Source organism: Parasphingorhabdus sp. W113 (assembly GCF_055693205.1).
Genome location: NZ_CM146328.1, coordinates 3200001 through 3256213, shown reverse-complemented (window position 1 = coordinate 3256213; position 56213 = coordinate 3200001). Strand labels below are relative to the sequence as shown.

The 56213-nt window shown below is 59.7% G+C and carries 54 protein-coding genes and 1 tRNA gene (2 of these 55 cut by a window edge); 24 read left to right on the top strand and 31 right to left on the bottom strand.

Annotation, left to right across the window (positions count from 1 at the left end; genetic code table 11):
- A protein-coding gene (locus ACZ1GS_RS15730; RefSeq protein ID WP_472696109.1) for an autotransporter assembly complex protein TamA crosses the window boundary here: on the top strand, positions 1 to 189 show its 3' portion. 1956 nt of this gene lie to the left of the window's left edge; 189 of the gene's 2145 nt are visible here — the last part of the coding sequence; its start codon lies beyond the left edge, outside the window; it ends in the stop codon at positions 187 to 189.
- On the top strand, positions 189 to 4367 hold the full coding sequence (locus ACZ1GS_RS15725; protein ID WP_472696108.1) for a translocation/assembly module TamB domain-containing protein: 4179 nt from the start codon (positions 189 to 191) through the stop codon (positions 4365 to 4367). Before ACZ1GS_RS15730 ends, ACZ1GS_RS15725 begins: the two co-directional genes overlap by 1 nt.
- Positions 4368 to 4478: 111 nt before the next feature.
- Here ACZ1GS_RS15725 and glnA read toward each other — a convergent pair whose 3' ends face one another.
- From glnA to map, 4 genes are all read right to left on the bottom strand, one after another.
- Entirely contained in the window at positions 4479 to 5891 is a 1413-nt protein-coding gene (gene glnA / locus ACZ1GS_RS15720; protein ID WP_472696107.1) for a type I glutamate--ammonia ligase, read from the bottom strand.
- 55 nt (positions 5892 to 5946) lie between these two features.
- Positions 5947 to 6285: a P-II family nitrogen regulator gene (locus ACZ1GS_RS15715; protein WP_472696106.1), complete on the bottom strand. Its 339-nt coding sequence runs from the start codon at positions 6283 to 6285 to the stop codon at positions 5947 to 5949.
- Positions 6286 to 6505: 220 nt separating this feature from the next.
- A complete protein-coding gene (locus tag ACZ1GS_RS15710; protein ID WP_472696105.1) occupies positions 6506 to 8641 on the bottom strand; it encodes a PQQ-dependent dehydrogenase, methanol/ethanol family in 2136 nt (711 codons plus the stop codon).
- A 103-nt stretch (positions 8642 to 8744) separates the two neighbouring features.
- Complete coding sequence (map, locus tag ACZ1GS_RS15705) at positions 8745 to 9572, bottom strand: type I methionyl aminopeptidase (protein WP_472696104.1); 828 nt, start codon at positions 9570 to 9572, stop codon at positions 8745 to 8747.
- Between the two features lie 141 nt (positions 9573 to 9713).
- On the opposite strand from map, the gene ACZ1GS_RS15700 reads away from it, so the two are divergent.
- A complete protein-coding gene (locus tag ACZ1GS_RS15700; RefSeq protein WP_472696103.1) occupies positions 9714 to 10472 on the top strand; it encodes a competence/damage-inducible protein A in 759 nt (252 codons plus the stop codon).
- An 11-nt stretch (positions 10473 to 10483) separates the two neighbouring features.
- On the opposite strand, the gene ACZ1GS_RS15695 is transcribed toward ACZ1GS_RS15700, so the two are convergent.
- Together ACZ1GS_RS15695 and ACZ1GS_RS15690 are read right to left on the bottom strand one after the other, a co-directional pair.
- Complete coding sequence (locus tag ACZ1GS_RS15695; RefSeq protein ID WP_472696102.1) at positions 10484 to 11158, bottom strand: SdpI family protein; 675 nt, start codon at positions 11156 to 11158, stop codon at positions 10484 to 10486.
- Position 11159: 1 nt separating this feature from the next.
- On the bottom strand, positions 11160 to 11435 hold the full coding sequence (locus tag ACZ1GS_RS15690) for a metalloregulator ArsR/SmtB family transcription factor (protein WP_472696101.1): 276 nt from the start codon (positions 11433 to 11435) through the stop codon (positions 11160 to 11162).
- Between the two features lie 498 nt (positions 11436 to 11933).
- On the opposite strand from ACZ1GS_RS15690, the gene ACZ1GS_RS15685 reads away from it, so the two are divergent.
- On the top strand, positions 11934 to 12644 hold the full coding sequence (locus tag ACZ1GS_RS15685; RefSeq protein ID WP_472696100.1) for an endo alpha-1,4 polygalactosaminidase: 711 nt from the start codon (positions 11934 to 11936) through the stop codon (positions 12642 to 12644).
- 9 nt (positions 12645 to 12653) lie between these two features.
- Here the strand turns inward: ACZ1GS_RS15685 and ACZ1GS_RS15680 are convergent, their stop codons facing one another.
- From ACZ1GS_RS15680 to ACZ1GS_RS15670, 3 genes are all read right to left on the bottom strand, one after another.
- Positions 12654 to 13325, bottom strand: a complete 672-nt coding sequence (locus ACZ1GS_RS15680; protein WP_472696099.1) for a DsbA family protein — start codon at positions 13323 to 13325, stop codon at positions 12654 to 12656.
- Positions 13326 to 13464: 139 nt separating this feature from the next.
- Positions 13465 to 14262: a phytanoyl-CoA dioxygenase family protein gene (locus tag ACZ1GS_RS15675; RefSeq protein ID WP_472696098.1), complete on the bottom strand. Its 798-nt coding sequence runs from the start codon at positions 14260 to 14262 to the stop codon at positions 13465 to 13467.
- Between the two features lie 268 nt (positions 14263 to 14530).
- Positions 14531 to 14616, bottom strand: a tRNA-Tyr gene (locus ACZ1GS_RS15670).
- A 76-nt stretch (positions 14617 to 14692) separates the two neighbouring features.
- Between ACZ1GS_RS15670 and ACZ1GS_RS15665 the strand changes: the two genes are divergently transcribed.
- From ACZ1GS_RS15665 to ACZ1GS_RS15655, 3 genes are read left to right on the top strand one after another with little or no spacing between them, the layout of a single operon-like run.
- Positions 14693 to 14854, top strand: coding sequence for a hypothetical protein (locus tag ACZ1GS_RS15665; protein ID WP_472698180.1), 162 nt, complete (start codon positions 14693 to 14695; stop codon positions 14852 to 14854).
- Positions 14844 to 15596, top strand: a complete 753-nt coding sequence (gene rlmB / locus ACZ1GS_RS15660) for a 23S rRNA (guanosine(2251)-2'-O)-methyltransferase RlmB (RefSeq protein ID WP_472696097.1) — start codon at positions 14844 to 14846, stop codon at positions 15594 to 15596. The genes ACZ1GS_RS15665 and rlmB overlap by 11 nt, the downstream gene beginning before the upstream one ends.
- Positions 15597 to 15606: 10 nt before the next feature.
- Entirely contained in the window at positions 15607 to 16515 is a 909-nt protein-coding gene (locus ACZ1GS_RS15655) for a hypothetical protein (RefSeq protein ID WP_472696096.1), read from the top strand.
- Between the two features lie 71 nt (positions 16516 to 16586).
- Here ACZ1GS_RS15655 and ACZ1GS_RS15650 read toward each other — a convergent pair whose 3' ends face one another.
- The gene (locus tag ACZ1GS_RS15650; RefSeq protein ID WP_472696095.1) at positions 16587 to 16904 is read right to left on the bottom strand and encodes a 2Fe-2S iron-sulfur cluster-binding protein; all 318 of its coding nucleotides are present in this window, start codon (positions 16902 to 16904) and stop codon (positions 16587 to 16589) included.
- Between the two features lie 95 nt (positions 16905 to 16999).
- Between ACZ1GS_RS15650 and ACZ1GS_RS15645 the strand changes: the two genes are divergently transcribed.
- A complete protein-coding gene (locus ACZ1GS_RS15645; protein WP_472696094.1) occupies positions 17000 to 17617 on the top strand; it encodes a DNA-3-methyladenine glycosylase family protein in 618 nt (205 codons plus the stop codon).
- Between the two features lie 13 nt (positions 17618 to 17630).
- On the opposite strand, the gene ACZ1GS_RS15640 is transcribed toward ACZ1GS_RS15645, so the two are convergent.
- From ACZ1GS_RS15640 to ACZ1GS_RS15630, 3 genes are read right to left on the bottom strand one after another with little or no spacing between them, the layout of a single operon-like run.
- Entirely contained in the window at positions 17631 to 18158 is a 528-nt protein-coding gene (locus tag ACZ1GS_RS15640) for a BTB/POZ domain-containing protein (RefSeq protein ID WP_472696093.1), read from the bottom strand.
- Between the two features lie 12 nt (positions 18159 to 18170).
- Complete coding sequence (locus tag ACZ1GS_RS15635; RefSeq protein ID WP_472696092.1) at positions 18171 to 19724, bottom strand: ABC transporter permease/substrate-binding protein; 1554 nt, start codon at positions 19722 to 19724, stop codon at positions 18171 to 18173.
- Positions 19724 to 20506: an ATP-binding cassette domain-containing protein gene (locus ACZ1GS_RS15630; RefSeq protein ID WP_472696091.1), complete on the bottom strand. Its 783-nt coding sequence runs from the start codon at positions 20504 to 20506 to the stop codon at positions 19724 to 19726. The genes ACZ1GS_RS15635 and ACZ1GS_RS15630 overlap by 1 nt, the downstream gene beginning before the upstream one ends.
- A 121-nt stretch (positions 20507 to 20627) precedes the next feature.
- Here ACZ1GS_RS15630 and ACZ1GS_RS15625 point away from each other — a divergent pair, with 121 nt between their 5' ends.
- Positions 20628 to 21455 carry an SDR family oxidoreductase gene (locus ACZ1GS_RS15625; protein ID WP_472696090.1) on the top strand — a complete coding sequence of 276 codons (828 nt, stop codon included), beginning with the start codon at positions 20628 to 20630 and terminating at the stop codon, positions 21453 to 21455.
- A 2-nt stretch (positions 21456 to 21457) separates the two neighbouring features.
- Here the strand turns inward: ACZ1GS_RS15625 and ACZ1GS_RS15620 are convergent, their stop codons facing one another.
- Positions 21458 to 21754, bottom strand: a complete 297-nt coding sequence (locus ACZ1GS_RS15620) for a 4a-hydroxytetrahydrobiopterin dehydratase (RefSeq protein ID WP_472696089.1) — start codon at positions 21752 to 21754, stop codon at positions 21458 to 21460.
- Positions 21755 to 21832: 78 nt separating this feature from the next.
- On the opposite strand from ACZ1GS_RS15620, the gene ccmA reads away from it, so the two are divergent.
- Entirely contained in the window at positions 21833 to 22447 is a 615-nt protein-coding gene (gene ccmA / locus ACZ1GS_RS15615; protein ID WP_472696088.1) for a heme ABC exporter ATP-binding protein CcmA, read from the top strand.
- Positions 22447 to 23094, top strand: a complete 648-nt coding sequence (locus ACZ1GS_RS15610) for a heme exporter protein CcmB (protein WP_472698159.1) — start codon at positions 22447 to 22449, stop codon at positions 23092 to 23094. Before ccmA ends, ACZ1GS_RS15610 begins: the two co-directional genes overlap by 1 nt.
- Before the next feature lie 29 nt (positions 23095 to 23123).
- On the opposite strand, the gene ACZ1GS_RS15605 is transcribed toward ACZ1GS_RS15610, so the two are convergent.
- Positions 23124 to 23882: a COG3904 family protein gene (locus tag ACZ1GS_RS15605; RefSeq protein ID WP_472696087.1), complete on the bottom strand. Its 759-nt coding sequence runs from the start codon at positions 23880 to 23882 to the stop codon at positions 23124 to 23126.
- A 196-nt stretch (positions 23883 to 24078) separates the two neighbouring features.
- On the opposite strand from ACZ1GS_RS15605, the gene ACZ1GS_RS15600 reads away from it, so the two are divergent.
- Positions 24079 to 25176, top strand: a complete 1098-nt coding sequence (locus tag ACZ1GS_RS15600) for a hypothetical protein (RefSeq protein WP_472696086.1) — start codon at positions 24079 to 24081, stop codon at positions 25174 to 25176.
- 59 nt (positions 25177 to 25235) lie between these two features.
- Here the strand turns inward: ACZ1GS_RS15600 and ACZ1GS_RS15595 are convergent, their stop codons facing one another.
- Positions 25236 to 25649, bottom strand: a complete 414-nt coding sequence (locus ACZ1GS_RS15595; RefSeq protein ID WP_472696085.1) for a hypothetical protein — start codon at positions 25647 to 25649, stop codon at positions 25236 to 25238.
- A gap of 220 nt (positions 25650 to 25869) precedes the next feature.
- Here ACZ1GS_RS15595 and ACZ1GS_RS15590 point away from each other — a divergent pair, with 220 nt between their 5' ends.
- The gene (locus ACZ1GS_RS15590; RefSeq protein WP_472696084.1) at positions 25870 to 26646 is read left to right on the top strand and encodes a glucose 1-dehydrogenase; all 777 of its coding nucleotides are present in this window, start codon (positions 25870 to 25872) and stop codon (positions 26644 to 26646) included.
- A 38-nt stretch (positions 26647 to 26684) separates the two neighbouring features.
- Here ACZ1GS_RS15590 and ACZ1GS_RS15585 read toward each other — a convergent pair whose 3' ends face one another.
- From ACZ1GS_RS15585 to ACZ1GS_RS15575, 3 genes are all read right to left on the bottom strand, one after another.
- On the bottom strand, positions 26685 to 28745 hold the full coding sequence (locus ACZ1GS_RS15585) for a sulfotransferase (RefSeq protein ID WP_472696083.1): 2061 nt from the start codon (positions 28743 to 28745) through the stop codon (positions 26685 to 26687).
- A 197-nt stretch (positions 28746 to 28942) separates the two neighbouring features.
- The gene (locus ACZ1GS_RS15580) at positions 28943 to 32104 is read right to left on the bottom strand and encodes a TonB-dependent receptor domain-containing protein (protein WP_472696082.1); all 3162 of its coding nucleotides are present in this window, start codon (positions 32102 to 32104) and stop codon (positions 28943 to 28945) included.
- 191 nt (positions 32105 to 32295) lie between these two features.
- The gene (locus ACZ1GS_RS15575) at positions 32296 to 33126 is read right to left on the bottom strand and encodes a LytR/AlgR family response regulator transcription factor (RefSeq protein ID WP_472696081.1); all 831 of its coding nucleotides are present in this window, start codon (positions 33124 to 33126) and stop codon (positions 32296 to 32298) included.
- A gap of 452 nt (positions 33127 to 33578) precedes the next feature.
- Here ACZ1GS_RS15575 and ACZ1GS_RS15570 point away from each other — a divergent pair, with 452 nt between their 5' ends.
- Positions 33579 to 34259, top strand: a complete 681-nt coding sequence (locus tag ACZ1GS_RS15570; RefSeq protein ID WP_472696080.1) for a TetR/AcrR family transcriptional regulator — start codon at positions 33579 to 33581, stop codon at positions 34257 to 34259.
- 126 nt (positions 34260 to 34385) lie between these two features.
- A complete protein-coding gene (locus ACZ1GS_RS15565) occupies positions 34386 to 35900 on the top strand; it encodes an HsdM family class I SAM-dependent methyltransferase (protein WP_472696079.1) in 1515 nt (504 codons plus the stop codon).
- 112 nt (positions 35901 to 36012) lie between these two features.
- Here ACZ1GS_RS15565 and ACZ1GS_RS15560 read toward each other — a convergent pair whose 3' ends face one another.
- The 6 genes from ACZ1GS_RS15560 to ACZ1GS_RS15535 all read right to left on the bottom strand — a co-directional run bounded on the left by ACZ1GS_RS15560 (position 36013) and on the right by ACZ1GS_RS15535 (position 40852).
- Entirely contained in the window at positions 36013 to 36570 is a 558-nt protein-coding gene (locus tag ACZ1GS_RS15560; protein ID WP_472696078.1) for a PEPxxWA-CTERM sorting domain-containing protein, read from the bottom strand.
- A gap of 264 nt (positions 36571 to 36834) precedes the next feature.
- Positions 36835 to 37539 (bottom strand): PEPxxWA-CTERM sorting domain-containing protein, encoded by a 705-nt coding sequence (locus ACZ1GS_RS15555; RefSeq protein ID WP_472696077.1) that lies wholly within the window; start codon positions 37537 to 37539, stop codon positions 36835 to 36837.
- Positions 37540 to 37707: 168 nt separating this feature from the next.
- Positions 37708 to 38586, bottom strand: a complete 879-nt coding sequence (locus ACZ1GS_RS15550; protein WP_472696076.1) for a hypothetical protein — start codon at positions 38584 to 38586, stop codon at positions 37708 to 37710.
- A gap of 213 nt (positions 38587 to 38799) precedes the next feature.
- Positions 38800 to 39372 (bottom strand): hypothetical protein, encoded by a 573-nt coding sequence (locus tag ACZ1GS_RS15545; protein WP_472696075.1) that lies wholly within the window; start codon positions 39370 to 39372, stop codon positions 38800 to 38802.
- The gene (locus ACZ1GS_RS15540; RefSeq protein WP_472696074.1) at positions 39359 to 40084 is read right to left on the bottom strand and encodes a hypothetical protein; all 726 of its coding nucleotides are present in this window, start codon (positions 40082 to 40084) and stop codon (positions 39359 to 39361) included. Before ACZ1GS_RS15540 ends, ACZ1GS_RS15545 begins: the two co-directional genes overlap by 14 nt.
- Positions 40085 to 40852 (bottom strand): TIGR04255 family protein, encoded by a 768-nt coding sequence (locus ACZ1GS_RS15535; RefSeq protein WP_472696073.1) that lies wholly within the window; start codon positions 40850 to 40852, stop codon positions 40085 to 40087. It lies immediately after the preceding gene.
- 324 nt (positions 40853 to 41176) lie between these two features.
- Here ACZ1GS_RS15535 and ACZ1GS_RS15530 point away from each other — a divergent pair, with 324 nt between their 5' ends.
- The 5 genes from ACZ1GS_RS15530 (at position 41177) to ACZ1GS_RS15510 (ending at position 46280) form a co-directional block, all read left to right on the top strand.
- A complete protein-coding gene (locus tag ACZ1GS_RS15530) occupies positions 41177 to 41365 on the top strand; it encodes a hypothetical protein (RefSeq protein ID WP_472696072.1) in 189 nt (62 codons plus the stop codon).
- A gap of 348 nt (positions 41366 to 41713) precedes the next feature.
- Positions 41714 to 44392 carry an aconitate hydratase AcnA gene (gene acnA / locus ACZ1GS_RS15525; protein ID WP_472696071.1) on the top strand — a complete coding sequence of 893 codons (2679 nt, stop codon included), beginning with the start codon at positions 41714 to 41716 and terminating at the stop codon, positions 44390 to 44392.
- A gap of 85 nt (positions 44393 to 44477) precedes the next feature.
- A complete protein-coding gene (locus ACZ1GS_RS15520) occupies positions 44478 to 45131 on the top strand; it encodes a carboxymuconolactone decarboxylase family protein (RefSeq protein WP_472696070.1) in 654 nt (217 codons plus the stop codon).
- Positions 45128 to 45664, top strand: a complete 537-nt coding sequence (locus ACZ1GS_RS15515) for a VOC family protein (RefSeq protein WP_472696069.1) — start codon at positions 45128 to 45130, stop codon at positions 45662 to 45664. Before ACZ1GS_RS15520 ends, ACZ1GS_RS15515 begins: the two co-directional genes overlap by 4 nt.
- Before the next feature lie 253 nt (positions 45665 to 45917).
- Positions 45918 to 46280, top strand: a complete 363-nt coding sequence (locus tag ACZ1GS_RS15510; RefSeq protein WP_472696068.1) for a hypothetical protein — start codon at positions 45918 to 45920, stop codon at positions 46278 to 46280.
- Positions 46281 to 46366: 86 nt separating this feature from the next.
- On the opposite strand, the gene ACZ1GS_RS15505 is transcribed toward ACZ1GS_RS15510, so the two are convergent.
- A complete protein-coding gene (locus ACZ1GS_RS15505; RefSeq protein WP_472696067.1) occupies positions 46367 to 47137 on the bottom strand; it encodes a TSUP family transporter in 771 nt (256 codons plus the stop codon).
- Positions 47138 to 47178: 41 nt separating this feature from the next.
- Positions 47179 to 47844 (bottom strand): TetR/AcrR family transcriptional regulator, encoded by a 666-nt coding sequence (locus ACZ1GS_RS15500; protein WP_472696066.1) that lies wholly within the window; start codon positions 47842 to 47844, stop codon positions 47179 to 47181.
- Positions 47845 to 47986: 142 nt separating this feature from the next.
- On the opposite strand from ACZ1GS_RS15500, the gene ACZ1GS_RS15495 reads away from it, so the two are divergent.
- The 3 genes from ACZ1GS_RS15495 to ACZ1GS_RS15485 all read left to right on the top strand — a co-directional run bounded on the left by ACZ1GS_RS15495 (position 47987) and on the right by ACZ1GS_RS15485 (position 52601).
- A complete protein-coding gene (locus tag ACZ1GS_RS15495; RefSeq protein ID WP_472696065.1) occupies positions 47987 to 49561 on the top strand; it encodes a DUF389 domain-containing protein in 1575 nt (524 codons plus the stop codon).
- A gap of 64 nt (positions 49562 to 49625) precedes the next feature.
- On the top strand, positions 49626 to 51005 hold the full coding sequence (locus ACZ1GS_RS15490; protein ID WP_472696064.1) for a DUF4139 domain-containing protein: 1380 nt from the start codon (positions 49626 to 49628) through the stop codon (positions 51003 to 51005).
- Between the two features lie 3 nt (positions 51006 to 51008).
- Entirely contained in the window at positions 51009 to 52601 is a 1593-nt protein-coding gene (locus ACZ1GS_RS15485; protein WP_472696063.1) for a DUF4139 domain-containing protein, read from the top strand.
- 1 nt (position 52602) lies between these two features.
- Here the strand turns inward: ACZ1GS_RS15485 and ACZ1GS_RS15480 are convergent, their stop codons facing one another.
- Entirely contained in the window at positions 52603 to 53019 is a 417-nt protein-coding gene (locus ACZ1GS_RS15480; protein ID WP_472696062.1) for an acyl-CoA thioesterase, read from the bottom strand.
- A complete protein-coding gene (locus ACZ1GS_RS15475; protein ID WP_472696061.1) occupies positions 53012 to 53311 on the bottom strand; it encodes a hypothetical protein in 300 nt (99 codons plus the stop codon). Before ACZ1GS_RS15475 ends, ACZ1GS_RS15480 begins: the two co-directional genes overlap by 8 nt.
- A 138-nt stretch (positions 53312 to 53449) precedes the next feature.
- Between ACZ1GS_RS15475 and ACZ1GS_RS15470 the strand changes: the two genes are divergently transcribed.
- Positions 53450 to 53878 (top strand): CBS domain-containing protein, encoded by a 429-nt coding sequence (locus tag ACZ1GS_RS15470; protein ID WP_472696060.1) that lies wholly within the window; start codon positions 53450 to 53452, stop codon positions 53876 to 53878.
- A 21-nt stretch (positions 53879 to 53899) separates the two neighbouring features.
- Here the strand turns inward: ACZ1GS_RS15470 and ACZ1GS_RS15465 are convergent, their stop codons facing one another.
- Positions 53900 to 54703, bottom strand: coding sequence for a sugar phosphate isomerase/epimerase family protein (locus ACZ1GS_RS15465; RefSeq protein WP_472696059.1), 804 nt, complete (start codon positions 54701 to 54703; stop codon positions 53900 to 53902).
- 73 nt (positions 54704 to 54776) lie between these two features.
- Positions 54777 to 56213: the 3' portion of a lipopolysaccharide biosynthesis protein gene (locus tag ACZ1GS_RS15460; RefSeq protein WP_472696058.1), read on the bottom strand. It continues 90 nt past the right edge of the window; the window shows 1437 of its 1527 coding nt (coding positions 91–1527); its start codon lies beyond the right edge, outside the window; the stop codon is at positions 54777 to 54779.

Below are 56213 nucleotides of genomic sequence, written 5' to 3'. Positions count from 1 at the left end.
TTTCTCGATGCGGGCAATGTCTATACCGAATCGCTGCCCGATTTTTCGGGTTTGCGTTACGGGGCGGGATTGGGATTGCGCTATTATAGCGACTTCGGACCGATCCGGATTGATGTGGGAACGCCGATCAATCCCCAGCCAGGTGATTCCCGGATCGCCGTCTATGTCTCGCTGGGTCAGGCGTTCTGATGGCGGATGCGGTGACCGAAAACGGGCTCAAGGACCGCAAGGGCCGATCACTCCGCCGGAAGATCTGGATCGGACTGTCGGCGCTTGGTGCCGCGCTGATCCTGCTGGTGCTGGCCGGGGCGCTGTGGCTGGATAGCGACAGCGGCCACAAATATATCATATCGCAGGTCGAGGCGCTGGAACCGGACGACGGATTGCGCATCGGAATCGGCGATCTCGAGGGATCGATTTACAGCACTGTCACGGTCAGCGATTTCACGCTCGCTGATCCGCAGGGGGTGTTCTTCGAAGCGGGTGAAGTGGCGCTTGACTGGCGGCCCCTGGCTTGGATTTTCAACGAACTGAATATCGCCAGTGCGGTGCTTGCCAAAACCCGCTTTGACCGGTTGCCGAAACTGATCGATACCGGCAAGGACACGCCGCTGTTGCCGTCTTTTGATATCTATATCGGCGCCCTGCGGGCGGACAATATGCTGCTGGGCGAGGCAATTGCAGGATCGCAGCAGCATGCGGATCTGTCCGGCGCGATTGATATCCGCTCCGGCCGGGCGATGGTCAGCCTCGACGCCGCGACCACGCGCAGCGGGGACAAGATCACATTGTTGCTCAACGCCGAGCCCGAACGGGACCGGCTCGATATCAATGCCGATATCGCGGCGCCGGCAGACGGCGCCATTGCGGCTATGCTCGGGTTTGACCGCGCGCTGGCAATCTCTCTGTCCGGCAATGGCGACTGGGCGACATGGGATGGCCAGTTTCAGGCGGACAGCGGCGAGCAGGCGCTGATGGCGATAGCCCTGGAAGCCCGCGACGGAGTTTTTGGCTATGACGGGACCGTCGCGGCCGGCTTGTTGCCAACCGGCCTCGGGCGCCGGCTAATTGCGCCGCGGATCGCGATCACCGGGACGACGACCATTGCCGACGGCCTCGCCGCTGTCGATACCGAGTTGCGGTCGCCGGCTGTGGCGATCACTGCGCGCGGGGGACTGGACTTGAGCCGCAATGCCTTTGACGCGCTGCGGGTCGACATGGCCGTGCGCCAACCCTCGGCTTTGGCGGCGAACATCAAGGCCCAGGACCTGGAGCTCAAGGCGCTGCTCAACGGCAAATTTTCGGAGCTGCGCTATCGCTATCTGCTGACCGCACCGCAACTGGCCTTTGGCAAGACATTGCTGAGCGCGGTGCGCGCCGAAGGTGACGGCCAGCGCGATGCCAGCGGCTGGGATTTCCCGCTCGCCGTGTCGGCTGGTTCGCTGATCGGCAATGGTGATCTGGTCAAGCGCCTGGCATCCGGCTTTTCTGCAGACGCTTTTCTCCAGCTCGAACAAGGCCTGCTTTTCGCGGACAGTGCGACGTTCAAGACCGATGCGATGACCGGTACGGCCGATATCCGCTATCCCCTGTCGTCCGGCGATTATAGCTTTGTTCTGAACGCCCAGGCACCCGGGTTTTTGGTTCCGGGCGTCGGACTGGCCGACATTACGGCGGTGGCGGACCTGTCGCCAAGTGCGCAGGGACTGGCGCTGGATGGCCAGGTCGGTGCGCGCCTGCGGCGTCTCGACAACGGATTTTTGCGGACGCTGGGCGGCGGATTGCCGGAATTGCAGACCGGTTTAAGTCTCGGGCCGGACCGGCGGCTGCGCTTTACCAACCTGTCCATCGCCGCGCCCAAGCTGACTTTTCAGGGACAGGGCAGCCAAACCGGGGCGGCGACCTTCGCTTTTTCCGGACGCGGCGACCATGATCAATATGGTCCGTTTGATCTAGAACTGGCCGGAGCCTTGGCGCGCCCGGAAATTGCCCTGCTGCTCGATAATCCCCTGCCTGCAGCTGGTCTGGAGCAGGTGCGGCTGAATCTCGATCCGGTGGACAATGGCTTTGTGTTCACCGCATCCGGCGGTTCGACGCTGGGGCCGTTTGATGGTGACGGCGCGATTATCGCCAGACCGGGAGAACAGGCGCTGGTCCGCATCGACCGTTTGCTGGTTTCGCAGACTTTGGCTTCGGGTACGATCCGGCCGACGGCGCTCGGGCTGGCCGGCAATCTTGCGATCAGCGGCGGCGGGGTCCAGGGTAGCGTTCGGTTCGAGCCGGGCGAAAACCGGCAGTTGATTCGCGCCAATCTGGTGGCGCAAAATGCGCGTTTCGACGGGGCCACGCCGATCTTTATCCGCACCGGCAAACTCGATGCTGATGTTCTGCTGATCGACGGGCAATCCGACATTACGGCAACGGTTCAGGCGCAAGGAATCAGTCGCGGCGATCTGATGGTCGGGCGGGTTGCGGGCAATGCCAAATTGCGCAACGGCACCGGCACGGCGACTTTCTCTTTCGCTGGCACGCGCGGCAGCAGCTTTGATTTCCAGGCGCAGGCGGATGTGACGCCCGACCGTTATGTCATCACCGGCACCGGTGAGTTTGAAGGCCGGGCCCTGCGCCTGCAGCGCCCCCTCGAACTGCGCCGGGTCAGCGGCGGCTGGGCGGCAACACCGACGGTTCTGCGCTATGGCAGCGGTACGGCGCAACTGGCTGGCCAATGGGGCAGTGGTACTTCCCGGCTGGATCTGACCTTGTCCCGCATGCCGCTTTCGTTGGTCGATATTGCCTATGATGATCTCGGTCTCGGCGGAGAAGTCAGCGGAACCGTGAAACTGACACAGGCGGGCTATGCGGTTCCGGTTGGCGAGGCGAAGCTGACGCTCAAGGGGCTCACCCGGTCCGGCCTGATTCTGACATCGACGCCGGTGGATGTGGGATTGAACATCGCTGTGTCGAACCGCAATGCCGCCGCGCGTGGCATCATCAAGGCGCAGGCCAAGACCATTGGCCGTTTTCAAGGGCGCGTAACCGGCCTGGGCGATGGAAACTGGCAGGACGAACTGCTGCGCAAGCCGCTTTTCGCCCAGGCTCGGTTCAACGGCGCGGCGGAGTCATTGTGGCGGCTGACCGGGGTGGAGACATTTGACCTGACCGGTCCGGTTGCGGTGAGCGCAGATGTCGCCGGAACGCTCGCCAATCCCCAGATCCGGGGCCAGTTGAAAACCACCAAGGCCCGTCTCGAAAGCGGTCTGACCGGAACGGTCATCTCCGATATCAAGGCGGAGGGCCAGTTTAATGGTTCCCGTCTGGAGCTGCCCGCATTTAGCGGTGCCACCCGCGGCGGCGGAACCGTGACCGGCAGTGGCAGTTTCAACTTTGCGGTGGAACCGGGAGAAGGCATCGGGATTTCCATCGATGTGAAGGCCGAGCGCGCGGCGTTGATCGCGCGCGACGATTTTGCCGCGACCATCTCTGGCCCGATCGCCATCCGCAGCTCGCAGCAAGGGGGGCTGATCTCGGGCGATGTCACCTTGAACCGCAGCTTCTTCCAGTTTGGCAAGGCGAGCGAAACCGTGGCCTTGCCCCAGATCAAGGTCAGCGAAATTAACCGCCGTGCCGACGAGCGGCCGCGACAGGTTCGCAGCCGACCATGGCGCTTCGCGATCAACGCGACGGCACCCAATCGCCTGCAGGTCGAAGGCCTCGGTCTCGACAGCGAATGGCGGGCCAATCTGTCGGTGTCCGGGCCGGTGGACAGTTTCACCATGACCGGCAGCGCCAATCTGATCCGCGGCAATTATACCTTTGCTGGCCGCCGGTTCCAGTTGCAGCGCGGGCGTATCCGGTTTGTCGGGAACCAGCCGCCCAATCCGATTCTCGACATTGAAGCCGAAGCCAATCTCACCGGCCTGAACGCGACCATCGCGGTGGGCGGAACCGGCAACCGGCCGGAAATTGCGTTTAACAGCATCCCCGCCCTGCCGGAGGATGAATTGCTGTCGCGGATCCTGTTCGGCGCCTCGATTGCGGATCTGTCGGCACCCGAGGCGGTGCAGCTCGCGGCGGCGGTCGCCTCGCTCAACAGCGGCGGCGGGCTGGATCCGATCAACCAGTTGCGCAAGGCGGTCGGTCTCGACCGGCTGCGGATATTGCCGTCCGACGTCAATAGCGGCCAGGGCACCTCGATCGCCGCGGGCAAATATATCACGCGCCGGGCTTATGTGGAGCTGATCACCGACGGCAAGGGCTATAGCGCAACGCGCCTCGAGTTTCAGATCACGCGCTGGCTTTCGATCCTGTCGAGCATTTCCACCCTTGGCCGGCAAAGCGCCAATGTGAAAGTCAGCCGCGACTATTGATCGCCAAGCCCCGGCGGAACCGCATCGGCAGCGGTTGCAGCAACCTGAGATATAGAAAAGCCCGGGACGGTAATCCGCCCCGGGCTTGAATTTGGCAGATGATCGGAAGGATCAGCTGGAATAATACATGTCGAATTCAACCGGCGATGGCGTGGTTTCGAGACGACTGACCTCTTCCCACTTGAGCTCGCAATAGGCTTCGATCTGGTCCTTGGAGAACACGTCGCCCTTGAGCAGGAACTCGTGATCGGCTTCGAGCGCTTCGAGTGCTTCGCGAAGCGAACCGCAGACGGTTGGCACTTCAGCCAGTTCCGCTGGTGGCAGATCATAGAGATTCTTGTCCATGGCATCGCCGGGATGGATCTTGTTCTCGATCCCGTCGAGGCCCGCCATCAACAGCGCGGACGCTGACAGATAGGGGTTGGCGAGGGCATCGGGGAAACGGAACTCGACGCGCTTGGCCTTGTCACCGGCGCCATAAGGGATCCGGCAGGAGGCCGAACGGTTGCGGCTCGAATAAGCGAGCAGCACCGGCGCTTCAAAGCCGGGAACCAGACGCTTGTAGCTGTTGGTCGTGGCGTTGGTGAACGCGTTACAGGCCTTGGCATGTTTGATCACGCCGCCAATATAGTGGAGACACATTTCGGACAGGCCGGCATATTCATTGCCCGCAAACAGCGGCTTGCCGTCTTTCCAGATCGACATATGGGTGTGCATGCCAGACCCATTATCTTCCTTGATCGGCTTGGGCATGAAGGTTGCGGTCTTGCCATAGGCATGGGCGACCTGCTGCACGACATATTTGTAGACCTGGGTCCGGTCAGCGGTCTGGGTCAGCGTCCCGAAGGTAATGCCAAGCTCGTGCTGGGCGGCCGCCACTTCGTGATGATGCTTGTCCATCGGCAGGCCCATTTCCATCATCGTCGCGACCATCTCGCCGCGAATATCCATGGCGCTGTCAACCGGAGCGACCGGGAAATAGCCACCCTTGGCGCGCGGGCGATGGCCCATATTGCCGATCTCGTAATCCCGGCCGGTGTTGGTCGGCAGTTCGACATCGTCAATCTTGAAGCCGGAGCGATCATAGCCATCTTCGAATTTCACATCATCAAACATGAAAAATTCAGGCTCGGGGCCGACATAGACCGTGTCGCCAATGCCCGATGCCTTCAGATAGGCTTCGGCGCGCACAGCGGTTGAGCGCGGGTCGCGATTATAGAGCGATCCATCACCCGGTTCAACGATGTTGCAGACCAGGATCATCATCGGGGTCGCGGAAAACGGGTCCATGTAGACCGCATCAAGGTCGGGGCGCAGGATCATGTCGGATTCGTTGATCGCTTTCCAGCCTTCGATCGAAGAGCCATCAAACATGAAGCCTTCCTCGAGCACGTCTTCGTCAATCACTTCGGCACACATGGACAGATGCTGCCATTTGCCGCGCGGATCGGTAAAGCGCACGTCGACCCATTCGATCTCGTGCTCGTTGATCATTTTCATGATGTCTGCAGGTTTATTGCCCATGTTTTAGTTCCTTGGTTTGGGTTCGAAAATTAGTGGATGGATAAAGCGTGACGGCTCAAATCGCGTCAGAGTCCCGCTCGCCGGTGCGGATGCGGAGCGCGGATTCGACCGGCATGACAAAGATCTTGCCATCGCCGATACGCCCGGTCTGGGCGGCGGTTGAAATGGCTTCTACGACCCGGTCGGCGAGGCTGTCGTCAACGACCACCTCCAGTTTGACCTTGGGCAGAAAGTCGACAACATATTCGGCGCCACGGTAGAGCTCGGTATGCCCTTTCTGGCGGCCAAAGCCTTTTGCTTCGGTGACGGTGATGCCCGACACGCCCACTTCATGGAGCGCCTCTTTCACTTCGTCGAGTTTGAATGGCTTGATGATCGCTTCGATCTTTTTCATCTATTTGGTCCCTGTCCCGTGTTTTTTCAGTTTGGCGTGCGCGAGCAACGCCAAAGTCGGGCGCGCGTGTCCCATGCAATTCAATAACCATGCCAAACCGGAATGGAGAAAGAATCGTAGGACAACTGCTAAAGCGAAACGGAGACAGTTTCAATGCCGCCCAAAAAACAGGCATTTATCGGAAAAGTCGCCTAATATTTGGGCAGCATGATGCGGGTCGCTAGCGGGCGATCGGTGCGGTCGAATCCGCAACATTGGCCTTGGTCCAATGCGACCGCTCGATCACATAATGGCGGATCGACTCGATCTGCTCGGGCGCCAGCTGAGAGGCAAAACCAACCATGCCATGCTGTTTCAGCGCGCCGCCCTGAACGATTGTCGCCCAGCCCTCTGGCGTTTCCAGCGTGCCGGAGACCCGCAGGTCGGGCGTAAAGCCATTGCCGACCGCGCTGTCGCCGTGACAGACGAGGCAGTTGCGGCCGTAGAGCGCCTTGCCATCGGCAATTTGCTGCGCGGTGGCGGTCTGTGCGGGCGGGTCCCAGACGACTTCGCTTTTCTCTGGGAGCGCCGGCAGCTTGGCGGTCCCGCCCAGTTTCAAGACCACCAGGCGCGGGATGTTGGGCACGGTGCGTGTGACCCCGCCAGCGACGCCGGCAACCAGTGGGAACGCGCCGCCCTTGCTGGTCAGGAAAGCGACATATTGCTCACCATCAACCATATAGGTGGAGGGCGCACTGACAATGCCCGACTGCATGTCGAGGCTCAGCAGTTCCTTGCCGGCATCCGCCGAATAGGCTTTGAACTGACCCGTGCTGGTGCCCTGAAAGACCAGATTGCCAGCCGTGGTCATGGTGCCGCCGTTCCACGCGGCCGGATAGTCGACCGTCCAGGCCGGCTTCCCGGTTTTGGGATCAAAGGCGACCAGCTTGCCGGTCGTGGCGGCGATGGCGGCCTTGTAGATTGCGGGATCGTCGGGCAACTGGCCAATCGCCCAGCCAATGCCCACGTTAAAGCCCAGCCGCTCACGCTTCTTGTCGATTTCGCTGGTCGGCACTTCATAGCCCTGCGGGATTTGCTGGGCAGGAATATAGACCAGACCGGTCTCGGGATTATAGCTCATCGGATGCCAGTTATGCGCGCCGAGCGCGCCGGGGATGGCGACAAACGGCTTGCCGGTTTTGTAAAAGCGTGCGTCTGGATTTTCAATCGGCCGCCCAGTGGTCAAATCATAGCCGGTGGCCCAGTTGATCCCGTCGACAAAGGGCTCGGCACTGATCAGGCTGCCGTCGGTGCGATCAATGACAAAGAAAAAGCCGTTTTTCGGCGCGTGATAGAGCACCTTGCGCTGCTTGCCGTCAATTTCCAGCTCGGCCTGAATGATATGCTGGGTCGCGGTATAGTCCCAGGTCTCACCCGGTGTTTCCTGATAATGCCAGAGATATTTTCCGGTATCGGGATTGACCGCGACAATCGAGGACAGGAACAGATTGTCGCCTTCGCCGCCCGAGCGCAGGCCGTGATTCCAGGGATTGCCGTTGCCGACGCCGAAATAAAGCTGGTCGAGCTCTTCGTCATAAACAATGCTGTCCCAGACCGTGCCGCCGCCGCCGGACACTTTCCATTCGCCATCGCTCCAGGTCTTGTTCGCGGCTTTTTCGAAAATCTCGTCACTCGCCGCGCCGTCGGGTTTGCCCTCGGGATTGGGCACGGTGTAAAAGCGCCATTCGAGCGATCCATCCGATACATCATAGGCGGTCAGATAGCCGCGGACGCCAAATTCGGCGCCGCCATTGCCGATGATCACCATATTCTTGACCACCCGCGGGGCGCCGGTGATCGTATAGGGCTTGCTGTTGTCGGTGGTCTGGGTTTCCCAGAGCCGCGCGCCGGTATTGGCGTCGAGCGCAATCAGGCGCCCGTCAATTGTCCCGAAGAATAATTTGCCGCGCGAAATCGCAACCCCGCGATTGACCACATCACAACAGGCGTCGACCGCTTTTTCGCCAGGCACTTCCGGGTCATAGGACCAGAGTTCCTCACCGGTCTTGGCGTCATAGGCAAAGACCTTGGACCAGGCGGTGGAAATATAGAGCTTGTCTCCGACGACCACTGGCGTGGCTTCCTGACCGCGCGCGTCGGGCAGATCCTTGAACCAGGCAATGCCGAGATCACCGACATTTTCGGTGCTGATCTGATCCAGCGGACTGTGGCGCTGTTCCTTGGCATCAAAGCCGATATTGCTCCACTCGCCGCTGGTTTCACTTGCTGCTGCGCCATCGCCGTCTTCAGAACCGACATATTGGCACGCCGCCAGCAAGCAGGTCGCGAACAAAAGCCCAAAACGCCGCATCATCATTCTCCCAAACCCCGCTGATCTTGATGGATCAGACGCTGTTTTAACTGACTAGCTAAATTGGGGTCGGTCGGTCAAGGCTGATGCGGGGCAGAACCCGCGAAATTCAACGATAAGGCGGACAGTCGAGACCGGTGGGGCTTTTGGTGAAAATTTCGCAGCCATCTTCGGTAATGCCGATGCTGTGTTCAAACTGCGCCGACAGCGACCGGTCGCGGGTCACGGCGGTCCAGCCATCTTCCAACATCTTGACCGCATATTTGCCGATATTGATCATCGGTTCGATGGTGAAAAACATGCCGGGCCGCAATTCCGGGCCGGTGCCCGGGCGTCCGGCATGCACAACTTCCGGCGCATCATGGAACATCTGACCGAGGCCATGGCCACAGAAATCGCGCACCACACTATAGCGCTGGCCTTCGGCATGGCTCTGGATGGCGTGGGCGACGTCGCCCATGCGGTTGCCGGGTTTCGCCTGTTCGATACCGAGCATCAGGCATTCATAGGTGTTCTGAACCAGTTTCGCGGCCTTGACCGGGGCCTTGCCGATCAGGAACATCCGGCTGGTATCGCCATGCCAGCCATCGACGATGACGGTCACGTCAATATTGACAATATCGCCTTCCTTGAGTTTTTTCTCTCCCGGGATGCCGTGACACACCACGTGATTGATCGAGGTGCAGCAGCTATGCGTGAAGCCGCGATAGCCCAGTGTCGCAGGCACCGCGCCCTCGCGAAAGGCATGTTGCCGCACCATGTCATCCAGCGCACCGGTGGTCACGCCTGGAACGACATGGGGAACCAGCGCATCCAATATTTCGGCGGCCAGCCGGCCGGCCTTGCGCATGCCGGCAAAACCCTCTGGACCATGCAGCTTGATGGCGCCGGTGCGGCTTTGGGGTGTGGTGTCTTCGACGGTCAAATAATCTGTCATGGGGACTATATAAGAATATTCCGGCCATTTGACGAGAGGGTAATCCCTGATCGCCCTAAAATGGGTCGGTCATGCTGTCGTGCGAACGGTTCCTGCAACATGGCCGTTGATGATTTTGGTAACTGGTCTATATCCCTCGCGATGAGCACAGATCGTATTTACACCGCCGCCTTGATCGTCATCGGAGACGAAATTCTCTCCGGACGCACCCAGGACAAGAATATCGCCCAGGTTGCCAGTTGGCTCAATGTCCAGGGCATCCGGCTGGCCGAAGTGCGGGTGATTGCCGATGATCAGGAAGCGATTGCCGAAGCAGTGAATCTGCTGCGCGCGCGCAACGACTATCTGTTCACCACCGGCGGCATCGGCCCGACCCATGATGATATCACGGTGGACGCGGTTTCGGCGGCGCTCGGTGTTGATGTGGTGATCCATCCCACCGCGCGGGCGATTCTCGAACGCTATTATGTCGACAAGGGTGGCATCAACGAAGGCCGCTTGCGGATGGCGCGCGTGCCCGACGGGGCCGAGCTTATCGAAAACCGGATGTCGGGTGCGCCAGGCATAAAGATTGGCAATCTGTTCCTGATGGCGGGTGTGCCGCATATCACTGCGGGGATGCTCGACGCGCTGACCGGAACGCTCGAAGGCGGCGCGCCGTTGCTGTCGGATACGCTCGGCGCGTGGGCACCGGAAAGCGAAATTGCCGATATTCTCGGGGTCACCGAAAAGGCGCATGAAGGGTGCCAGATTGGCAGCTATCCGTTTTTCCGCAATGGCACGGTCGGCGCCAATTTCGTGGTGCGGTCGACTGATGCGGACACTCTGGCCGCTTGTTCTGCTGCGCTGAAAAAGGGTCTGGAAGCGGCCGGCTATGAGGTCACGCCGGGCGGCATCTGATCGCCCCGCGCTCACCGCTTGCCGGGATCGGCTTTCCAGACAAAATAGGAATAGACCAGCGATGTCGCGACGATCGCGATGATCACGGCGGCGAACAGATAGAAGGCCATTTTGGGTGCCACCAGGGCCCCGATGATCGACAGCACACCGCCGCCAACAAACAGCCGCGCGCCAACCCGATGGGTTTTCTCCCACGACAGCTCCGATGACAGCGTCCACGGCGTGCGGATGCCGAACATGAAATTCTGGCGGACCTTGCCCATGACATTGCCAATGCCGATGAACAGCAGCGACAGCACAATGACGATCAACTGGGGCGAAGCGCCCAGACGCGCGCCGCTTTCGGTGGTATAGGCAAGCGCGATCAACGTCGTCACGAAGACCTGCAGGATCATCGCCAGCATCCAGACAATCGCATAGGCCTTGAAGCTCTGGGTGAGATTGTCGCGCAGCGGCTCGATCCGCGGCATGAAATAGAATAATGCGGTCAGAAACAGCGCCACGCCGGGGAACATCAACAGCGACAGCAACACGTCGTCGCGGCTGCCGAACCGGTCGGGTTCGCCTTGCGCATTCCAGTGCAGGGGAAAGCGTTCGAGGTCCGGCAGATTGATCCAGGCATAGGCGCAAATGGCCATGGTCAACGCGGTGCAGAGCAAACTGAAAATCAGCGGTTTGCGTAACATCTTAATCCTCCTTCTCGATGCCGAAAATATCCATGAAGGTCGTCAGGATTTCATCGGCCACGGTCACGTTCAGATAATAGTGGATGAAATTGCCGTCGCGCCGGGTGAAGACGAGATCCGCTGCCTTGAGCACGGCGAAATGGGACGACAGGCTCGGTTTGGAAATATCATAATGAGTCCACAGATTGCCGGCTGTCTGCGGCCCCGCGCGGAGCCGCTTGAGAATGTCGCGCCGGACCGGATGCGCGACCGCCTTGAAGACCGAACTATTTAGCATTTCTTCTAATTAGATAAAGTCCTAAATAGAGTCAAGTGGCTTGCGCCGGGAGGGCATGACTGTGCAGAGGTCGGAACTGTCAAGCCGGCGGGAAGCCTTGCAAATGGCGGGTTTGAGCCTGGTGCAGCCCTGATCTTTGCGGCAGTTGGTCGCAGAGATGTTTTTCCGTGACCGATGGTTGATAGGATTTGTCGTTCCCGCTGAATCCGGTCTGCAAAAGGCGTTGCGCACGGTCAACGGGATCGGAAACTCGGCTGGACAAGGAACAATAGCATGGTGCCTCCAACCCGAATGCGCTTGCGGCAAAGCGCCGCTCTTTCCCTCGCTCTGCTGGCTGTCTCGGCTTGTGGAGGAGATGGCGACGCGCCACCTGGCAATCCCCCGGTGAATTTGCCGCCAAGTCCGAGCCCCACTCCGACTCCCACGCCCACGCCCACTCCAACCCCCGCACCCACTCCGACACCCACTCCCACTCCCACCGCGCGGTGGGAGCCGCAATTGCCTTTGACCTGGCATTGGCAATTGAACGGAACGCTCGACACCGGTGTTGATGCGGCGGTCTATGATATTGATCTGTTCGACAACAGTGCCGCCGCGATCGCCCAGCTGCAGTCCGATGGGCGCCGCGTGGTCTGCTATTTCTCGGCCGGCAGTTCCGAAAACTGGCGCCCCGACTTCAGCGAATTTGCCGCGGCCGACAAAGGCAATCCGCTGGCCGGCTGGCAAGGGGAGCTGTGGCTCGACATCCGCACCGACAATGTCCGCCGGATCATGGCTGCCCGGCTCGATAGGGCGCGGGACAAGGGATGTGACGGAGTCGAGCCGGATAATGTCGACGGCTATATCAACCTGACCGGCTTCACCCTTACGGCGGATGATCAGCTGGTCTATAATCGCTGGCTCGCGAGTGAAGCCCATGCGCGCGGTCTTGCTATCGGGCTCAAAAATGATGTCGATCAACTGGCGCAGCTGGCACCCGATTTTGATTTCGCGGTGAACGAGCAATGCCACGAATTTTCCGAATGTGGCGGCTATTCCGCCTTTACCGATCAGGGCAAGCCGGTGTTCAACGCGGAATATCGCGCCGATTATGTCAATAATGATGGCGGTGCGCGCGATACCCTGTGCATCGCGGCCCGGCAGGAGCGGCTCAACACGCTGGTCCTGCCGCTGGGGCTGGACGGCAGCTTCCGCTTCAGTTGTGACTGAGGGGCGCGCTTAAGCCGGCTGTTGCGAAAGATCTCTGGCCTCCGCAATCGTCCGTTCAAACGCGCCGGCGCTGACCGCGCCGCGCACCAGGATCGGTCCGATCAGAAAGGCTGGCGTGCCCTGCAGACCCATAGCAAAGGCTTGCCGCCGGTTGGTTGCGAGTTGCTGCTCGATCGCGTCATGGCGGGTTGTGAGTGTGGCGGCAATCTGCTCCCAGCTGCCCCCGGCCGCGACAACCGCCGACTGCAATCCGGCTTCCGACAGATCAGGCTGGGTCATCAGGCGCTCATGGACCGGGACATAAAGATCCTGATAGCGCGCCGCCAGCGCCACCCGCGCCGCCCGGTCGGATCGCGGCCCGAAAATCGGCCATTCCTTGTAGACCATCTGGCTGCGCCCATCCTGCTGGCGGGCCTCGTCGAGCCGCGGATGGGCCGACCGGCAAGCGGCACAATTATAGTCGTTAAACGCAATGATCGTCACATCGGCACCGGCAACCGGTTTCTGGGGCGCGCTCCGATCCGCACGAATAGCCTGAACCGTCGGGCGATCGCCAACATCTTCACCAACCGCAGCCGTGTTCCGCAACCATAAAGAAGCCCCGCTGCCAACCAGAACCATGCCGCCAATCTGCAACAGCGTGCGCCGGTCGAGCCGGATCTTCTTCGGTTGATCGTCCATGGCGATGAAATAGGCGGGGTTGCCAGCGGAAACAAGCCGCGGTGTGTTTGTGGATGCTGGTATCGGGGCGTAATGGCCAGCGGCCTGTCGGATGGAACAGCAGGCCCAAAACGATCAGGTGGCTCGGCACTGGCCCCGATCAGGCCACCGCAGTCCCGGCGCCCAATTTTGCGGCGATTGTCGACCGGGGAAACCGGCAGGTGAGCATGATCCGGGCCTTGTCCGCGCCATTGGGGGCGGGCGTGTGGAGTACGCGCAAATCCATAAGATAGACATCGCCCACTTTGCCGCTCAGCTCGACCACTTCCAGGTCAACCCCATGAACCGATCCGATCGTTTCCTCCAGATTTGCGATCGAGGAGCGATTGGGATCGAAGAGCGACCTGAAATAGTCCTCTTTGCGCAACCGCTGCTTCAGCGCCTTGGACGACAGGCCGGCGGCGTTGTTGATCAGGCGATGGGATCCCGCAATGACCAGCGTGGATCCGCCTTTGGGTTCCACATCATCGAGAAATGTGAATATTTGCAGTCCGGGCGAGACCGGCTCGCCGGACTTGGGCAGATCGATATGCCAGGCATCAGTGGGGACGGACCACGCCTCCTCGTTCGGTAGAGAAAACAGGATTTGTTGCCCCGGCGACAACGGTGTTACCGGTTGACCGACCATCTCCGCAATCAGAGCCGGCAGCCGGTCACCGATCAGATTCGGGAATGTCTCGCTGCGGTTGAGCCGGTTGAGCGCATCGCGAAACGCTTTGGGATAGCCAAAACGGCTGGGCGATGTGATCCATCGACCAGCGGAATGGATGCCGTGCTCTTCGGCCAGGTTAAGGACCATGCCATAGGCCGATCGCGCCGCTTCAGGCGCAACCTGTCCCTCGAGCTTGACGATTCCCCTGTCGTCCAGCGCCCTTGCAAGATCGGTGTGATTTGCCATCGGAATGCCGATTTACCTCGGGCGTATGCGATTGGCAATTGGATCGCTGGTTGAGGATCAGCGAGCCCTGGCTTGTTCTGATGGTGCGCCCAAAGCTGGCAACAGCGGAAAACGGTCAAAATTGTTGCCAGATATTGCTCCTGTCCGCTTTGGACGCGAGATCTGGGCTCGGTCCGCCGAGGTCTGATTGGAGCAACCGGCTGTCGATCGCTCGGAAACTGACGGTACGGTCTGTAGAAACACAGTTTGCTAGGGGAGCTAAGCGCAATGGTGGACAGGATAGGATTCGAACCTATGTACGCTTGCGCGGGCAGATTTACAGTCTGCTGCCTTTAACCACTCGGCCACCTGTCCCGGAACAAATTGCTTGTTCGCGCTTGCCAATTTTGCGGCAAGAGCGGCTCAATGACGAAAGCGCGGCACCCTGTCAATGCCTGCGCGCACAAAAATCGTCAATCGTCTGGCGGGGATCCCGGCAATGGCGGTGGCTGGCAATCACCGCGCATCGGGTTGCGCAGGCCTGGTCCCGGCTGGCAGCAAAAAAAGCTGTGCTGCGGCGTGGGACCGGCTAGAGGGATGCGATGGCACGTAAGAACAGATCTGTGAAGAAAACCGGCGGTGGTTTGAAATTCTGGGGGCGGCACGCAATCGAAGCCGCGCTCGCCAATCCCCGCCGCCTGGTGAAGAAAATATCCGGAACCCGCGAGGCGCTGGCAACGCTCGAACTGCCGGCTGATCTCGCGGTTGTTTACAGCGATGTCGCTGATCTCGGCCGGGTGATTCCGCGCGACGCGCCGCATCAGGGGATGGTCGCGGATGTGGATCCGTTGCCTGATATCTGGCTCGGCGACATGCTCGATCAGGCCGCCGAGACCGGCCGGCCGATTGTCGTGCTTGATCAGGTCACCGATCCGCATAATGTCGGCGCGATATTGCGCTCCGCTGCCGCGTTCGATGCGGCCGCGATTGTCACCCAGGACCGCCACGCGCCACCGGAATCCGGCACTTTGGCCAAATCCGCTTCGGGCGCGCTGGAGATTGTGCCCTGGGTGCGGGTGGTCAATCTGGCGCGCGCGCTCGAGGATATCGCCGCAGCCGGCTATTGGCGGATCGGCCTGGCCGGCGAAGCCGACGATACGCTTGGCGCCCTGATGGGAACCAGCAAGCTGGCCCTGGTCATGGGCGCCGAGGGCGAAGGGTTGCGGCAAAATGTCGCGGCCCATTGTGATGCCTTGGCGCGGCTGCCAATGGACACCAAAATGGAGAGCCTCAACGTCTCCAACGCCGCCGCGATTGCGCTCTATGCCGAATATACGAGAAACAGGGAGATCTAGGATCATGAACATGTTTGGGAAAATTGTCGCCGCGGTCGCAGCACCGCTCTTATTGTCGGGCTGTTTGCTGATTCCTGGCCAGTTTGATTCGAAGCTGACGATGATGAAGGATGGCCGGTATGATTTTGTCTACAATGGTCAGATGCAGATTTTTTCCGGCGATGAGAAAGGCGGTTTTGGCGGGCCACAAAGCTATGCGCCGTTTAATCCGAAAAGCGCGCGCTGCTCGAGCAAGATCAACAATAAAACCGGCGAGATTACCGAGCTCGACTATGAATATTATGATTCCGGTCCGGACAATCCGGAAGCCACTTATCGCTACGAAGAGCGTGAATGCAATGCCGAAGAAGTGGCGGCGAAGCGCAAGGAATATGACGACCGCAACGCCCGGCGCAAGAAGGAAGATGACGAAAAGAAAGCCGCGATGGGCGCGATTTTTGGCGGCGCCATTCCCGGTGATGACGAAAATCTGAAGGAATTTGCGACCCAGCTGGCCAAATATGATGGCTGGAAGAAGGTCGAATATGTCGGCGACAACATGTTCGAGGTCGAATATGCGATTAGCGGCCGGTTCGATCAGACCTTTGCCTTTCCGTCCTTGCCGGGTGCGACGATGCAGTTTCCGTTCGTTCAGATCATCCGCCGCAAAGGCGGCGAGCTGGAAATATTGACCCCTGCCATGGCGGGACCGGGCGGTATGTTCGGCGCGATGATGATGAAGGAAATGTCACGGGACAAAGCCCCGGAAATGCAGCCGATCGAAGGCAATCTTGTCATTCAGACTGATGGCGAAGTGCTCAGCAACAACAGTGAAGACGGCTATGAAAGCAGGGGCGACACCAAGATCATGCGCTGGGCCCTCGGCGAGGACGGTCTGGTTCAGGACAGTCCGCGGGCGATCATAAGACTGGCGGACTAGACAGCGCCAACCACCGCAGACAAAAAAAGGGGAGCCGAAACGCTCCCCTTTTTTCTATCGGGCAAAAAGACTTAGTCTTCTTCGGCGATCCGGACCTTGAGGCCGTCAATCGCGTCGGTGACTTCAATCTGGCAGCTCAGCCGGCTATTCTCGTTGCGATGGTCGCTGCTTTCGAGCAGATCATCTTCGTCTTCGCTCATCGCCGGCAGCTTGTCTTTCCATTCGGCATCGACATGGACATGACAGGTTGCGCAAGAACAGCAACCGCCGCACAGCGCGAGCAATTCGTCAAAACCATTGTCGCGAATCGCTTCCATGACGTTGATACCATTGTCGACGGTTACGGCTTTTTCGTCGCCGGACCGGTCGGTTACCATGATCGTAGGCATATGCACCCCTTAAGCTGACTGTTAATTCAAAATCCGGCACGCTATGTCCGCTGGATCAAAAAGAATCAAGGCCCGAAAAGGGAAGGGGCGTCCATATGGGCCTATCAAAAGAGACGATTATTGCGGGGCTGGACGCGGTTGCCGCGCAGCAGCCCGAGCTGAAACAAGCGATCATCGCCGCCGGTTATCCCGAGCCGCGGATCAACCCGGAGGGCTATCAGACCCTGTTGCGCACGATTGTCGGCCAGCAGGTCAGCGTCGCCTCGGCAGCATCGGTATGGGCGAAGCTGGAAGCGCTGCTGGGCACCGGCTGTCCGGCGGAGCAGCTAATCGCCAGCAATTTTGATGCCTTGCGTGCGTGCGGCCTGTCGCGCCAGAAGCAAGGCTATGCGCGCAGTCTCGCCGAATTGATCCTGTCGGGCGGCCTCGACCTGCACAATCTGCCGGCCGAAGACGAGGACGCCATAGCGGTGCTCACCCAGGTCAAGGGCATTGGCCGCTGGTCTGCGGAAATCTATCTGCTGTTTGCGCTGGGGCGGCCGGATATCTGGCCAGCCGGAGATCTCGCGATCCAGGCGGGCGTCGGCGATATACTGGGCCATGACAAACGGCCGTCGGAACAGGATTTGCGGACCATTGCCGCGCCCTGGTCACCGCATCGCGGTGCGGTCGCGATCTTCATCTGGCATCACTATAACACGATGGTGCTCTAGGCCGCGCTTGGCGCTATTTCTTGAGACCGGGATTGAGCTTCAGGACTTCTTCCATGAACGAGCGCGGTTTCTTCCAGAATTTGGTTTTGCCGTTGAACCGGAACCCCAGGGCCGCAATCGCTTCGCTGGCGAAATGGACGCAGTTGCGCTTGTTCAGATTATAGCTTTTCTGCGGCATGTTGCGCCATTTGGCGACCACCGCCAGCAAGGCGCGATATTTGTCATCCCCCACGGTCACGGTGAAATGGGGATTGCTGCTGGTGATATATTTCGGCTTCGGCGTTTCAATCTTGCCCTTGACCGATCCCCATAAAATGCCCGGCGAAACATTGACGGCGGTAAAGCCAAAACTGGTGTCGACTTTCTGACCATCGGACAAGGTGCCCTTCATGACAAAAAAGGCGTGGGGAAAATTCTTGCCGAAATCATGGGAATAGAAAGTCACCGCAACCTGCGCCTCGGCCGCAGTCAGAAACGGAGTGAGCGGCGAACTCAGCAACAAGAAGACAAACAGAAATCGCCATCGCTTCACCACTGACATGCACCAGATTCCTTACTCGTTTTCGTCGCCACGGATCTGGCTATCAAGCCAGTCCGCTGCTTCCCGGGGGGATTGTTTGTCGGTTTCCCGATCCACTCTGTAATTGGCCTCGCGCATATTTTCCACCGTGATTGCACCGACCAGCGGGGCCACCGCCTGGACAAATTTTTCATCGCCGGCCCGGCTGGCCGACAGCAACAGCATCGCTTCATAGGCGGGTACGGCGCCTTTCTCGTCCGCAAGAACGACAAAGCCGTTGGCGGCGATCCGGCCATCGGATGAAAAGGCGGAAATGACGTCAACATCGCCGCTCGATAAGGCCGGGTACATGAAGGTCGGATTAAACGATCGCGCTTCCTTGAAGCGGACCGGATAGGCCGCCTTGACCATCGCCCATTCGGGGCGATCGAGAAATTCCAGATCCGTGCCAAACACGAATTGCGGCGAGATGCGCGCGAGATCATCGAGGGTGCTGAGATTATGGCGCTGCGCATCGGCTGGCCGCACCGCAAAGGCGTAGGTATTTTCAAAGCCGAGCGCCCCGAGCATTGTCACGCCATGGCGGGACTGGCTCCAGGTCGCGATTTCTTCGAGCATCTGGGCGGTTGGCACCGGCGCGCGCCGGTCCATGGCGTTGGTCCAGATTGTTCCGGAATAGTCGACATAAATATCGATATCGTCATTGGCGAGCGCCTGAAACACCACCGCCGACCCGAGCGCATCGCGATAGCGCACCGCATAGCCTTCGGCTTCGAGTCGTTTGCCGATCAGCCGCGCCAGGATGAACTGTTCGGAAAAGCCTTTCGCGCCGATGACGACCACATCTTCGTCTTCGCTGCCGCTCATCTGCGGCAGGGTCGCGAGCAACAATCCGACGGCCATCACACCACCGGCGATCCAGGCGGGCCACATTTTGCGCTTCTCGATGGCGCGGGCGACCAGGCCGAGCAGCGTGTCGACGATAATCGCGAGGCCGGCCGATGCGAGACAACCGGTCAGCACCAGGGTCCAGTTCTGGGTCTGCAGGCCGGCGAAGATGAGATCGCCGAGGCTGGCCTGTCCGACCGTTGTCGACAGCGTCGCGGCACCAATGGTCCACACCGCGGCGGTCCGGATGCCGGCCATGATCATCGGGGCCGCCAGTGGTGCCTCGACCAGCCGCAGTTTCTGCATCCGGGTCATGCCGAGACCATCGGCCGCTTCCTGGGCGGCAGGGTCGACCCCGGTCAGGCCGGTCACCGCATTGCGCAGGATCGGCAGCAGGGCATAGAGGGTCAACGCGAGCAGGGCCGGCAGGAACCCCAGTGCGGATAGGCCGCCGCCGAGCAACACCGACAGCCCCAATAACAGCGGATAGAAAAGCGCCAGCAAGGCCAGCGCCGGAATCGTTTGCACCAGGCTGGCAAAGCCGAGAATGACCGATGCGACCTTGGGTGCTCGGGCGGCCCAGATGGCCAGCGGTACACACAGGACCAGCGCCAGCGCGAGCGCCGCGAAGCTCAGCTGGACATGGGCCGCGAGCAGATCGGGAACGCGCGCAAAGGCTTGTTGCCAGGCTTCGGACATCAGGATTCCGTCAACCCGATCAGATGAGCTGCCTGCGCCCGCGGGACAGCGACCAGGGCTTCGGCCTCTTCGCCGACCCCGCCGGACATGAGGGCCTCAGGTGTAGCATCGGCCTTGATCTGCCCGTCCTGCATGACCAGAATCCGGTCCGCCAGATAGAGCGCTTCGGCCATATCATGGGTGACGATGATCGTGGTCAGACCCAGCTTCCGGTGCAGCGCCTTATACTGGCTGGCGAGGCTGTCGCGGGTCACCGGGTCGAGCGCGCCAAACGGTTCGTCGAGCAGCATCAGGCCCGGGCGGGTCGCCAGCGCGCGTGCGACACCGACCCGCTGCTGCTGTCCGCCGCTGAGCTGATCGGGCAGCCGGTCGGTCGTCTCGGCTGGCAATTCGACCAGATCGAGCAGTTCGGCGACCCGCTCGCGGCGCCCGGCTTGTTCGCCCGCCAGTTCCAGCCCGATCGCAATATTGCGCGCAATGGTCATATGCGGAAACAGGCCGATATTCTGGAAAACATAGCCGATCTGGCGGCGCAGGACATGCGGATCCGAGGCCTGGATATCGGCGTCATTGATCCGGATTTCGCCGCTGCTCGGGTCGACCAGACGATTGATCATCTTGAGCAGGGTCGATTTGCCCGACCCCGACAGCCCGACCAGCGCGGTGAAGCTGCCTGCCGCAATGTCGAGCGAAACCGCGTCCACTGCCGTGACCGCGCCATAGTGGCGGCTGACGGCGTGCAGGCTGATTGAGGGGCCGGAGGCAGAAGAGGAAGCGGGCATTGCCGGCCTTATGGACCAGAGCGAAGGCCGATGTCCAATAAACCTGTCGCGCTGCTCTTGACCAAGCGGTGAAAACCGTCTGGAGTGGACATGAATGTAAATAGGATAGGACGAGCAGGTCATGGCATATCAGAGCGGACAGAAATCAATCTTCATCACCGGCGGCGCGTCTGGCCTGGGCCGGGAAGTGGGACGCTATTTTGCCAGCAAGGGATGGTTTGTCGGGATTGCCGATATTGATGACGCAGGCATGGCCGAAACCGCCGCGATGCTGCCCGAAGGGGCGAGTTCGGTCCATCGCCTCGACGTGACCGACCGCGCGCAATGGGCTTCGGCCGTCGCCGAATTCGGGGCTGTCACCGGCGGCCAGATGACGGTCTTGTTCAACAATGCCGGTATCGGCACGGGCGGTCCGATCGAAGAGATGACCGATGAAGAGATTGACCTGATGATCGCGATCAACCTGACCGGCGTCATCAGCGGCACCCGCGCCTGTTTTGACCTGCTCAAGGCCACGCCCGACAGCTGCGTCCTCTACACCGCATCCGCCGCCGGCATTTATGGCGTCGCCGATCTCAGCGTCTATAGCGCCACCAAATTTGCGGTCCGCGGTCTCGCCGAATCCCATGATATCGAATTCCAGAAACATGATATAAAGTCGCGCTCGCTAATGCCCGGCTTTGTCGACACCCAGATTATCGGCAATGTCGCCGAAGGCACGAATATGACCGGCAAGGAGCTGCTCGAGGGCGCTGGCGTGTTGGTCAGCCCGGTTTCGATTATCGGTCCGGCGGCCTGGGACGCGGTGCACGGCAAGAAAGTCCACACGCCGGTCAATAAAATGGCGAAGCAACTGGCCTTTGCGGCGCGCTGGATGCCCGGGAAGCTCCGCAAACCGCAGGTCGAGGATCTCAGCGGCGCGCTCGCCGGCAGCAATCCGAATAACTGAGCTTAGACCAAGCTTTCAATAATCGCCGCGAGATCGACGTCGCGCTGTGACAGGCCGCCATTGGCGCCGGCGTCGTGCGTGGTCAGCGTGATATCAACCTTGTTATAGACGTTGAACCATTCGGGATGATGGTCGGCTTTCTCGGCGTGCAGCGCGACCCGGGTCATGAAGGCAAAGGCTTCGGTGAAATCCGCGAACACGAACCGCCGGCTGATCGCATCGCGTTTCGCATCATGATCCCAGTCCGAAAACCGCGCCAGCGCGGCGGTTCGTTCGCTTTCATTAAGGGGAGCAACCATATTTCTGTCCTCTGTGCTTGGCTTTGGTGCCGTTTCATGGCTTAAGTCTGTGCCATGAACGCGGGGCCGTCAACCAGCTTGCACGAACAATCGGAGGATCCGCTGGTCCTGTCCGGCACATCCTGCGTGCGCGGTGAGAAGATGCTGTTCCGCAATCTCGATCTGGCGCTGCAGCCGGGACAGGCGGGTTTGCTTACCGGGCCCAATGGCATCGGCAAATCGAGCCTGTTGCGCCTGATTGCCGGGTTGCTGGCGCCCTTTTCCGGAACGATTCACAAGCCGCGCAGCCTGGCTTTATGCGATGACCGGTTGGCGCTGGACGAACAGCTGCCGCTGGCCGACGCGCTGGCCTTCTGGGCGCGGATTGATGGCCGCGCGCCGGACGATGTCGCTGCGGCGATGACGGCTGCGGATATCGGCCATCTCGCGGAAGTGCCGATTCGCTATTTCTCGACCGGCCAGCGCCAGCGCGCCCGGCTCGCGCGGACGTTTCTCAGCGCAGCGACACTGTGGCTGCTGGATGAACCCGCCAATGGCCTGGACAGCGCGTCCGTGGCCAAATTGGGCGGGGCCTTGCAGCGCCATCTCGATACGGGCGGGATCCTGCTGGCGGCCAGCCATATCGCGTTGCCGGTGGCCTTTGACGTGACGCTCGACCTGCAGGCTCTGGTGCCGACCGAGGTGGCCTTGTGATCCGGCTGCTGGTTCCTCTGATCTGGCGCGATGTCCGGCACAGCTATGCCAGCGGCGGGACCTGGCTGCCGGTGGTTTTTTACCTGTCCGCCGCGACCCTGTTTCCCTTTGCGGTCGGCCCAGACCCGGAATTGTTGCTGCGAACCGGCGGCGGAATTTTGTGGATTTCGGCGCTGCTCGCAACGCTCTTGCCGCTCGACCGACTGATCCAGCCCGATCTCGATAATGGTCTACATGACCAGCTAATCGTGCGCGGTCTGGCGGATGAGCTGATTGCCTTTGCCCGGCTGCTGTCGCACTGGCTCGCCTTTGGCCCGCCGCTGCTCTTTGCGGCCTTTCTCGCGAGCGGGCTGATGGGATTGACCGGACCGCCACTGCTATTGCTGATGGCGAGCCTCGCCATTGCGACGCCGGCGCTGGCCGGTCTGGCGGTGATGATTGCCGCACTGACCGCTGGTCTCAAGGGCGCCAGCGCCTTGGGCGGATTGCTGCTCGTGCCGTTGGCGATTCCGTTGCTGATCTTCGGCGCGGGAAGCCTGTCCGATCCGACCGGCAGCGCGCTGCTGTTTTTAAGCGCGGTGTCGTTGCTGCTGGTGGCGATGACGCCTTTTGCCGCCGGCGCGGCGTTACGCGCGGCGCGGGAATAAAATATTGATCGGCAAATAGGGGTCGCGGATTAATCCGCGACGTTCGCAACATTATAGCGCAGCGCTTCTTCCCGGGTCAGGCAGCGGCGGGTGGATTTGTCGGCATCTTCGCTGGCGTCGGTCTGGACCGCTTTCTGGCGATACATCACTTCGCTGAGCAATTTGCGCGATACGCCCATGCGGATCAGGAAGTCATTATCCTCGGTTGCCAGCAGGGCGCTTTCCTGTTCGACTTCGCCGATCAGTTCGACGGTCGAATCGGTGCCCATTTCGATACTGTAGTTAATCGCATTACGGTCGCCGGTCATGGTGAACATATGGACCATGAAATGGCCGCCTTCATCGATCATCCGCGCGCGGCCGCCCATGAACACGAAATTGCAGGCGCTGAAACAGGTCCAGCCGGCAGGGATCCGGGTAATCACCAGGCCACCGGTTTCGCGGATCACCCGGCCTGCGGCATTGCCCGCGCGGGCATCGCCGCCGGGCGAGCGCAGCCAGATCTCGGCAATATCTGGGTTGGAGGCCAGCATCTGCTTCAACCGGTTGGGCAGGTCGCTGTCAATCACCCCTTCGGCAAGCAGCACTTTGACGCCCTGCTTGTCGACCGGCGTCAGCGTCATCGCTTTCTTGTCCGACCAGTTGGGCTCGGCCGGGCAGGTCGGATTGTCCGCGTCCATGGCAACCGCCGTGGGTGTTTCCGCGCTGGCGGGAAGCGCCCCGATCGCGGCGATCAGCAATCCGGTCCGGAACAATGTCGGTAAGTGTGATGGCGCCAGTCGGTTCATTATCATCCCAATGTGAATATTCGGCCTGTTGCAGGCACCGCAAGAGCATAGCCCAAGCCTGCGGTGGCGACAAGAAGTGCGCTATCGCACAACTGGTCGGCCCATGTCCTGTTATGAGAAGGACAGGAGAATCGGAAAAGTCGCGCTTGCGACCGGCCGGCTTTGCAGTTACCGTTTCGGAGAGGGAAACAGGTTCATGTTCGTCTATAAAAAACAGATATTTACGGCTATCGCTGCCGGAATGCTGCTGCTGCCGACAGGGGCTATCACAGCCCAGCATAGCGCCGATATGGCTTCCAATAGCGCGGAGGCGGACACCGAACAGAGCAGCGCAGAGCGCCAGGTTTCCGGCGCGGATCGCGCTTATGTGGCACCGATTGCGACAGAACCCGATCTGCCGGTCCTGCCGCAACCGCCGGTCTTGTCGGAAGACGGCTATCCCGATTGCCGTGAGGATTTCCAGAAAATTGCCGCGCCGTTTGACAAGGCGGCCGATACCAATCGCTGCACGACCCTGCTCGATGCCTATTATGCCGAGACACTGGTGCCGTTTCGCCAGGCGATGATCGACCATCAAAATGCCTTGTCGGAACTGTACACCAGCAAGGTCGCCGGTCGGATGGAATATTCCGCCCGGGCTCGCGATGATTTCTACAAGGCGATGATGAGCGAACATGCCAAATCGGATCCCGATGGGGCTTATCTTGAAAGCTATCGGACATTGGAAGCACGCTATCAGCAGGACCGGGTCTATTTGCAGGACCGCTTTTGCTTCAACACCGGTTGCGGTGGCTATCCGGTGCCGGAATATGTCGCAGCCGAGCCGGACGCAAAAAAGACGGACAAGAAAGCCAAGCAGAGCGCGCGCAAGGGCAAAGGCCCCAAGCAGTGCAAGAAAAGCCGCAAGCGCGGCGGGTTCATTGGCGGCTTGCTCGGCGGCGTTGCCGGTGATGCCGCCGGCCTCGGGACGATTGGCAGTCTGATCGCCAGCGGGGCCGGTGCCGTGCTGGTCAGCGAGATTGCCTGTCAGCTGACCAAGGGCGAGCAGGAAAAGGCGGTCGCAGCGACCGAAGCGGTTACCGAGAAGGAAGAGGTCGGTGCCGTGGCAACCTGGAAGAGTCCGACCCGTGCAGGGGTTTCCGGATCCTCGACCGTCACCGCGCTGAACACCGAGCCAAGCGGCCGCAAATGTCTCAGCATTACCGATGTTGCGATTATAGACGGCGTCGAAACCCGGATTTCCAAGCAGATGTGCCGCGGCAGCGGGGAAGACCGTTACACCATATTGGCCTGATCCTATTGTCGTGCAAACCGATCCCTGCGGGCGTCAACAGCGGATCGCAAGGCGGATCGTCAGGCGGTCCCTGTGAAATAGCGGACCACATCGACCATATCGATCGCCAGCGAGATTCCGTTGATAACGAGATAGGCGATGAGATATTTTCCGAACCAGCTGCCAGCGGGCGCAATCTGTTTTCGGCGCAGCGCGATCCACGCGTAAATGGGCGTCCAACAAACCAAATGGGCTAATCCAAGTAGTCTTATATAACCATATTGGTCGTATAGCCAGGTCATCATCATGCCTGCGAGGAAAAAGCTGCCCAATATGGCGAGGGGCTCCCACTGGATCGTCCATTTTTCAGTCGTCCGGCGCGTGATAAACAGGACAGCGGCCAGATTGGTGGCGACGAGCACGGCGACCCACAGGCGGATGCCGCCGGATTGCATGGCAATGGCGTCGTTGAGGGTTGTCGCATCCACGGCCATGATCGGTCTACTCCCTGTTCGCGATTTTTATCACCGCTTTTGAAAACCATAGCATGATTTTCGGAAAATGCAGCCCGGGGAAATAACCACTATTGTGCAGATCATTAATCGCGATCGGCAAGTGCATCTCTCGTGGACAATCCGGCGGTGCTGTGGAAAGGATCGGGCCGAAGCTTGATCACAACAACTCCCGCAACGGAGTCCCAATTCCGGAGGAAATATGCAAAATCTGTTTGACGTCAGTGGCAAGGTGGCGGTGGTCACCGGCGGCTCCAGCGGCATCGGCGCGATGATGGCGCGCGGCCTGCTCGAAAATGGCGCAAAAGTCTATATCGCGGCCCGCAAGGAAGAACCGCTGCGGGCGATGGCGGAAGAATTGTCGGCGTTCGGCGAATGCATTGCCATTCCGGCTGATCTGTCGTCGGTGGACAATATCGAGGCGCTGGTGGCAGCGATTGCCGCGCAGGATGACCATATCGACATATTGATCAACAATGCCGGCGCCAACTGGGCGGCGCCGATTGCGGATTTCCCGGAAGGCGGCTGGGACAAGGTGATGGATATCAACATCAAGTCGATCTTCTTCGCAACGCAGAAATTTCTGCCGCTGCTCAAGGCGGCGGGCAATGCCGAGGATCCGGCGCGGGTGGTCAACATCGCGTCGATCAACGGCATCCGCAATTCGGGCATGCCAACTTATGCCTATACCGCGAGCAAATCCGGCGTCATCAACCTGACCGAGCATCTGGCGACCGACCTGGCGTCCGATCATATCAATGTCAACGCCATCGCCCCGGGTCTGTTCCCGAGCAACATGACCAAGCAGATTGTTGAAAATGACGGCATGACCCAGATGGCGCTCAGTCAGATCCCGCGCGGCCGCATGGGCACGCCCGAAGATATTGCCGGCACCGCGCTCTATCTCTGTTCGCGGGCCTCGGCCTGGATTATCGGGCACACGATCGTGCTCGATGGCGGGATGATTGCCCGGCCCTGATGTATCCCGCTGATTAGTCCCTCCGACTAGTCTGGTCGTCAGAGCGTATAGCCAAAGCGCGCGACCCAGGGTTCGAACACCGGTAAAATCGGTTCGAGCTGGTCCCGGTAGCGGGTCCAGCGCCCGCTTGCGCGGGAATAGATCGGTTCGGTAACCTGCGCGTAGCTGGCGGTGGTGATCAGGCCGCGCTGCTGCGCCGTACGCCGATGATCCAGCACCTCCGGACACCAGGCGAGATCGAGAAAGTCGAACAGCGGCCGGACGGTGCTTTCGACATCGGCGACAAGCGCTTCATAGCGGACCATATGGCAGCGGATCGGCCACAGCGCGCGGGCTCTTTCCCAATGCTGAAAGGCCATGTCGTAGAGGGCCGCCGCGTCCTCCAGCCGAAGAAAATTCGCCATCGCCGCGTTGAGCCGGAAATTGCTCATGAAGCAGCTTAGCAGCACATCACAGGGGTGGCGCATGGCGAGAATGAAGCGCGCGTCCGGGAATAGCCGCTGGATCAGTGGAACCTTGTGCAGATAGAGCGGAGATTTGTCGATCAGCAGCCCCGCGGCACCGGTATCGGACTCCGGTGCCAGGAGGGCGTCCACTTCGGCGAAATACTGCACACGTGCGTTGTCTATGGTGGTGTTGTCGAGATCGGCAATTGCGGAAAAGCCGCCAATCGTATCATCGACATGGTTGAGCGGCGGTTTTTCTTCGAGCACGGTGACATCGGGATGGCCCATGAGAATGGTATCCAGCAAGGTGGTGCCGGATCGCGGAAATCCGACCAGAAAGACCGGCGCCGGGCGGTCGTTGCGCGGTTGATCCGGATGCCAGCTGGCCGCCCATTCGGGGGTCAGGGCGCTGATCTCTCCCTGTAGGCGGTCGCGATACTCGGCTGCGCGGTCCAGTGGCGCGGTGGGATGGGCCTGATGCAGACGGGCGGTGTCGGCAAAGGCGGCAAAGGCCTTGTCGGTCTCTCCCAGCCGGTCGAGCAGCGTCGCGCGCAAGTGCATGGTCCGTTCCGGTTCCATCGTCGCCGGCACATCATCGAGGCAGGCCAGCGCTTCGGCAAATCGGCCGGCGCGGCGGTGGTCCAGCGCCCGCAAAAAGGCGAGCACGTCGGGCTCCGTCACGCCATGCTGCTCGGCTTCGGCAATCAGCGGCGCGAAGGCCGCGGTGCGATTGCCATGCTCATAGTGGATCGCCAGCGCGAGATAGGCATCGGCCATGGCCGGGTCGATCGCCAATGCCTTGCGATAGGCCTGTTCGGCGGCGTCGGTGCGCATCAGCAAGCCATATTCGACGCCCAGTTTGAAGTGCAATTCGCTGTCATCCGGATCGCGGGTCACCGCCTGTTCCAGCGCGGCCAGCGCGTCTTCCGGTCGGCCATCCTGCTTGTAATGGGTATGGAGCGCGGCGCAGGGCCGTGCGTCATGCGGAAAATCATCCGCCGCGGTCCGCAATATCTGCTCGGCCGCATCCCGGCGACTGGCGGCGTCCAGCGCCGCGGCAAGATTGATCCGCGCCGGCGGGGCGGCCGGGTCGAGCGCAATGGCCCGTTCCAGCGCTGCAACTGCGCCATCATGGTCCTGCACCGCTTGCCGCGCATTGCCGAGATTGTTCCAGCTTTCGAAATCGTCCGGGGCCTGTTTGACGACCGTCTCATAGGCATCGATCGCGTCGTCAAACCGGGCCAGCGATTGGGCCAGAAAGCCGCGATAGCGGGCGATCCGCAAGGACGTGTCGGCGCGTGCCAGGCCGCGGGTTGCGACCACCAGCGCTCCGGCCAGATCATCCGCCTCGATCAGCGTCGCGATCAAATTGCAGGCGATAGTCACATCCGCAGGCCGCCCTTCATGTGCGCGGCGGAGATGGCGGATGGCCGTGTCATGATCCTGTTCCTGGGCGCTCAGCATGCCCAGGAAAGCGCTCACCGCGATGCTGTTGGCCCCGGCTGCGCGGGCGGTCTCGGCGAGGGCCCGGGCCCGGGCGAGATCGCCTGACCGTGCGGCCGTCAGCGCCTGCTGGAGGGTGGCGGCGGGCGTCGCCGCCTGTCCTGATGTCCGGGTCGACCGGTGACCGGCAGTGGGCGGGGTTTCAGTCATCAGAGCACGCACCCTTCCGGTTGGTGTGGCAGCGGACCGGTCCGGGCAAAGCGCTGTTTCCCGGTGACCGGTGGTTTCAAACAAAGAAGGGCGACCCGCTTGCAACCGGTCGCCCCCCTGTCATGGCCTGTCGTGATCCGGGCGGCCTTGTCCGATAATGCCCCCGTCAAAAGCCGCCGGATCAGCAGGCTGTGCGATCAGAATTCCAGCGTCACGCCGGCATAGAGATACCGGCCCAGCGCATCATAGGTGGCGGGATAGGTATTGCCGTTACACGGTCCGGTCGGACACAGGTTCGAACCGGGACGGCCACCATTGCCGGAGGTTACCAGCGGCGGCTGGCGATCGAGCAGATTGTTGACCCCGAGCCGGAATTCGAAATTCTCGCCAATCGCGAAGGTGGACGCCAGATCGAAATAATTCTGGGCTCCGATGCGCAGGCCGGGGTCAAAATTATTCGCGCCGGCGAGCGACGGATTGTCCGACAGTGTTTCGGCGCTGACCTTGCCGATATAGCGCCATTGCAGCGAGATACCGATCCCTTCGGGCAGCTGAACCGTGGTGCGCAGCTTGTGCCGCCATCTCGGCAGCGGTGCGCCAGCGTCGGTGGTGCCGCCCTTGCTGCAGGTCGGGCCATAGAGCCCGGCACAGTCATATTCCGGGGTCAGGCCGTTATCCACGCTATATTCGTCGAGATAGGTCCCGACAAAGCTCAGGGACAGCGTACCCAGTCCGCCAATTTCACGGGAATAGGCGCTGTTAATCTCGATACCCTTGGTCTGGATCTCCCCGACATTATTCGGCAGATCATTGACGAACCCGCCGGGTGTCAGCCACAGCGAGCCGGCGGCATCGCGGTTGATCAGGGCACAGGAATCCGGGGTGAACGTGGCGGTGGCATTGGCCACACAATCGCTCAGGATCGCGTCCTGGCCAAAGGCGCGGATCGCGTCCTCGACCTTGATATCGAAATAGTCGACGGTAAGCGAAAAGCCCTGCAGGAATTCCGGCTGGAACACCACACCGACGGTTTTGGTCGTGGCTTTCTCCGGCTGGAGATCCTGATTGCCGCCGATAAAGCCGTTATACTGGCCGGCCGGATTGGCTGCGGTGCTCTGACCGACGGCCAGGCCTTGCGCGAGACAGCCAAAATCGGCCGCGGTAATCGCGGTGCCGGCACAGGGATCACTCGATCCGTTCAGCGCCACCGTTGGCGTGGCAAACAGCTCCTGGATATTCGGCGCCCGCGCGGCCCGGCTATAGGTGCCGCGGAACCGGATATCCCGTACCGGGGCGAAATCGAGGCCGACCTTGTAGGTGTCGGTGCTGTAGCTGTTGCCCGAGCTGGTCTCGTAATCGGAATAGCGATAACCGGCGCTCAGACTGAGATCGTGGATGAAATTTTCCTGGACGATCGGAATATCGGTCTCGGCAAAAATTTCATAGACCCGCACATTGCCGGACAGCGGCAGCGTCGCGCCGCCCTGACCGGTCAGATCGCCGGTCTGGAACGCATTGTCGGTTTCCAGCTCGAGTGATGTCTTGCGCCATTCCACGCCGACATTGATCGCGACGCCGTCATCCGCCCAAGGCGAGGTGAGACCATATTCGGTGAGATCGCCGGTGATCGAAGCCGACACGACCTGTTCCGAAGTCTGGCCTTTCTGGAAGCCCGATGCATCAAGATAGGCGACCGCTTCCGGGCTGGCACCGCCAAGACCCGCAAACAGATCATAGGGCACGCAATTGGGATCGGTGCCGTCGCGGACCGAACGACAGATCGGGGTTCCGTCCGGTCCGGTCACCACATCCAGCGCCCGGTTAAGCCGGGCGACGGAAAATTCATTGGTATAGACCTGCGAATAGTTGACCCGGCCATATTGATAATAGGCGTCATAGGACCAGGCGCTGCCGAGATCGCCTTTGCTGCCAATCACCGCCCGGAAATTGGTGTGCTGCAACTCGCTACGCCGCGGCCCGCCCTCGACATTGCGCCGCAAAACCTGGAAATAGGCGCGGTTATAGGGCTGTCCGGTGGTCGGATCGATAAAGTTGATCGGCGGATCGCCCGGGTTGGGATTATAGGGCGCACCAACCGCCAGCGGGAAATTCCCGAGAAAGCCGTTGATCAGATTCTCCGTGTCAAAAATCACCGCGCTCTGTTCAGCCGAAATCAGCGGGTTGTCGCTGTTGATCGTCAGCGTGTTGCCGAAATTGCCCGAAGGCGCGATCTGGGCGACCGTCGTGTCGTCCATGAACATGAACTCGACATAGGGCTTGATCGATTCATTGACTTCATAATCCGCGAACAGCCCCGCAGTATAGCGTTCACCGCTACGCTGGAAGAAATTCGTCGGGGCAAAGTTGAAGATCGTATTGCCATTGGCGAAGCCGCGACCGGGCAGGAAGGTGTAGAAGGTTGACGTGGCGCCCGCGCCGGTGTCGTCAAACACCAGCACATTGCCTTCCGGTGACGTCGCCGAACCGCCGCAACGATTGCTGCCATCGCCATTATTCTGCAGCGTACAGGCGCTATAGTCGCGGTTGGACTGGACGATCGGCTTGGTTTTGCGATAGCCGAAATAGACCACCGCATGGCCGCGATCATCATTAAAGCCGCTGCCGATTGATACGGTGCCGTCGAACGTCCCGCCATCGGCCACGCTGCCGGTCGGGAAGCCATAGCCGTCGAGACCCGCAGCCTGCCGCTCCTCGAGCAAGGGCGGCAACAGGCTGTTGCGGTTATTATGCTGATAAAGGCTATACTGGCCGTCAAACCGGATGCCTTCAAATTCGGTGTCGATGATGAAATTGACCACCCCGGCAACCGCGTCCGCACCATAGGTCGAGGACGCGCCGCCGGTCAGCACTTCGACTCGCCGCAGGATCGATGTCGGGATGATGTTGATATCGGCAGCGGACCCGCTGGTCGGGCTCGGATCACCCGGCATCAGCCGGCGGCCATTGACCAGGCTGAGTGTCCGACTGGTGCCGAGGCCGCGCAGATCGACAGTGGCGGTTCCGTCTGCCCCATTGGCGAGCGTCGAGGCCTGGCTGGCAAAGACCGCCGGCAGGGAGTTGAGCAGATCTTCCGCCCGGGTTGTGCCTTGCCATTTGATCTCTTCTGCATTGACCACCGTGATCGGGCTGACCGATTCGAGATTGGCGGACCGGGCAATGCGCGATCCTGTCACGACGATCAGATCACCGCCGTCTTCGGCTTCCGCGCCGGCCTGGTCGGCGGCCTGGTCCTGTGCTTCGGCCTGGGCCTGTGCCGCGCCACCGGTGAGCGCCAGCGCCATGATCATCGCGGATGCACAGCATTTGTGCAGGGTTTTGGTTGGTAGTGAACGCCTCATTGGAAACTCCCTCTTTTTACCTCTGAGGGCGGTTACTTCAATAAATGTGGCGATCCAGCAATGAAATAAGCCAGTGAAATCAATATTAGAATATCAATGAAACATTGGCGCAACTATGCGTTCACAACAGTGTGAATATACAATTTCGAATGTCATTTTCTATAGGCTTTCTATAGTATGATCAGTTGATTCTATTCATCAGCAGGCGCGATAATCGCCATGACGTTCTTGGCATATTTGCGCCCAATCGGAATTTCATCACCGGTGCTGAGGCGCAGACGCCGGCCGCCATTGCTGGTCCGTTGAATGGCGACGATCCGCGAGATATTCACCGCGGCCGAGCGATGGACGCGCAGAAAGCCAATCGGCGCCTGATGCTCGACAAATTCGCCGATCATTTGCCGGAAGAGATAGGATTTGTCGTCGACATAGAGTCGGACATATTCCCCTTCCGCCTTGACCCAGTCGATCCGGTCACAATCGACGCGGACGATTTCCCCATGGCGCGGCACCCACAGATGATGGTCATCATCAACCGTCTGCGAGCGTTCCTGGCGCAGCTGGTCGAGCGTCCGGCCGAGCAGCGCGAGTCGTTGCCGCGACTCGCGATCGGCATAAGCGGCCCGAGCCCGGTCAAAGGCTTCGACCAGCCGGGCATAGCGTACCGGTTTCGGAATGAAATCGAGCGCCCCCGTCTCGAACGCGCGGACGGCAAATTGCGGGTAGGCGGTGATGAAGATGAACAGCGGCATCTGGTCAGTGGAATCCCCCAAAGATGCGGACAGATGCTCGATCACGTCAAAGCCGTCGAGGATCGGCATTTCAATGTCGAGCAGCACGACATCGGGTCGCAGTCTGGAGATTTGCTCAAGCGTTTCGCGGCCGTCCGAGGCTTCCCCGACGAGATTGATATGGTCGATCCGGCGCACCAGTTCGGCCAGCCGGGACACGGCCAGCGGCTCGTCGTCGCTGATCAGGACCGTGATGTCGGTCATCAGGAGCAGGGAATCAGACTGGAGCATGGCGGTTGGTCCCTCCGGACACAAATCTTGTCTTCACGGTCCGGCCTCACCGCATAAGGCCGGATGTCTGGGATATGGTTTGCCGGGATAGCGACAACCGGATTGCTCCGCGCTGAATGATGCGCAGAGCCGGATGCCGATCGGCAAGGCGGGTATGACGGGATCACCACGCACCAGAGGCGCGCATCAACCTGCGGGCCCGGTTTGGACCTGCATATGACCTTGGGGGATCGGATCATAATCCATCTTATGCCTTGTAACGGCGGCGCGCGATATAGCCGCGACAGGTCGTTCATTTGTCCCAACAGGTCGTTTGTTTGGTCGAACCGGTATTCATCGCATCCGCACTGGAATTCATAGCATTTCATGCTGGATTTTACATCATTTTACGTAACCTTGCACGTGAACTTGGAGGGCCGACTCTTCGGCTGTATTTGATACAGGAGTGTAAAATGGCAAGCAGAGCGCGATTGATGAAACCCGCGGATGAAACCCAGGCAGAAGGATCGGCCTGGCGCCCGGCCTCGTCGCGGCGGCTGATTCTGGATGCTGCGCGGCGCAAGCTGCGGCAGGAAAGTTTCAGCGAATTTGCGATGGAAGCGGTCGCGGCGGAAGCCGGCGTGTCGCGGCGAACGGTTTACAACCAGTTTGTCAATCGCGAGGAGCTTTATTGCGCTTCGCGGCTGGAACTGTTCGAGCGGATCGAAAATGCGATGGCTGAACTGAAATTTGATACCGACCAGCCGGTCGAGGACATGGTCCACCATTTCTGCAAGACCGGCATTGCGATCCTGCTTTCCCCCGAAAGCTTCGAGCTGCGCGCGTCACGTGCGCGCGACCGGCGGACCTTCGCGTGGATCGAAGAGCAATATGCCCATCGGATCGACGAACCGCTGCGGCTCAAGATCGAGCATTTCCTGCTCAGCCTGATGCTGAAAGGCGATATCGAACAGACCGATCCGGCGCCGCTGGCGGAATCTTTGGTCTCGGCGATCAACGCCTGTGTCGGCGATGATGGCAAGGCGGAGGCGCATCTCAAACAGCCTCCGGTATTCACTCCGAACGAGATCGCCCAGATCTATCTCCGCCGGCTGCCGCTCAAGGAAGGCCATGCCGCGTTGATGGCGGATTGACCGGGGCACCTCCCTTATCGCGTGACCGGATCGGGCGCGGATGATCGGCTGTGGATGATCGGTTGCGGATGATTGGTTCCGGTTGAAAAGTCTCGACATTGTCGGCGCGGCTTTTATGCCGGTTGGATGATCACCGCCGATCCCGACCCGGTTACGCGCACAGTGTCCCGCGAGCCGCGCTCTCCCGAGCAGCGCTTCCTGGCGCAGGCCAGCCGGGCCGAACGCAAGCGCCGCGGGCAGTTTTTTACCCCGCCCGCTTATGCCCGGCTGATGGCCGAATGGGTCGCCGCTTGCCAGCCGCAAACCGTGCTCGATCCGGCGGTGGGCACCGGGCTGTTGCTTGCAGCCTGCGCGCAGCAGGATATCCCGGCGCATCGGATGACCGGGCAGGATATTGATCCCGCGATGCTTGCGCTGGCGGCGGAGCGGGTGCCAGAGGCGCAGCTCCGCGCCGGTGATTTTCTCGCGACTGACCCGGCGGCGCGCTATGACGCGATTATTGCCAACCCGCCCTATGTGATGCAGCGCGACCATGATGGCGATGCGGCGGCGCTGGACATGCTGTCGGCGCGGGCCGGATTGCGGCTGAGCGGGCGGTCCAATCTCTATGTCCATTTTGTCGTGCGCATCGGTCTCCAGCTGGCGCCCGGCGGCCGCGCGGCGGTGCTGATCCCGGCGGAATGGGCACAGGCCAATTATGGCCAGCCGCTTAAGACCTTTCTGCTGGAGCGCGGGCTGCTCCACAGTTTGGTGACCATCGATCAGGGCGGCACGGCTTTTGCCGACAACCAGGCGACAGCGGCGCTGCTATTGCTCGAGCAGCCGGATCCGGGCCAATCGCCGCGTGCGCAAGTGCGCAGCTATCATGGCGCCAGCGCCGCGCTGCCGCCGACGCTGGCCGGGCTCGAAACAGCGCCCGGTATCACCTGCCAGACGCTGGCAGCAGAGCAACTCGCGGCGGCGCCGAAATGGGATGCGCTGCTACGGACCCCGCCGGACCCCGAAGCGGCGCCCACTCCACCGATCCCCTTGGGCGATCTGATCACCAGCCGGCGCGGGATTGCGACCGGGGCCAATGGCTTTTTCCTGATGCGTCCCAGTGAAGCCCGCGTGCGCGGGCTCGATCCGGCGCGGATGGACCGCTGTATCGGCAAGGCGGCGCAGGTGACCGGCACCCGGTTCACCGCCCTCGACGCGGCGCGGCTCGAGGCCGCCGATGTGCCCTGCCTGCTGTTCAACCCGCCGCATCCGCTGACCCCGGCGGAACAGGCCTATCTTGCCGAGGGCGTTGCGCTTGGCGTACCCGCTCGCCACGGGCCGCGCACCAAAACGCTCTGGTACCGCGCCGAGACCCGTGCCCCCGCGCCGCTCTGGGCCGGGACCTTCGGGCGCGGACGGATGCGCTTTGTCGCCAACAGCACCGCCTGGACCACGCTGACCTGTTTTCACAATCTCTACCCGCGCCGCGACAGCGCCGACCAGCCACTGCTTGCGCCAGCGCAAATCGCTCGCCTCGCTCGCCAGCTCAACAGCCCCGCCATGGCCCCCGCCATCGCCGCCCAGACCCGCGCCTTTGCCAGCGGGCTGCTCAAGCTCGAGCCGCGCGACATTCTGGCGATCCGGCTTACTGACTGGTGGTAGGGTGGGGCGGTGTCGGGCCTGCGTCCGTGTTGCGCGCGCGTCCCGATCACCCACGAAAAAGCCCCGCCGGATTGCTCGGGCGGGGCTCTTGAAAAGATTTGGTCTGCTGACGTTACGCGTAGCTGACTGAAACCTTGGCTTTCTTCTGCTTGCGCAGCGCGCCGCCAATGGCGCCGAAGCCGAAGATCATGAACGCCCAGGTGGCTGGCTCTGGCACGGCCGCAGCCACCGATGCGATGACTTGCACGCCGCTGTCGACAAAGGCTTCATCAACCCCGCCGATGCGGATCTGCTCGCCGGAAATGCCGCCGCAATTGGTCGGAGAAATCGTGATACAATAGAGATTGCTCGCACCGGCATCAAAAAAGCCGAAGCCGCCTGATGCACCGTCAAAGTCGAAGGTCAGCTCGGTTGCCGTTGCGAACAGGCCGGCGCCGCCCTGATTGTAGGTGGAATTGCCAGAATCGAGCGTGAAGGACGATGTGCCATTGTCGATGAAGATGTTCCAGTCGAGAATGTTGGCAATACCGAGCGCGCCCAATGTGTCGTCAGTGGTGATCGACAGCTGTGCGGTCGATCCGCCGACCGTGCGCGATCCCAGGAAGGTCGCGGCATTGGCGCTCGATGCGAGCGTCACCGCGGCGGTGCAGGCGAGAAGAAATTTTTTCATATGTAAACCCCGTTTTGAAGACCCGCTTAATAAGATCGCGAAGCTCCTCACAACCCCGCTCTCCTAGTGCGTAGCAGAAAAAGGGTTCTGCTACGAGTATGTTAACCACGCCGTCGCCGGCGGTGGGAGGGCTTAAGTCCCAAAATGGGACAGGGCGTTTGGGCGTGCAGGTGGGTCGGCACCGCGCGTCCCCATCACCCACAAAAAGCCCCGCCGGATTGCTCGGGCGGGGCTGTTGGTGTTGGGTTGGTCAGTCGGCTACCGTTAGGCGTAGCTGACCTTGACATTGGCCTTGCGGCTGCGACGAAGCGCGCCGCCAATAGCACCAAAGCCGAAGATCATGAACGCCCAGGTGGCTGGCTCTGGCACGGCCGCAGCCACCGCCGTGTCGGACAGCGACACGGCGACGCTGTCGCGGGAGCGATATTGATCCGCCCAGGTTGCGCCGCCATCCGAGGATTCGGCGGCACCATCGGCACCGACACCGCGGGTCAGATACACGTCAAAGACATTGGAAACCGCCTGGAAACCGAAATAATAGGTGCCAGCCGCGAGCGAAATGGATGGCAGATCAAACGCCTCCTGGACCACGTCAAAGGCCGTGTTACCGCCGAGCACGGTCTTGCTGAGGATCGTGCTGTTGCCGGAGAACAGGGTGGTGCCCGGCAATCCGCCAGTGCCATCCGCGGCGAGGAACAGCCAGTTGGCCGCGCTGGGCTGACCATCGGTCGCGCCGGTAATGACCAAATTGGTGAATGACGCGCTGTTGAGCGTGGTCGCCGATGCGAGCGTAAAGGCTTGCGCGGCATAAGCGTCGCCCGCGCCGATTTGCGATGCGCATTCCGTACTGAACGCACAATTGCCGGAAATCGCGCCGTCCCAGTCGTTGGAATAGACCACGCCCGCAGAGGCAGGAGCGGCGAAGGCGAGACCGGTCAGAACCGTTGCGCCGAGAAGAAACTTTTTCATGTGTAAACCCCGTTTTGAAGACCCGTTTAATAAGATCGCGAGGCTCCCCACAGCCCCGCTCGGATCGTAAGTAGCAGAAAAAAAGCGGGATTACGAGTATGTTAACCACGCCATCACCGCAGGCGGGGCGCCAAGTGTCCCAAAATGGGACAGCAGGGGCGGCGGGGCTCAGTCGGACGCAGCGGGCGGCGCTTCCTGGCCGTCCTTCAGCCCGGCGCAATAGTCGGCTTCGCGCGCGTCATAGACATCGGCCGCCAGCCACTGAAATTCCTGCGGCAGCACCACCCGGTCGCGGGCGCGGAAGCGGTCGACGGCGGCGAGCACCTCGTCGGTCAGCCCCGCGCCGGTCTTGATATTGATATGCCGCTGCCCATAAGCGCGCGCCCGCGCCGCGATCGCGTCGAATTTTGCCGCCAGATTGTCCCGCGTGATCGGACCCTTGGGGCGCGGGATCGGTCCTTCGTCCTCCGGCGCGGGCAGGGCCTGGGTCCGTGCGCCCACATCACCTCCCGCTTCAGGCCCCGCATCCACTCCCGCATCCACCCCACCATCCCGCGCCGCAAAGCGCCCCGCCGCGTCGCGCCCGGCGCCATTGGTGTCATGCTGGATCAACAGCCGCAGCACGTCGTTGGCATAGCGGGTGCGCTGGCCGACGACCTTGCCATGATACCAGACATCCTCCTCGACCCCCTCGACCGCGCGCTGCCACGCGACCTCGCCGATGGTCGTCTCCGACCGCCGCAGCGCCAGCGCCCAGCGCGCATCAAAAGCCGCGCTGCGCCGGCGATGGCGATAGGCGCTGGTCGTACTGATCCCTGCCACCCGGCAGGCATCACGGACACAGCGCGTCCGGGTCAGCGACGCAATAAACGCATCCTGCCGCGCCGCCGTCCAGCCATCATGGCGTTCTCGATAAGGTTTGGCCCGATAAGCTTTGGCCCGATAGGCTTTGGCGCGACAAGCTTTGGCGTGATCCGGCCGCTCCGGCGGTGGCTCCGCATGCGCGGGAACGGGAAGTTGGGCGGACGGGGGATAGTCCTCTGCCATGGGGGTCGGCCTTTTGGTGGTTGGATTCGGGCCGGTATATCAAAGCGGCGGGGGTGTAGGACAGGGTGTTGGTGATCTTGCAAACCTTCGTTGCGTGCGCGGTGTTTGCTGCTCTTCAGGTTCGCGTACCTGACCGTTTTTGAGGGTCTTTTGGTATGTTACTTCTGTGCATCACCTGCAGAACCAACGCAATTGATATTCGGTAAATCTATACTAGAGTGTTTGCGAGCCCTGTTTTTCATGTAATTTAGCCATTGTTTGTGGATCGTTCGACAAAAGAACTGCCTTGTGAAAGAGAAAGCGAAGCTTTGTATGAGCTTGATTAAGATTTTCGTTTTTTGAAAATTCGTCCGGGTCTTCGGATTTGAGATTGTCGCATAGTGAAATGTGCGCATGGGCGGCGTCTTTGTTGCCGTTGACATCACATTCGCACTCATCACGAACGCAGACCATTCTCATTTCAGAGTCGGGCTGAGCAATCGCTCGGATTTTTCCAGCAGTGGTTCCCAGTATGGCGAATAGATCGCCGCGATCATTCGTAACGGGAATTTTTTCAGTGATGTTGGTTCTATTTGGAAATGGATCTTCCCCTATCCGCCAAACTGATAGCCTGCCTTCATGTAAGTGCCGAATAGGTAAAAAACTCGGCTTTACGTTACCAGTATTTTGGTTGCCATGATTGGGATGATACGCACCTCTTACGATGCCCTCTTCGTCGCCGACGATGCCGGGAGAGAATGCATCTTGCGATATCAGTTCGACTGGACAACGGTTATTGCAAGGCATCCGGTAGTGCAGGCTCTGAATTGTCAAGAATTCTAAGTTTTTCTATAAGCAAACGCTCATTCGAAGTTTGTGCAGACCAAGGTTGTTGATTAAATTCACCAGCATATGAACCAATAACTTCCCCATTTCCTATTAGCCGAATACAAAAAGACGATTCTTGATTATCCCAATACAATCCTATTGTACCAGATTCATCAATTTCAACATCCGGTTTTTTTGACAGCTGCGCTAAAAGATATCCGATACCCTTAAAGTCCTCTAATGAACGCTCGAGCCGGGCAGTGTTTTCGTCACCATATAAATCATGTTTGGTGCGCACAATTTGACTATAAGTTCGATCCACCCAACTCGGAGCATTGAGTGTTTTGGGAATAATACTGATTGATCCGGCGCGGCTAACTGACAAACTTTGTTGTTCTCGGTGGGCTTCAAAAAGCTCTTTCATGGACGAGTCTAAGTCTACCGCGATATCTTCATCATGATCATTCAAGTTTTCTCGGTCGTATTCATTCAAACCTTGCAGTTGCGAAATCAAGTTTTGCACTGTGTTATTGATATTCTTTTTCGTAACGGTGCGATGACTATCAGTATTTACTGATTTTACTGATTTTACTGATTTTAGCCGAAAATTGTTTTTGTCCCTCCTCTGCGTATCAAAGGGGTCAGAATTGGTATCGTGGCCAAAAATTGTATGTAAACTAGTTTGTGGCATCTACTTTCCGTGCAATTTCACTACTTGTTGTGCTTCATCAGACAGAACACTCGATAACATTGATTTATTACTATCATGAAAATGCTCCATTATGGTTGGAGCAATATCACCAAATTTCTTAACATCCTCAAATTCCCCGCGATGTTCTTGAAAGTGAGACAACTCATAGATCCATTGTGCTTCATCATCTTTATTTTGTTTGAATTTATTGTCAACTTTGGAAGATATGTTCAATTTATTTAGAACAGCATGATCCCCCAAAATATAAAACCAACCGTTGTCTGAATTCCAAGCACGACTATGTCTCAAGGTTTCTGACGCGATATAATCATTTTTCGAGAAGACTCTATCGCTTTCGTCTCTGTCATTTGAAGCAAGAAAGACATCTACGACCTTTAGGCTCAAATTTCGGAACTGGGTTTGTTTAACTGAAGTATTTTTGGCAAGTGAATTAGCAACGAGCGACATGTAGTGAGATGACTGACCCCAGATTTCTGCCCACCTGGTGTAACGTGTACACAAAACCTCGATAGTTTCGTTGACTACACTCAAAAACCAAACAGCGGTTCCATCAGGCCGTAAATACTTGAATTGCACGCCAAAATTGGCAGGGTCATTAACAACTTTTTGATGTGGAAGTTTTTCCGCAATATCTTGATATGGTTCGGCGAAGTTTTTTATGTCCTCATAGTCGATTTCTCGGTTCAAGGTCATGCTGAAGCCCACATTCAATATAGAGTGTTCATCGTTGACGGGTATTGGCTTCATTTCAAATTGATATCCCTTCGCTCAATATCAAAGAACTCAAATTGATCTGACATACTATTTCATACAAGTCCAGCATCAGCTCTTGCTCGCCCATTGCCACCCCCTGCCCCCTGCGCTAAACTCTCGCTCGCAACGGGCCAATTCCCGTTGTGAGGCTACAAAACCTCGCTAACGCAAGCACCGGTCGATTGACAGTTTCGGCCGGGTGGCCGTTACGCATGTCCAGGGTTCGCCTAAAGGTGGCGGCGCCCTGTGCTTGCGCAGGGTTTTGTACACCCGGCTCGTCGCCGGGAGCCTCCAACCCCAAACAGGAGGCCTTCCCCCATGGCTCGCTTTCCCCGTCATCCCGCTTCATCCCCCACCCCTGCGCCCGATGCGCCGCCCGCGCGTCCGTCCGTTGCCGCTGGCGATACGCGGGCGCTCAGTTGTCTGGCGCTGGCTGTGTGGTTTGGCGGGACGGTGGTTTTGCTGGTGCTCGGGATCTGGGTGCTGGTGCGCGTGCTGGTGGGGTGAATGGGCGCTGGCGCGGCTTTTTTGTTGGGTCCCCGCTTTCGCGGGGATGACGTTCTCTCCCTTTTCGTCATCCCGAACTTGGTTCAGGATCTCGTTGGGCTGGGGACGACCTCGAGATGGATCCTGAAACGAGTTCAGGATGACGAGTGTTGAGACATTGCGTGCAGCGATGAAAACGCGCGCCGATTGGCTATGCCAACGCAGCGACATATTGCGCCCTGCGGTCCCTTGCGCTAATGCGGCAGCAATTCGACTCACATGCCGGAAAACCCAGCGCCTCGCCGCTTTCGCGGACGCTACGACGGACGGGTTTTCCCGGCATAAACCATCTCTGGACGAAGGATTAGCATGACAACAACAGGACAAGACTCACTCGGCACCCGCGCAACACTGAATGTCAACGGGACCAGCTATAGCTATTATTCGCTCGCCAAGGCGGCGGCGCAGCTCGGGGATATTGATCGCTTGCCCTATACGCTGAAAGTCCTGCTCGAAAATATGCTGCGCTTTGAAGATGGCGGCCACACCGTGGCAGCCACGGATGCCCAGGCGGTGGTCGACTGGCAGAAGGAAGCCAAGTCTTCGGCGGAAATACAATATCGGCCCGCGCGTGTGCTGATGCAGGATTTTACCGGTGTGCCCGCGGTGGTCGATCTCGCGGCGATGCGCGACGGGATCAAGGCGCTCGGCGGCGATGCGCAGAAGATCAACCCGCAGGTGCCGGTGCATCTGGTGATCGATCACTCGGTCATGGTCGATGAATTTGGCACGCCGCAAGCGTTTGAAAATAATGTCGCGCTGGAATATCAGCGCAATATGGAGCGTTACGAGTTTCTCAAATGGGGCTCCAAGGCGTTTGACAATTTCTCCGTGGTGCCGCCGGGCACCGGCATTTGCCACCAGGTGAATCTGGAAAATATCGCCAAGGCGGTGTGGTCGTCCAAGGATCAGAATGGCGATATGATCGCCTATCCCGATACCTGTGTCGGCACCGACAGCCATACGACGATGATCAACGGTCTCGGCGTGCTCGGCTGGGGCGTTGGCGGGATTGAGGCCGAAGCGGCGATGCTCGGCCAGCCGGTGTCGATGCTGATCCCCGAAGTGGTCGGGTTCAAGCTGACCGGCGAACTGGCCGAGGGCATTACCGCGACCGATCTCGTGCTGACCTGTGTGCAGATGCTGCGCGAAGTCGGTGTGGTTGGCCGCTTTGTTGAATTTTACGGCCCCGGCGTGGCGGCTTTGTCGCTGGCCGATCGCGCGACCATTGCCAATATGGCGCCGGAATATGGCGCGACTTGCGGCTATTTCCCGATTGATGACAAGACGCTCGACTATCTGCGGCTGACCGGCCGCCCCGAAGCGGATATTGCGCTCGCCGAGGCCTATGCCAAGGAACAGGGGTTCTGGCGCCATGATGACCAGGTCGAGGCGATCTATACCAAGACGCTCGAGCTTGACATGACCAGCGTTGTGCCGTCGCTGTCGGGGCCGAAACTGCCCCAGCAGCGCGTGTCGATGGCCGATCTCGACGAGGGCTTTAACAAGGATATTACCGAAGTGTTTGGCAGCACCGAGCCGAATAAGCGGGTCGCGGTGGATGGCGCGGATCATGATCTCGGCCATGGCGATGTCACGATTGCCGCGATCACCTCGTGCACCAACACCTCCAACCCGAGCGTGCTGATCGCCGCCGGGCTGGTCGCGCGCAAGGCGCGGGAAAAAGGGCTCCAGCGCAAGCCGTGGGTGAAAAGCTCGCTGGCGCCGGGATCGCAGGTGGTCACCGACTATCTCGACAAGGCGGGGCTCAGCGAGGATCTCAACTATCTCGGTTTCAATCTGGTCGGCTATGGCTGCACCACCTGTATCGGCAATAGCGGGCCGCTGCCGGCGCCGATTTCCAAGGCGATTAACGACAATGATCTGGTCGCCGCCTCGGTGCTGTCGGGCAACCGCAATTTCGAGGGCCGGGTGTCGCAGGACGTGAAAGCCAATTATCTCGCGTCGCCGCCTTTGGTGGTCGCCTATGCGCTGAAAGGCACGGTGCGCGAGGACATGTATGAAACGCCGATCGGGCAGGGTTCGGATGGCGCGGATGTCTATCTCAAGGATATCTGGCCGACCAATGACGAGGTCGATGCCGCGATGCAGGGTGCGGTGAGCCGCGAAATGTTCGAAAGCCGCTATGCCAATGTCTATGACGGTGATGCCGCGTGGCAGGATATTGATGTGACCGGAGGCGACACCTATCAGTGGCGCGCCGGGTCCACCTATGTGGCCAATCCGCCCTATTTTGAAGGCATGACCATGACCCCCGAACCGGTCGGCGATATTGTCGATGCCAAGACCCTCGCGGTGCTCGGCGACAGCATCACCACCGACCATATTTCGCCAGCGGGTGCGATCAAGGAAGACTCGCCGGCGGGCAGTTACCTGCGCGATCATCAGGTTAACAAGGCCGACTTCAACAGCTACGGCTCACGCCGCGGCAACCACGAAGTGATGATGCGCGGGACTTTTGCGAACATCCGGATCAAGAACCAAATGGCCGACGGCAAGGAAGGCGGCTACACCAAATATAACGGTGAAATCATGCCCATCTACGACGCCGCCATGCGCCACAAAGCCGACGGCAATGACCTGGTTGTCATCGGCGGCGAGCAATATGGCACCGGCTCGTCGCGCGACTGGGCGGCGAAAGGCACCAATTTGCTGGGCGTTCGGGCAGTGATCGTCGAAAGCTATGAGCGTATCCACCGGAGCAATCTCGTCGGCATGGGCGTGCTGCCACTGCAATTTGCCGAAGGCGTCGACCGCAACACGCTGAGCCTCGACGGCACCGAAAGCTTCACCATCAAGGGTGTCGCGACGCTGAAACCGCTGCAGGAGGTCGAGGTGGAAATGACCCGCGCCGACGGCACCACGGCGACGTTCAACACCCTCTGCCGGATTGATACGGCCAATGAGATGGAATATTTCCTCAACGGCGGCATCCTGCACTATGTGCTGCGCAATCTCGCGGGCTAGCAACCGGGCGTTGTGAAGCGGATAGCGGCATTGCCGCTTTCGCTGAAACGGACATGCTGATAGCATCGGGGCATAGGAGAATCTTATGCCCCGTTTGCGTGAAATTCCGCGATCCGAAGTCGAGGACGCCTATGTGCTGGCGCTTTACAACACGCTGTTCGGTGACCGCGATCCAGTCGCAGAACCGGGCACCGCCACCGGTACGCCCGGCAACTGGTGGACGGTGTTTGCACAGGTGCCCGACGCCTTCAAACACACCACCGAGGGCTTCGGATTTTATCGCGCGCCCAACCGCAAGCTGGATCCCAAGCTGCGCGAGCTCGGCCAGATCCGCGCCGGCTATGCGGTGGGATCGCAATTTGTCTATTCCCAGCACAGCAAGGCGATGCGCTTCGAAGGCTATTCGGAAGAACAGGTCAAGGCCATTCCGCATTGGGCAACGGCGGATTGTTTCAGCCCGGTCGAACGCGCGGTGCTCGCTTATGCTGATTGCCTGGTGCTCGAACGGGGGCGCGTGCCGGACGGGGTTTTTGCGGCGCTGAAAGCGCATCTCAGCGAAGTCGAGATCCTCGAGCTGACCTACATTACCTGCACCTACATGATGCATGCGGTGATGAGCCGGGCGCTCAAACTCGAATTTGATGATGTGCCGGAGCGGGTGACGGAAGTGCCGGCGCCGGAAGGCGCAACCGCCGATGTCATGGGCATGGTCGATAAAAGAAAGGATGGCGGCAAATGAGTTATCATCACTTGGCCTTGGCAGCGCAGGATATGGCGGCAATCCATGCCTTTTACGAGGGCGTGATGGGTTTTGAACTGGTGACGGTCGAAATCACGCCGGTCATGGGCGGCGGCTGGGGCAAACATTTCTTTTATCGGATGGATGGCGATGACAGCAAGTTTATCGCCTTCTGGGAGCTGCACGATGTTCCGGGCCAGGCAGAGCATGAATTTGATCTCAACGCCGCGGCCAAAGTTCCGCCGGGGACGAACCATATCAGCTTTGATGTCGATAGTCCGGATGCGTTGATTGAATGGCGCAAGCAGTGGAATGCCGCCGGTCTTGATGTCCTCGAGGTCGACCATAATTGGTGCCATTCGATCTACACGCGCGATCCGAACGGGAATATGGTGGAATTTTGTCTGACCACGGGATCCTTCGGCGAAGCGGAGCGCAAGCGGGCGCTGGCTGCGTTGGATGAAAAAACCATGATTCCGACACCGCCACCGGCTGCGATGAAGCAATGGCTGGCTGCGGACTATTCCGGCTGAAAGCGCTAAAACGGTTGCCGGTCTGGTAAAAATATCGGATGAAATACAGGCAGATTTGCGGTATTTTTTCAATCTGGCCGAGTGGGATGCTCAGCGTTTCATTTCCAGCGGAAAACTTGGACAAAGAGCGGCTTTCGCAATTCCAAAAAGAGGCGCCCGGGTTGCTTTTTGCGCGCCCGGGCCGCTGCGTCCGTTGTAACCGAACCGGACCGGATGGCGAACTCCAGAGCAAGACATGCAAAGGAGAAGACCCATGTTGAGACTGACATCCCTGGCCCTCACCGGCCTGCTTGCCGTGACCGCCATGGCACCGGCCCAAGCGGCTGACGTAAGTGGCAATGTTGCCGCGCAAAACGCCTCTGCGAAAGCCCCGGTTCCGGCATTGGCGGCTGCTGGCGGCGACCGGTTGCAGGACAAAGCAGCCGATCGTCGCCACGGCCGGTCCTTCGGTTTCGGCCATCGTGGATTGGGCCATGGGCGATCGCTGCATCATGGGCGATCTCATTTCAAACATAAGTTCAAGCGCAAACATCATCGCGGCTTCGGGCGCCACAAGACTTATCGCCGCTTCGGTCATCACCGGTTTTCGCGGCACCGCAATTTCCGCCACCGGTAACCGGCGGAAAGACGACGGCACGCGCAGTATCAGTGCCGGGTCGCAGGGTCAGGCGGTGTCATGCAACAGGGGCGCCGCCTGATTCTTCAGAATAATTTCACCATCGCGACGCTGGCCGCGATACCGAGCAGAACCACAACAAAACTGCGCCAGACCGGCTCGGAGACCGTTCCGAAAAATTGTGACCCGAAATGGTTGCCGCCAATCATTAACGGGCAGGTCAGCGCGGTCAGCACCAGCAGTTGCTCGTCGACCATATCCCGCCAGAATGCCACCGCTGTGCCCATCGCGGCGGTGGCAAAAAAGACCGTGATCATGGAACCCCGTGCGACGGCGGGCGCGACCTGCTTGCGCACGAAGTGGAGCACCACCGGAGGCCCCGGCATCGCGGCAAAGCCGTTGAGCAGTCCTGACGTGACGCCAACAAAACCGATGACCAGCGGCGACCGACTGAGCTGTGCCGGGCGCTTCAGCATGAACACCAGGAAGCTGCCAATCGCGATCGATGTGATAATCAGCCGGGCGACATCCGCGCTGACAATATCGAGCAGCCACAAGCCGAACGGCGTGGCGCAGCAGGCGATCAGGGAAATCGTGCCAACCATTGATCGGTCGATCAGCTTGCTCGCCTGGCGAATGCCAAATGGTCCGATGATGAGCTGCATCAAAATGGCCATGAGCACAGCGGTGGCCGGGGTGGCGACCAGGCCGATCAATGGTACCGACAATATTGCATAGCCAAAACCGGTCAGGCCGCGGAAAAAGGCGGACCCGAAAACGATCAGACAGACCGCCACAAACGGGAACAGGGCAAGGCCAGCATAAGTGCTGAGCCAGATATTGGCGGTATCGAACATGCCGGCTCTTTGCCGATTTTATCAATCAAAGCAACAAGCTATTACGGCGGATTGGCCGCGCGCCGCGATTCAGTTCGCGATATGCAGCGCCGGCCGGGGGGAACATGGGCGCGCTGCGCTTTCAATCCGGTCAATATCGTATCAATGACCTGCGCCAGCCGGTTTTCGTCGGCCAGATGCATCATGTCCATCATCAGGTTGGGATTGCAGAAAGGCTGCACCATGGTGTTGACCAGCGATACGATCTGGTCGAGTTCCAGACCCTCGAAATAACCTTCTTCCATCGCTTCAGCCAATATGATCGCCATATAATGGTCGGTCAGATCGACATAGCCGCGGATGACTTCAAAATGCTGATCGCCCAGCTCCATATAGGAGCGAAACAGATCGGGATCTTCCTCGAAACGTGCCCGTTTGATCAGCAGGCGCCGGGCGAAAAACTGATAGAGCTTTTCACGCGCCGGCAGGTCCGCTTCGACAAGATCCTCGATGATCGTGATCAGCTCGGCAAACCAGCGGCCCGCCATCGCCTCGGCCAACGCATCCTTATTTTCGAAAAACCGGTACACGTTGGACTGAGACATACCTGCCTCTGCGGCGAGATCGGTAATGGTGAAGTTAATCGCACCCCGTTCCCGAATAATGGTCTCTGCGGTTTGGATCAGCTTTTCACGTCCGGCTTCAATATCGGTTTCGGGGCGAGGCATGGTTTAACTCCTGAGGGGATGGATCGTGCGGTCTATATAGGCGATACAGTTTTATGATAAAAGATATAAAAAATTATTTTTCAATTACCTCCGACGTAGTTTCCATATTGTCGCGCGACCGGTTGCAGGGCTAAAGAGGAGTATGAATGATATTTCACAACCGGATACCAAGTCCGGCGAGCGACATCCGGGCAGGGAGCCAGGGCCGTTTGATCCGGTAACCGGCAGCATCGCATTGTTCCGGCGTTGGTGGCGCGTGATGGTCCGATCGGGCGTGGACCAGGAAGCGGTTATCGCGAAGGTCAAGGAAGATAGCGACTTCAGCCCGCGCTATGCCTTCATGACCTGTATGTCAGCGGGCATCGCAATTCTCGGATTGCTGCTGTCATCGCCGGCCGTGGTTATCGGCGCGATGCTGCTGTCTCCGCTGATGGGACCGATCATGGGGGCCGGGTTCGCGCTCGCGATTGGCGATTATGCCTGGCTGCGCGAAAGCTCCAAGGCTTTGATCCTGGGGACGATTGTCGCGATTTTATTTTCCGCCTTGGTGGTGGCGCTGTCGCCCTTGCAGACGGTCACGACCGAGATCGCGGCCCGGACACGACCGAATCTCTTTGACCTGGCGGTTGCCCTTTTTTCCGCGCTGGCTGGCGCCTATGCGATGATCCGGGGGCGGATGGGAACCATCGTCGGCGTAGCCATTGCCACCGCTCTGATGCCGCCGCTTGCAGTGGTCGGTTTCGGCGCCGCGACTCTCAACATGTCGGTATTCAGCGGCTCGCTGGCCCTGTTTTTCACCAACCTTATGACCATAGCCCTTACCGCTGCAGCGATGGCCCGGCTCTATGGTTTCCATTCGACCCTGTCAGAGCGCCAGTCGCAATTGCAAATAGCTGGCATGGTCGTGATATTTATCGGCCTGGCTATTCCACTGGGCTATTCGCTGCAACAGATTGCCTGGGAGGCCAATGTGTCGCGATCGGCCAATGGCTATATCAAGGACCAGTTTGGCGAACGGGCCCGGGTGTCTCAGATCGATATTGATTTTGACGCCGACCCGATCCTGATCAGCGCTTCGGTCTTCACGCCGAGCATTGTTGCCGGGGTGGAAGAACAAAGCGCGCGGGTGTTGAGTCGGACTTTTAACCGTCCGATCGCTGTCACCGTCGAACAATATCGGGTGGAGACCGGCGGCGATGCGGCCGCCGCCGAACTGGCGGCCGCACGAGCACAGGAACAGGCGCAGGAAGCCGAAATTCGCGTGGTGAAGTTGCGAGAGAATCTGGCGCTCATTGCCGGCGTATCGCCGGAGGATGTCACCATTGACACCGCGCAGCGCCGTGCGCTCGTGAATGCTAAACCGTTACAGGGTGCGACACTGGATACCTATCATGCGCTGGAGAAACGGGTCGCAAGCCAAGCGGAGGACTGGACCATCCAAATCAAGCCACCGGCGCTGGCCCTGCCGCCACTGACCATTTCGGAGGGCACGGTCAATCCGCAGTCGAGGCCGAATCTCGCGCTAATCATATGGGCGGCCGACCGGGTACAATTGCCGTTGGGTGCAGACGGATCGTCGCAAGATGTTGAGATCGCGCGAAAAATGCTGTTCGACAATAATGCGGTGACAATTCAGCCTTCGGGAAATGGTGCCGCCCCGGGCACGGTGCGTTTGCGTTGGCTATCGCCGCAAGTTGCTGAACCTGCGGAGCAATGATCGTTTAAGCTACATTCATTTTGGTCACGGTAAGCCGTGCCTCAGGAACGATGGAGAGAGAATAATGCGGCTTCTTGCGATGACCGGCCTTGTGCTGGCAACTCTGGCGACGCCAGCGATCAGTCAGTCTTCGGGACAGGGTGATATAGCGGTCACGATCTATAACAACAATCTGGCGCTGGTACAGGATACCCGCCGCCTCAATATTCCCTCTGGCCGGTCAGTGCAGAGCTTTCCCGGAGTTTCCGGCCAGATCCGCGCCGAAACGGTCGGGTTTAACGCAGCGGATACCGGCATCGTGGAACAGAATTTTGACTATGATCTGCTGTCACCGGCGAAGCTGATGGAAAAAGCGGTTGGCGAAACCGTGACGATTGTGCGGATCAATCCGGCGACCGGCAAGGAAACTCGTGAACGCGCAAAAGTTCTCGCAGCCAATGGCGGCGTCGTGCTCCAGATCGGATCGCGGATCGAGGTGCTGCGCGATGATCGCCTGCCGACCCGGGTCATTTTTGACAAAGTCCCATCGAATCTGCGCGCACGGCCCACCCTTTCGGTGACGCTGAACAGCAGCCGCGGCGGCACACGCCCAGCGCAGCTGAGCTATCTGACTGGCGGCATGGGCTGGAAGGCCGATTATGTCGCATTGTTTGATGAAAGTGCAGGAAAAATGGATGTGCAGGGCTGGGTGACGCTGACCAACAATACCGGCACGACGTTCAACAACGCCAAGACCCTGCTGGTCGCGGGCACACCCAGTGTGTACGGACAACGCAGCCGCAATGGGCGCAACAATGTCCGGCGCGCGGGCACCGAATCGGCCAACCGTGAATCGCTGGGTGATTTCTATCTTTATCCGCTGGCCGCGCGGACAACCATTGCCAATGCGCAGACAAAGCAGGTCAGTTTTCTGGATGTGACGGGCGCGTCGGCACAAAAGGCCTATGAATTTACCAATCGCTGGCTCGGCACGCAACGCGAGGCGCAGAGCGCCGCGACGGTGCTGCAGTTCAGCGCGTCCAAGGATGGCGGCCTCGGTGACGCGCTCCCCGCCGGCACCGTGCGCGTCTATATGAAAGATGCCTCTGGCCAGCCGCAATTTATTGGCGAAAACAGCATCGGCCACACGCCGATGGGATCCGAACTGGGGCTGAAGACCGGGGAGGCTTTTGATGTGAAGGTCAAGCCGACCGTTACCGAACGGCGCCGTCTGTCCTCGACCAAATGGCGGACCGCCATGTCCTATGAACTGACCAATGCGAAAGCGACGCCGGTGACGGTGTCGCTGATCCAGAACGGTCTCGACTTTTACTGGTCGGATACGCGCATTGTCAGCGAAAGTCTGGAAAGCGCGCGGCGTTCTTCCGACAGTATTGTCTGGAAAGTAGCGGTGCCGGCCAACGGCCGGACCACGGTTACCGCGACCTTCGAGACGCGGTTCTAGATCATGATCAAACGCGCGCTGACAGCGTTGCTGTTCCTTGCCAGTTCCGCCGTCATGGCCGCGCCGGCGGCATCCCAGGCGTCGGAATGGGCGCGGCAGACCGTGACCTCTGATGGTCCGTCTGCGGTTTCGGTGACCGTCTATCGCGATCCCAACCGGCAAGCCGCCAATGGCATGAACCTGCGGTACCTTGGTGGCTATGCCTTGATCACCGAACAGCGGACGATTGATTTGCCGGCCGGCGAAATTGACCTGCGGTTCGAAGGCGTCGCTGGCGGGATCATTCCCCAGTCCGCGATCGTGACCGGCATGCCTGATGCGGTGATCGAGAAGAACCGCGATGCCGCCTTGCTCTCCCCCTCGGCCTTGCTCAACGGCCATCTTGGACGCGGTGTAACGATCCGGCGGACCAGCGCGGTGACCGGCGAAACCCGGGAATATGAGGCACGGGTGCGCAGTGATGCCAGTGGCGGTGTCGTTCTGCAGACCGCGGACGGCTTCGAAGCGTTGCAATGTACCGGACTGAATGAAACGCTGGTCTATCCGGCAATTCCCGAAGGGCTGTCGGCCAAACCGACGCTGTCGATCAAAAGCCGCGTGGCGACGGCGACGCGTGCGACCGTCACCCTGTCCTATCTCGCGACCGGTTTTGACTGGCAGGCCAATTATGTCGCCGATGTCAGTGCCGACGGCCAGACGATCAACTTGTTTTCCTGGGTCACCCTGGCCAATGGCGACGAAACCTCCTTTGCCAATGCCCAGACCCAGACGGTTGCGGGTCAGCCCAACAAGGGCCGGGACAGAATTGCCCCGGCCACCGGCAGCGCTATTTCTTTGCGTTGCTGGCCGCAAGCTACGACCAGCGATATTGCCGTGAAGCGCTTTGAACGGGCCAGACGGGATAGCCGCATGCTGGGGCAGGCATTGCCGACTCCGATGGCGGCAATGGAGGCGGAAGCGGACGTGGTTGCGTTTTCCGGATCCCGCAGAATGGAAGCGAAGCAGGAAGATTTGGGTGACCTGAAACTCTATCGCATTCCGCTGCCGGTCACGGTCGCCTCGCAGAGCCAGAAACAGGTCGCGATGTTTGAAAAGACCGCGATCCCCTTTGTCCAGATATATGAAGCCGAGCCGTGGGCCTCCTCTTATGCCGACAGCACGCCGCTCGCGACCACCGTGCGCTTTCAGAACCGCAAGCGCGACGGACTGGGCCTCGCCATGCCGGCAGGCAAGATGGTCGCGTTCCGTTCGGTCTCGGGCGAGCGACTTTTGCTCGGCGAGGGCAGTCTCGAAGACAAGGCGATTGGCGAAGAGGTTGAGGTGACCATCGGCCAAAGCCCGTTGGTACGCTATAGCCTATTGTCGCTCGGCCAGGTCGAAACCAAAAAGCGCCGAACCATGGATATGCGGATGACCGTCACCAATGCCTCTGCGCATCCGGCGCGGGTCGAGATCAAGCTGCCTAGCGGCGATGACGAAACATTGCGCAATGCCAGCAGCAAGCTGGGCCGGAAAGACGGTGCGGATTTCTGGGCGGTGACGGTTCCGGCCAATAGCGAACGGGTGTTGACTTACAAGCTGATCCAGCGGCTCTAGCCTAGCCGGAATATTTGGCTTTTGATTCGGCGGGGATTGCGCGCGGGCGATGGTTTTCGTCGAGCGCGACGAAGGTGAACAGCCCGCTGGTGACCGGCACATGCTCTTCCCCGCGGTTGCGCTCGGCGACAACATCAAGCCGCAGGCTGACCGAACTGGTACCGATCCGTTCCACCCGGGCATAGACCGAGACAATATCGCGGGTGAGAATCGGCGCGAGAAATTCCATCGCTTCGATGGCGACCGTCGCGGTGGAGCCCTGGGCGACGCGGGCGGCCATGATGCCGCCGGCAATGTCCATCTGGCTGAGCACCCAACCGCCGAATATATGTCCGTTATTATTGAGGTCGCGCGGTTGCGGGGCAACGCGCAGTACCGGCTGGAGCGCGATCAGGCTCTGCAAATCATCTTCACTCATCGGGCGATATGTCCCCGCTGACGGGATCATCAATGCAGTCGTCATGGCCGGTTCCGCTCGACAGGAACACCAGTCCCATCAGCGCGGCGGTCAGCATCAGGGCAAAGGCAACGCCGCCCGCTGCGGCGATATACATGTGGATCGAAACCAGGCCGTGCAGATAATAGAGCACTGCAAGAGCCGCGACGACGCATAACAATGTCAGCGCGCCCATCCAGCGCATCAAGCGCCAGTAGCGCGACCAAGCGATACCGGCATAGAGCGGATCGTCCAGTTGAGAGGGGCCAGGCAAATGATCGTCTCCTTAGGGGAAGGTCCTCTTTGAACCCTATTCAATTGGCCATCAAGTCCAACTTCGGTCAAAACTATGCTATATTGCCACAAAGGATAAAGAATCAGGGGTATTTCATAGGAAGGGGAGAGGGCGCGCATGACGATTCAGAGCATATTGCAAGGCCGGGACGACACGATTTTCAATTGTACGGTGGATCAGACAGTGTCGGAGGCGGTCAGTATTTTGGCCGACAAGAGAATCGGGGCCTTGCCGGTTCTGGATGGCGAAAAGATTGTCGGCATATTTTCCGAGCGCGATGTGCTGCACTGCCTGCAGGAATTCGGTCCGGCGGCACTGGACCGGAAGGTTGCCGACGTGATGACCGCGGACGTGATCTCTGTCGACCTCCAAAAAAGTGCGATCGGGGCGCTATCCCTGATGACCAAAAGACGCATTCGCCATTTGCCGGTGGTGGACGACGGACGGTTTATCGGTTTTGTGTCGATTGGCGATCTGGTGAAATATCGCATCGACAAGATTGAAAGCGAAGCGGCCGCGATGCGGGATTATATCCAGTCGGCTTGAGCGCCTTCCACCGCCGGCGGCTCAACGGATCGCAATTTCGGCTTGCTCAAAATAGGCCAGGCTGGCTTTGCGGACGGCCCTGGCGCGGTCCACTGCATCCGGGTAGCGATCCCGATAGGCTTTTGACCGCACCTCAAGACTGAGCGGAATGTCGGCCGGCAGGGCCGCAACGAGCGCGGCAAGAGGCAGTTCTCCTTCGCCCGGAGCGGACCGCAGATCGACCGCATCTTCAAGATAGGATTCGAAATTGTCCGCACATGCGGTCGTGCCGTCACAGATCTGGCTGTAGGGCAGCAGAGTGGATTCGATCGCACTCAGTGCGGACGGCTTGTGCCCGGCGCGCTGGAAATGCAGCGCATCGATCAGCAGGGCCGCCGCGGGATGATCGCACCGGCCGACAATATCGGCCGCATCATCCAGATTCTGCACGGCAGTGATCATCAGAAATTCTAGCGCGACGCGCATATTGGCTGGCGCTGCCCATTCACATAGCTGCCGCACGGCCGCTGCTGTCCGATCTTTGTCGGGCTCCGCGCTGACCACCAGAACATTCGGCGCGCCCAGCTCGGCACCCACCGCGATGATGCGTTTGTGATCGTCTCCGACTGCACCGCCTTCCGGAATCCAGATCACCTCGACGTCAAGGACTGACAGGCCGTGGTCCCGGATAGCCGCTTTGGTTGCGCGGACCATGGCGTCGTCGCACTGGTCCGGTTCGATTGTAAAACCGACATGGCTAAAGCCAGCCTGTCCGGCGGCTCGTGCGATCTGGTCAGGTTGATAGTCCGGCAATGTACCGGCAGCGAGGGAAAATATATGAGCCATGCTCTTGGCCTAGACCATCGGCAGGGCGAAACAATAGGCACTTTTAGGAGGCCGATTTGCACTCCGCGATTCGCTAGGGCGCAGTGGCGGGCGAGGGCGCGTTGGGATCTTCCTCGATCTCCGGCTCCGGCGGCTTGCGCCGGACGATCAGCTGGATGACTTCGATCAATGTTGGTCTGGCGAGCAACCACAAGAGCCCAACATAGGCAATGCCGCCAATCGCTACGAGGGTGGCCAGGCGCGCATAGACGATCATCTCCGGCAAATAGTAATCGGCCAGAAAGACCAGAGCCGCCATGGCGAGCGAAGCCGACAGGCCGGGCCAAACCGACTGGGCCAGTTCCCAGGCCGAGATGCCGATATGGCGATGCGACTGGAGGAAGGTGAACAAGGTCAGCAACGGGAAGGCGATGACCCAGCCCCAGGCCAGACCATAGACACCGAATTGAATGCCGATGAGAAAGGTGATCGGCATGAGCAGCGCGCCAAACATGTTGGTGCGCGCAGTGATCTGCGGCCGGCCGAGCGCGTTGTTGGCCGGGGTGAACAGGATCTGCAGCGTCATCACCGGCATGGCCAGCGCGAGGATCATGACGAACGGGGCCATTTCGAGCCACTTCGGACCGAAGAGCGTTCCGACCAGCGGTTCCGCTGTTACCGCCATACCAAAATAGAGCGGACAGGAAATCAGCATGATCAGACGCACCGCCTTGAGGAAGGACCAGCTCAGCGCTTCGGGCTGATCCTGCAATCTGGAATAAGCGGGAAACGCGACCTCGTTGAGCGGCGGCACGAATTTCGCGGCAAAGATCGTGGTCAGAAACAGCGCCTCGGCATAGAGGCCGAGATCATGCGGGTCGAGATAGCGGCCGGCAATGAAAATGTCAGCCTGGCTCTGGATGGTCCAGAAAAAGTGACTGGCGAGCAGCGTCGCACCGAAACCGAACATTGATCCGGCGCCTTTGAAGTTGAAGCTCGGCCAGATATAGAATTTGACCGCGATCACCAGACAGATGGCGCGCGTCCAGAATATGGCGATCGGTGCGAGTATCAATGTCCAGACACCATAGCCGGCGAGCGCGAAATAAAGCGCCGTGACCGCGCCAGCGATGGCAGAGACCAGATTGATGATGGCCGGTTTCTTGAACTCCAGATTTCGGGTCATTAGCGCCTCGGGCAATACCGTGAACGGAGTCGCGAGAAAGATCAGCGCCTGGAGACGCAGGAGATCGGCGATTATCGGCTGACGGAAATAGTCTGCCGCGACCGGCGCCAGCAGAATCTGGAGAATCGCGATTCCCCCATTAAGCAGCAAAAGCATGCCAAATGCCTGGCGAATCCGGATTCGTTCGACTTTTTCGGCCTGGATAATCGAACTGGCGAGCCCATAGCCGTTCATGAAACTCAAAAAAACGAGAACCACCTGAGTCATCGCAAAGATTCCGTAATCATTGGGATCAAGGATGCGAATGACCGCCAGCGTCGAACCCCAGGCGATGATCTGTGCGAG

Excerpts from the sequence above, each read along its gene's own strand:
- ACZ1GS_RS15650 (WP_472696095.1), bottom strand. The coding sequence starts at position 16,904 with ATGCCTACGATCATGGTAACCGACCGGTCCGGCGACGAAAAAGCCGTA.
- map (WP_472696104.1), bottom strand. The coding sequence starts at position 9,572 with ATGACAGATTATTTGACCGTCGAAGACACCACACCCCAAAGCCGCACC.
- ACZ1GS_RS15700 (WP_472696103.1), top strand. The coding sequence starts at position 9,714 with ATGAGCACAGATCGTATTTACACCGCCGCCTTGATCGTCATCGGAGAC.
- ACZ1GS_RS15480 (WP_472696062.1), bottom strand. The coding sequence starts at position 53,019 with ATGAGTGAAGATGATTTGCAGAGCCTGATCGCGCTCCAGCCGGTACTG.
- ACZ1GS_RS15625 (WP_472696090.1), top strand. The coding sequence starts at position 20,628 with ATGGCATATCAGAGCGGACAGAAATCAATCTTCATCACCGGCGGCGCG.
- ACZ1GS_RS15645 (WP_472696094.1), top strand. The coding sequence starts at position 17,000 with ATGGGCCTATCAAAAGAGACGATTATTGCGGGGCTGGACGCGGTTGCC.
- ACZ1GS_RS15715 (WP_472696106.1), bottom strand. The coding sequence starts at position 6,285 with ATGAAAAAGATCGAAGCGATCATCAAGCCATTCAAACTCGACGAAGTG.
- ACZ1GS_RS15470 (WP_472696060.1), top strand. The coding sequence starts at position 53,450 with ATGACGATTCAGAGCATATTGCAAGGCCGGGACGACACGATTTTCAAT.
- ACZ1GS_RS15560 (WP_472696078.1), bottom strand. The coding sequence starts at position 36,570 with ATGAAAAAATTTCTTCTCGCCTGCACCGCCGCGGTGACGCTCGCATCG.
- ACZ1GS_RS15690 (WP_472696101.1), bottom strand. The coding sequence starts at position 11,435 with ATGCTAAATAGTTCGGTCTTCAAGGCGGTCGCGCATCCGGTCCGGCGC.
- ACZ1GS_RS15535 (WP_472696073.1), bottom strand. The coding sequence starts at position 40,852 with ATGAAGCCAATACCCGTCAACGATGAACACTCTATATTGAATGTGGGC.
- ACZ1GS_RS15640 (WP_472696093.1), bottom strand. The coding sequence starts at position 18,158 with ATGTCAGTGGTGAAGCGATGGCGATTTCTGTTTGTCTTCTTGTTGCTG.
- ACZ1GS_RS15595 (WP_472696085.1), bottom strand. The coding sequence starts at position 25,649 with ATGGCCGTGGATGCGACAACCCTCAACGACGCCATTGCCATGCAATCC.
- ACZ1GS_RS15545 (WP_472696075.1), bottom strand. The coding sequence starts at position 39,372 with ATGCCTTGCAATAACCGTTGTCCAGTCGAACTGATATCGCAAGATGCA.
- ACZ1GS_RS15550 (WP_472696076.1), bottom strand. The coding sequence starts at position 38,586 with ATGGCAGAGGACTATCCCCCGTCCGCCCAACTTCCCGTTCCCGCGCAT.
- ACZ1GS_RS15590 (WP_472696084.1), top strand. The coding sequence starts at position 25,870 with ATGCAAAATCTGTTTGACGTCAGTGGCAAGGTGGCGGTGGTCACCGGC.
- ACZ1GS_RS15725 (WP_472696108.1), top strand. The coding sequence starts at position 189 with ATGGCGGATGCGGTGACCGAAAACGGGCTCAAGGACCGCAAGGGCCGA.
- ACZ1GS_RS15675 (WP_472696098.1), bottom strand. The coding sequence starts at position 14,262 with ATGGCAAATCACACCGATCTTGCAAGGGCGCTGGACGACAGGGGAATC.
- ACZ1GS_RS15485 (WP_472696063.1), top strand. The coding sequence starts at position 51,009 with ATGATCAAACGCGCGCTGACAGCGTTGCTGTTCCTTGCCAGTTCCGCC.
- glnA (WP_472696107.1), bottom strand. The coding sequence starts at position 5,891 with ATGGGCAATAAACCTGCAGACATCATGAAAATGATCAACGAGCACGAG.
- ACZ1GS_RS15565 (WP_472696079.1), top strand. The coding sequence starts at position 34,386 with ATGATCACCGCCGATCCCGACCCGGTTACGCGCACAGTGTCCCGCGAG.
- ACZ1GS_RS15665 (WP_472698180.1), top strand. The coding sequence starts at position 14,693 with ATGCCTGCGCGCACAAAAATCGTCAATCGTCTGGCGGGGATCCCGGCA.
- rlmB (WP_472696097.1), top strand. The coding sequence starts at position 14,844 with ATGGCACGTAAGAACAGATCTGTGAAGAAAACCGGCGGTGGTTTGAAA.
- ACZ1GS_RS15515 (WP_472696069.1), top strand. The coding sequence starts at position 45,128 with ATGAGTTATCATCACTTGGCCTTGGCAGCGCAGGATATGGCGGCAATC.
- ACZ1GS_RS15510 (WP_472696068.1), top strand. The coding sequence starts at position 45,918 with ATGTTGAGACTGACATCCCTGGCCCTCACCGGCCTGCTTGCCGTGACC.
- ACZ1GS_RS15580 (WP_472696082.1), bottom strand. The coding sequence starts at position 32,104 with ATGAGGCGTTCACTACCAACCAAAACCCTGCACAAATGCTGTGCATCC.
- ACZ1GS_RS15655 (WP_472696096.1), top strand. The coding sequence starts at position 15,607 with ATGTTTGGGAAAATTGTCGCCGCGGTCGCAGCACCGCTCTTATTGTCG.
- ACZ1GS_RS15530 (WP_472696072.1), top strand. The coding sequence starts at position 41,177 with ATGGCTCGCTTTCCCCGTCATCCCGCTTCATCCCCCACCCCTGCGCCC.
- acnA (WP_472696071.1), top strand. The coding sequence starts at position 41,714 with ATGACAACAACAGGACAAGACTCACTCGGCACCCGCGCAACACTGAAT.
- ACZ1GS_RS15600 (WP_472696086.1), top strand. The coding sequence starts at position 24,079 with ATGTTCGTCTATAAAAAACAGATATTTACGGCTATCGCTGCCGGAATG.
- ACZ1GS_RS15695 (WP_472696102.1), bottom strand. The coding sequence starts at position 11,158 with ATGTTACGCAAACCGCTGATTTTCAGTTTGCTCTGCACCGCGTTGACC.
- ACZ1GS_RS15555 (WP_472696077.1), bottom strand. The coding sequence starts at position 37,539 with ATGAAAAAGTTTCTTCTCGGCGCAACGGTTCTGACCGGTCTCGCCTTC.
- ACZ1GS_RS15490 (WP_472696064.1), top strand. The coding sequence starts at position 49,626 with ATGCGGCTTCTTGCGATGACCGGCCTTGTGCTGGCAACTCTGGCGACG.
- ACZ1GS_RS15540 (WP_472696074.1), bottom strand. The coding sequence starts at position 40,084 with ATGCCACAAACTAGTTTACATACAATTTTTGGCCACGATACCAATTCT.
- ACZ1GS_RS15635 (WP_472696092.1), bottom strand. The coding sequence starts at position 19,724 with ATGTCCGAAGCCTGGCAACAAGCCTTTGCGCGCGTTCCCGATCTGCTC.
- ACZ1GS_RS15570 (WP_472696080.1), top strand. The coding sequence starts at position 33,579 with ATGGCAAGCAGAGCGCGATTGATGAAACCCGCGGATGAAACCCAGGCA.
- ACZ1GS_RS15520 (WP_472696070.1), top strand. The coding sequence starts at position 44,478 with ATGCCCCGTTTGCGTGAAATTCCGCGATCCGAAGTCGAGGACGCCTAT.
- ACZ1GS_RS15620 (WP_472696089.1), bottom strand. The coding sequence starts at position 21,754 with ATGGTTGCTCCCCTTAATGAAAGCGAACGAACCGCCGCGCTGGCGCGG.
- ACZ1GS_RS15605 (WP_472696087.1), bottom strand. The coding sequence starts at position 23,882 with ATGAACCGACTGGCGCCATCACACTTACCGACATTGTTCCGGACCGGA.
- ACZ1GS_RS15495 (WP_472696065.1), top strand. The coding sequence starts at position 47,987 with ATGAATGATATTTCACAACCGGATACCAAGTCCGGCGAGCGACATCCG.
- ACZ1GS_RS15500 (WP_472696066.1), bottom strand. The coding sequence starts at position 47,844 with ATGCCTCGCCCCGAAACCGATATTGAAGCCGGACGTGAAAAGCTGATC.
- ACZ1GS_RS15575 (WP_472696081.1), bottom strand. The coding sequence starts at position 33,126 with ATGCTCCAGTCTGATTCCCTGCTCCTGATGACCGACATCACGGTCCTG.
- ACZ1GS_RS15710 (WP_472696105.1), bottom strand. The coding sequence starts at position 8,641 with ATGATGATGCGGCGTTTTGGGCTTTTGTTCGCGACCTGCTTGCTGGCG.
- ACZ1GS_RS15680 (WP_472696099.1), bottom strand. The coding sequence starts at position 13,325 with ATGGACGATCAACCGAAGAAGATCCGGCTCGACCGGCGCACGCTGTTG.
- ACZ1GS_RS15585 (WP_472696083.1), bottom strand. The coding sequence starts at position 28,745 with ATGACTGAAACCCCGCCCACTGCCGGTCACCGGTCGACCCGGACATCA.
- ACZ1GS_RS15630 (WP_472696091.1), bottom strand. The coding sequence starts at position 20,506 with ATGCCCGCTTCCTCTTCTGCCTCCGGCCCCTCAATCAGCCTGCACGCC.
- ACZ1GS_RS15465 (WP_472696059.1), bottom strand. The coding sequence starts at position 54,703 with ATGGCTCATATATTTTCCCTCGCTGCCGGTACATTGCCGGACTATCAA.
- ACZ1GS_RS15505 (WP_472696067.1), bottom strand. The coding sequence starts at position 47,137 with ATGTTCGATACCGCCAATATCTGGCTCAGCACTTATGCTGGCCTTGCC.